This window comes from Salmonella sp. SJTUF15581 (assembly GCF_043356775.1).
Taxonomy (GTDB): domain Bacteria; phylum Pseudomonadota; class Gammaproteobacteria; order Enterobacterales; family Enterobacteriaceae; genus Salmonella; species Salmonella enterica.
This window is the reverse complement of record NZ_JBEUJY010000007.1, coordinates 1-56,458: the sequence shown is the minus strand read 5'-3', so window position 1 is coordinate 56,458 and position 56,458 is coordinate 1. Positions and strand designations below refer to the sequence as shown.

The window sequence follows — 56,458 nt, the reverse complement described above, 5'->3', positions numbered from 1 at the left end:
AACGTTAATTAATAAAAGAAAGGAAGTGAGATGAAATCGCTGCGTTTGACTTTACTCGCACTGCCGCTGGCGCTGACCGGCTGCTCGACGCTCTCCTCGGTCAACTGGTCTGCCGCAAATCCATGGAACTGGTTTGGTTCCTCGACAGAAGTCACTGAGCAAGGCGTGGGAGCGCTGACCGCCGCCACGCCGCTGGAAGAGCCGGCTATTGCAGAGGCATTAGATGGCGATTATCGCCTGCGTAGCGGTATGAAAACCGATAACGGCAACGTGGTGCGCTTTTTCGAAGCGATGAAGGGCGACAGCGTCGCGATGGTGATCAACGGTGAGCAGGGAACCGTGAGCCGTATTGATGTACTGGACAGCGATATCCCAACTGCCGCGGGGGGCAAAATCGGTACGCCGTTTAGCGACCTTTACAGCAAAGCGTTTGGTCACTGCGAGCCGGTTTCCAGCGATAGCCATACCAGCGTCGAATGTAAAGCCGAGGGAAGTCAGCATATTAGCTATGTTTTCTCCGGCGAGTGGAGCGGACCGGAAGGCTTAATGCCTCCTGATGACGTCTTAAAAAACTGGGACGTGCGCAAAATTATCTGGCGTCGTTAATTTGCGCCTGAACAAACCGCTTCGCTTAAAAACAAGGTAAAATAGCCTCCATTAATGCCACGACTGCGTGGCATTCTCATTTTCAGGAGGAATCATGTCTCAGGTTCAAAGTGGCATTTTGCCGGAACATTGCCGTGCGGCAATTTGGATTGAAGCCAATGTGAAAGGCGACCTGGACGCCCTGCGCGCGGCCAGCAGAACATTTGCCGATAAACTGGCGACCTTCGAAGTCAAATTTCCGGACGCCCATCTTGGGGCCGTTGTGGCGTTTGGCAACAACACCTGGCGCGCCCTGAGCGGCGGCGTCGGGGCGGAAGAACTGAAAGATTTTATTCCTTATGGTAAAGGGCTGGCGTCGGCCACGCAGTATGACGTGCTGATCCATATCCTTTCCCTGCGCCACGATGTGAATTTTTCTGTTGCCCAGGCGGCGATGGAAGCCTTCGGCGACTGTATCGATGTGAAAGAAGAAGTTCACGGCTTCCGTTGGGTGGAAGAACGCGATCTGAGCGGCTTTGTCGACGGGACAGAGAACCCGGCAGGCGAAGAGACGCGCCGTGAAGTGGCGGTGATCAAAGATGGCGTGGATGCTGGCGGCAGTTATGTGTTCGTGCAGCGTTGGGAGCACAATCTCAAGCAACTTAACCGGATGAATATTCACGATCAGGAGATGATGATCGGGCGTACCAAAGAAGCCAATGAAGAGATTGACGGCGATGCGCGTCCGGCAACGTCTCACCTGAGCCGCGTCGATCTCAAAGAAGATGGCAAAGGGCTGAAGATTGTGCGCCAGAGCCTGCCATACGGCACCGCCAGTGGTACTCATGGTCTCTATTTCTGCGCTTACTGCGCACGCCTGCACAATATCGAACAGCAGCTTCTGAGTATGTTCGGCGATACCGACGGTAAACGCGACGCAATGCTGCGCTTCACCAAACCGGTGACTGGCGGCTACTATTTTGCGCCGTCGCTGGATCGCCTGTTAGCGCTATAAGGTAAAACCCTGTCGGATGGCAGCGCAAATGCTTTATTCGACCTACGATTGGTAGGACTGATAAGCGCAGCGCCATCAGGCAGAACAGCATGAAACAGCATGAAAATGCCCATCCCCGCCTCCGCGGGGATTTTTTTACCTAATATTTACCTGAATTAGTGAGCTATTCCTCAGCGCTTATTTGTTATTACTGTATTTTCAGTGTTAATGGAGTGTAAGACTCCATATTCAAAAGGAGACATTGAAAATGGGTAAACTCACGGGCAAGACAGCATTGATTACGGGCGCATCGCAGGGCATTGGCGAAGGGATCGCTCGCGTATTCGCACGCCACGGCGCGAACTTAATCTTGCTGGATATCTCCGATGAGATTGAAAAGCTGGCGGATGAGCTGGGCGGGCGCGGACATCGCTGTACTGCCGTTAAGGCTGACGTCAGAGATTTTGCTTCGGTGCAGGCGGCGGTTGCGCGCGCCAAAGAGACTGAAGGTAGAATTGATATTTTGGTGAATAACGCTGGCGTGTGCCGTCTGGGCAACTTCCTCGATATGAGTGAAGAAGATCGCGATTTCCACATTGATATTAATATTAAAGGTGTCTGGAACGTCACCAAAGCCGTCCTGCCGGAGATGATCAAACGTAAAGATGGCCGCATTGTGATGATGTCTTCCGTCACGGGAGATATGGTGGCGGACCCGGGTGAAACGGCCTATGCGCTGTCAAAAGCCGCCATTGTCGGTTTAACCAAATCGCTGGCGGTAGAGTACGCGCAGTCCGGTATTCGCGTGAATGCCATTTGCCCCGGTTATGTAAGAACGCCGATGGCGGAAAGCATTGCCCGTCAGTCTAACCCTGACGATCCGGAATCGGTATTAACGGAAATGGCAAAAGCCATTCCGCTACGCCGTCTTGCCGATCCGCTGGAAGTAGGGGAACTGGCGGCATTTCTGGCTTCCGATGAGTCCAGCTATCTTACCGGAACGCAAAACGTCATTGATGGCGGCAGTACCCTGCCTGAAAGCGTAAGCGTAGGCGTCTGATTGATGCCGGTCTCCTCCCCGCGCCGCGTGGGGAGGGATTCTCTTATTCCCTTTTCAACTTTCAAATCATCAAACGGTATATAAAACCGTTACTCCTTTAGCGCTGGTTATAAATATGATGACCATAAGAAAGTCATTAAATTTATAAGGGTGCGCAATGGCCGTTAACTTACTGAAAAAGAGACCCCTGACGCTGGCAGCAATGCTGTTACTGGCAGGGCAGGCGCAGGCAACGGAGCTGCTGAACAGCTCATACGATGTCTCCCGCGAGCTGTTTGCCGCCCTTAACCCGCCGTTTGAGCAACAATGGGCGAAGGATAACGGCGGCGATAAGCTGACGATTAAGCAGTCTCATGCCGGGTCATCAAAACAGGCGCTGGCGATTTTGCAGGGACTGAAGGCAGACGTCGTGACCTACAATCAGGTGACCGACGTACAGATTCTCCATGATAAAGGCAAACTGATCCCTGCCGACTGGCAAAGCCGTCTGCCGAACAACAGTTCGCCATTCTATTCCACGATGGGCTTCCTGGTGCGCAAGGGGAACCCGAAAAATATTCACGACTGGAGCGATCTTGTACGTTCCGACGTGAAGCTGATTTTCCCTAACCCAAAAACCTCCGGCAACGCCCGTTACACGTATCTGGCGGCATGGGGCGCAGCGGATAACGCGGACGGCGGCGATAAAGCCAAAACCGAACAGTTTATGACCCAGTTCCTGAAAAACGTCGAAGTGTTTGATACCGGCGGTCGCGGCGCTACGACTACCTTTGCCGAGCGTGGTCTGGGCGATGTGCTGATTAGTTTTGAATCGGAAGTGAACAACATCCGCAAACAATATGAAGCCCAGGGATTTGAAGTGGTGATCCCGAAAACGAACATTCTTGCTGAATTCCCGGTTGCCTGGGTGGATAAAAACGTGCAGGCCAACGGCACAGAAAAAGCCGCCAAAGCTTACCTGAACTGGCTGTATAGCCCGCAGGCGCAGACCATCATTACCCATTACTACTACCGCGTGAATAACCCGGAAATCATGGGCAAGCAAGCAGATAAATTCCCGCAGACCGAACTGTTCCGCGTGGAAGACAAGTTTGGTTCCTGGCCTGAGGTGATGAAAACGCACTTTGCCAGCGGCGGCGAGCTGGACAAACTGTTGGCGGCGGGGCGTAAGTAATGCTTGCCGTTTCTTCCCGACGCGTGCTGCCCGGCTTTACGTTAAGCCTCGGCACCAGTTTGCTGTTTGTCTGCCTGATCCTGCTGTTGCCGTTGAGCGCGCTGGTGATGCAGCTCTCACAGATGAGCTGGTCGCAATACTGGGATGTCGTGACCAACCCACAGGTGGTGGCTGCTTATAAAGTGACGCTGCTGGCGGCATTTGTGGCGTCGATTTTTAATGGCGTGTTTGGCCTGCTGATGGCGTGGATTTTAACCCGCTACCGTTTTCCAGGGCGCACGTTACTGGATGCGCTGATGGATCTGCCGTTTGCGCTGCCGACAGCGGTAGCGGGTCTGACGCTGGCCTCGCTGTTCTCTGTGAACGGTTTCTACGGTCAGTTTCTTGCGCAGTTTGATATCAAAGTGACCTATACCTGGCTCGGCATTGCGGTGGCGATGGCCTTTACCAGCATTCCATTTGTGGTACGCACCGTCCAGCCGGTACTGGAAGAGCTGGGGCCGGAATATGAAGAAGCGGCACAAACGCTGGGGGCCACCCGCCTGCAAAGTTTTCGCAAAGTCGTGCTGCCTGAGCTGTCGCCTGCGCTGATTGCCGGCGTGGCGCTCTCTTTTACCCGTAGCCTGGGCGAGTTTGGCGCGGTGATTTTTATCGCCGGCAATATCGCCTGGAAAACAGAAGTGACCTCGCTGATGATTTTTGTGCGTTTGCAGGAGTTTGATTACCCAGCTGCCAGCGCTATTGCCTCGGTGATCCTTGCGGCATCACTGCTGCTGCTGTTCTCAATTAACACTCTGCAAAGTCGCTTTGGTCGACGTGTGGTAGGTCATTAATGGCGGAAGTGACTCAATTGAAGCGATACGACGTCCCCCGCATTAACTGGGGAAAATGGTTTCTGATTGGCGTCGGGATGCTGGTTTCGGCGTTTATCCTGCTGGTGCCGATGATTTACATCTTCGTGCAAGCGTTCAGCAAAGGGTTAATGCCGGTACTGCAAAATCTGGCCGATCCGGACATGCTGCACGCCATCTGGCTGACGGTGTTGATTGCCTTGATCGCAGTGCCGGTGAATCTGGTGTTCGGTATTCTGCTGGCGTGGCTGGTGACGCGCTTTAACTTCCCCGGACGTCAGCTATTGCTGACCCTGCTGGATATTCCCTTTGCCGTCTCACCGGTGGTGGCCGGTCTGGTCTATCTGCTGTTTTACGGCTCCAACGGCCCGTTGGGCGGCTGGCTGGATGAGCATAATTTGCAAATGATGTTCTCCTGGCCGGGGATGGTACTGGTCACTATTTTTGTCACCTGCCCGTTTGTGGTGCGCGAACTGGTGCCAGTGATGCTCAGTCAGGGCAGTCAGGAAGATGAGGCGGCGATTTTACTGGGCGCATCCGGTTGGCAAATGTTTCGCCGCGTGACGTTGCCGAATATTCGCTGGGCGCTACTTTACGGCGTGGTGTTAACCAACGCCCGCGCGATTGGCGAGTTTGGCGCGGTGTCGGTGGTGTCCGGCTCGATTCGCGGCGAAACGTTATCGCTACCGTTACAGATTGAATTACTGGAGCAGGACTACAACACCGTCGGCTCCTTTACCGCCGCCGCATTGTTGACGCTAATGGCGATTATTACCCTGTTTTTGAAGAGCATGTTGCAATGGCGTCTGGAGAATCAGGAAAAACGCGCGCAACAGGAGGAAAATCATGAGCATTGAGATCGCCAGAATTAAGAAATCGTTTGGTCGTACTCAGGTACTGAATGATATCTCGCTGGATATTCCTTCCGGCCAGATGGTTGCCTTGTTGGGGCCGTCAGGTTCCGGCAAAACGACGCTGCTGCGCATTATTGCCGGGCTGGAACATCAGTCCAGCGGCCATATTCGTTTCCACGGTACGGACGTTAGCCGCCTGCACGCGCGTGAGCGTAAAGTCGGTTTTGTGTTTCAGCACTATGCGCTGTTTCGCCATATGACGGTGTTTGACAACATCGCTTTTGGCCTGACGGTGTTGCCGCGACGCGACCGCCCAACTGCGGCGGCGATTAAAACGAAAGTGACGCAATTGCTGGAGATGGTGCAACTGGCGCACCTCGCGGATCGCTTCCCCGCCCAGCTTTCCGGCGGACAAAAACAGCGCGTGGCGCTGGCGCGCGCGCTTGCCGTAGAACCGCAAATTCTACTGCTGGATGAACCCTTTGGCGCGCTGGATGCCCAGGTACGTAAAGAGTTACGTCGCTGGTTGCGCCAGCTACATGAAGAACTGAAATTCACCAGCGTCTTTGTCACCCACGATCAGGAAGAAGCGACGGAAGTGGCGGATCGGGTGGTGGTGATGAGTCAGGGCAATATCGAACAGGCTGATGCGCCGGATCGAGTGTGGCGTGAACCGGCAACTCGCTTCGTACTGGAGTTTATGGGCGAGGTGAACCGCCTGACAGGCACCGTCCGCGGCGGGCAGTTTCACGTTGGCGCGCATCGCTGGCCGCTGGGTTATACGCCCGCGTACCAGGGGCCGGTCGATCTGTTCCTGCGTCCGTGGGAGGTGGATATTAGCCGCCGCACCAGCCTGGATTCTCCGCTACCAGTACAGGTCATTGAGGCCAGCCCGAAAGGTCACTATACACAGTTAGTGGTACAGCCGCTGGGGTGGTATCACGATCCGCTGACGGTGGTGATGGCGGGTGAGGATGTTCCGGTTCGCGGCGAGCGTTTATTTGTTGGACTGCAAAAAGCGCGTCTGTATAACGGCGACCAGCGTATTGAAACGCGTGAAGAGGAACTTGCTCTGGCGCAATCGGCCTGATAGGTTAATTTGTATAGTTATCGCCCGGTGGCGCTACGCATACCGGGCTTTTTTACGAGCTGAAAACGTGAATACATTAGAACAAACCATCGGCAATACGCCGCTGGTCAAATTACAACGTCTGGGGCCGGATAACGGCAGTGAAATCTGGGTCAAGCTGGAAGGCAATAATCCGGCAGGATCGGTGAAAGATCGCGCGGCGCTATCGATGATTGTCGAGGCGGAAAAGCGCGGGGAAATTAAACCGGGCGATGTCCTGATTGAAGCGACCAGCGGCAACACGGGCATTGCGCTGGCGATGATCGCCGCGCTGAAAGGTTATCGCATGAAGCTGTTGATGCCGGACAACATGAGCCAGGAGCGTCGGGCGGCAATGCGGGCCTATGGCGCGGAACTGATTCTGGTCACTAAAGAGCAGGGAATGGAAGGGGCGCGCGATTTAGCGCTCGCTATGTCTGAACGTGGAGAAGGTAAACTGCTCGATCAGTTTAATAACCCCGATAACCCATATGCGCACTACACCACCACCGGCCCGGAAATCTGGCGGCAAACGTCAGGTCGCATCACCCATTTTGTCTCCAGCATGGGCACCACCGGCACCATTACCGGCGTGTCGCGTTTTCTGCGCGAGCAGGAAAAACCGGTCACCATCGTTGGCCTACAGCCGGAAGAGGGCAGCAGTATTCCGGGCATTCGCCGCTGGCCTGCGGAATATATGCCGGGCATTTTTAACGCCTCGCTGGTAGATGAGGTGCTGGATATTCATCAGAATGATGCCGAAAACACCATGCGTGAACTGGCCGTTCGTGAAGGCATTTTCTGCGGCGTGAGTTCCGGCGGCGCGGTAGCGGGCGCGTTACGCGTCGCACGAGCCACGCCCGGCGCGATAGTGGTGGCGATCATCTGCGATCGCGGCGACCGTTACCTTTCGACCGGCGTGTTTGGTGAAGAGCATTTCAGCCAGGGGGCAGGGATTTAAACTAATGGGTTCAGCTGATTGGGATAAACACAGGCAACGGCGCCTTTGACAGGCGGGAATATCCTGCCGATTTTCTATGTGCGCCAGCGCATTACCGCCGCCTTTTATAATAAAAGCTCGTCTGTTGTTCTTATTGTTGTATTTGTTCCTGGCAAAGCGTCATGTAATGCTTGCTGCTTTCTACCAGCCTGGCTGAACCAGGCCGGTAAAGTGACGGCGCTTTAAACATATAAATCAGTTGTACTTGTTGCTGGCAGGTCATCTCTGTCACTGGTACGTGAAATAACGTTAACGCCGCATTTTTCGTACCGTAAACCGCGTTACCCTGCGAATCCCGGCCATAATACGCTTGCGCCAGCATCATGGCATACAGCTCGTCGTCGCGGTACAGGCTGTCCAACCAGAACACCCAGATCGCGGTCCTGAAATGCCCATCCACGCCGGCTTGGGTATAGAGCAATCTGGCAGTATAAGATTTGGGGTGTATTTTGGCCGTAGCGCGGCGCAAAAAACGCGTCTGCGGCGATTCGGACAACCAGAAAGAGGCGCTCTGTAATGCGGTCTGGGCTATGGGACGAATTTCCAGATAATAGTAAACGATTAACCCTACAGCAAACGCTAACAGAAGCGCGATAACGCCTTTAAAAAACCACAGTAACACGCCTGGCATTATGATTTTTTCTTACTCAACATTCTTATCCGTTTCCGCAATAAGCGCATGTAAATAAGGCTGTGCATTTTCATCCGCTTTACCGGGAATTTTAACGATATAGGGTTTTCCGGTGATGGACGACGACGACGCGACTTTATCGATAAACTGTTCGGCGGTGTCGATACGATTGCGCGTGTTGCCCAGTTTTAAGCGCAGGTGCGATACGGCTTCCTCGCAGTTATGCGCATCACCGTTACGAACGAATGTCAGATCCTTTTTCTGCGCCAGCGCATTCAGCATGGCGTTAATGCGCGCTTCTTCATGGGCGTTGAGTTTGGCCCAGGCGGGTAGGGTCAGCAGGAGCGCAACGACGGCGCAGACAATTTTCTTCATGGTAAAATCCTTTTTCATGCGATAATCACTGCACCTCAGACCGTTAGCCGGGTAATAAGTTGCACTCCTGGTGTGGTTATTTCTGTGAGTGCGCCAGCGTGAGTTCATCCAGAAAACGCCACAGCTTTTCATTCATCTGCTGGTAATCCCATGCGCGCATCTCGGCAACCGAGCGGATAAAACGCTTCCCTTGCGCGTCGGCCAGCTCCTGCTGCGAATGTTGGATTAATCCTTCAACCGCCTCAGCGGTAAATTCCATATGACACTGGAAGCCGTAGACAAAATTGCCGTACTGCACTATCTGACGTGGACAGCCTTCGCTTTCGGCCAGCACGGTCGCCTGATCGGTGAGTCCTGGCATATCGTTGTGCCAGTGGCCGACGGTTAACGGGGAGCCAAAGTGGGTGATAAGCGGATGCCGCAGACCGGCTTCAGTGAGCGTAATAGGGTAGTGACCAATCTCTTTTTCCGGACTTTGGCACACAGCGGCGCCCAGCGCCTCGCCAATGAGCTGCGAACCAAGACAAATGCCGATAACCATTCGCCGGGCCGTAATCGCCTGATTAATTAAGTGCTGTTCGGCGCGAGAGTCAAAGTACGGGCACTCTTCGCGGGTGGTGCGCGGCGACTGCGGACCGCCAAATACCACGAGCATATCGAACTCATCGGCATTGGGCGGTAGCGCTTCTCCGGCATAGACGCGCGACCATGAAATGGTATAACCGCGATCTTCAGCCCATTTCAGATAAGCGCCAGCGGATTCAAACGACTCATGGACAACAAAATGAACTCGCACGTTATTTTCTCCTGTTAGCGATTTAGCGCCTGATGGATATCAGCCGCCAGCGTGTTGATCTCGCTGTCATTTAATGTCGACAGCGTGATACGTAGACCGTGAGACGGCGCGCTTACGCCAAAGGCTTCTCCCTCACGTACCAGCCAGCCGGATTTTGCCAGCGTAAACGCGGTAGCCTGGCTATGGGTGTCCAGCGGGAGCCAGGCATTCACGCCGTCGCCGGGAGAAATGGCGATGCCATATTGCTGTAGGGCGCGGGCCAGTTTTTGTTGCCGGGTGGCGTAAAACAGCCGCGTTTGCGCCAGCCTGTGCTGATACTCAGGGTCGGTCAGGCAGGCGTAGACCAGATCCTGTAACAGATGGCTGACCCACTGACTACCGGCATTTAGCCGCAGCCGAAGTTTTGCCGAGGTCGCGCTGTCGCTGGCGACAATAGCAAGACGTAAATCGGGGCCGAGGGCTTTGGAAACGGAGCGTATCACCGCCCAGTGTTGCGTTGTCTGCGCAATAACCGGCTGCCAGGGCGACGAAGAAAGCAGGGCGAAGTGATCGTCAATAATGACCACTACCTGAGGGTAACGCGCCAGTATATTTTGCAGCGCAGCGGCACGGCGAGCGCTCAGGCTACAGCCGGTAGGGTTGTGCGCGCGCGGCGTTAAGATCACTGCCCGCGCGCCCTGGTTTAGCGCCTGTTCCAGCTTTTCAGGCTGCATTCCTTCGCTATCCACACTGACCGGGCTGGCGCTAAAACCGGCATAGCGCAGCATATTGATACTGCTTAAAAAACAGGGATCTTCCACCGCGACGCTGTCGCCCGGCAGCAGATGCGCGCAAAGCAGTCTTTCGATAGCGTCGATAGCTCCGCTGGTGATATCAATTTCACCTGCGACGGGGGTGGCATCCCGTAGCCAGCGCGCCGCCCAGGCGTGTAGTTCAGGGGAAACGGGCGCATCGCCGTAGAGATGCGGCGTGCGGCTGAGACGGGCAAAATAACGGCTAAGGTCAGGCAGACGCTGCGGATCGGGATTGCCGCCGGAAAGGTCGTGCAGAGGCGTATGTGGATCGCCGCCTTCCAGCGCTACGGGAGACGGACTGCCTTTAATCACCGTCCCATTGCGGCCTAAACTTTGCGCCAGTCCCGCCGTTATCAGCCGTTTATACGCCGCTGCGACGGTATTGCGGTTCACCTTTAATTCGCTTGCCAGCTCCCGTACCGGCGGGAGCGAATCCTCCGCCCGTAACGTGCCGGCGATAATGTGTTGACGGATACTGTCAAAAATTTCGTTAGCGGTTTTTCCGTCGATCATTATTGACCTATGACAAAATGAATTTTAGCATATGACAATGATAATGAGGCGGTAGCCTGCTGTCCAGCGAGAGGAAAATTTTATGGGACAAGAGAGTGATATTCAGTCAGTGCTCTTCGACGACAACCATCGGGCATTACAGACCGATATCGTCGCCGTCCAGTCACAGGTCGTGTACGGCAGCGTAGGCAACAGTATCGCTGTTCCGGCCATTAAAGCGCAGGGACTACGCGTGACGGCGGTCCCGACGGTGCTATTCAGCAATACGCCGCACTATAAAACCTTTTATGGCGACATTATTCCCGCCGAGTGGTTTGCAGGCTACCTTACGGCGTTGAATGAGCGCGATGCGCTACGTGAATTAAAAGCGATTACCACCGGTTACATGGGCAGCGCAGACCAAATTGTCTTGCTTTCGAAGTGGCTAATGGCGATCCGGGCTTCGCATCCGGAGGTGTGTATTCTTGTCGATCCGGTCATTGGCGATACCGACAGTGGAATGTATGTGCAGGCGGAAATTCCGCAGGCTTATCGCACACATTTGTTGCCGCAGGCGCAGGGGCTAACGCCGAACGTATTTGAGCTGGAGATGCTGAGTGGTAAACCGTGCCGCACGCTGGAAGAGGCGGTGGCGGCGGCGCAATCGCTGCTTTCCGATACGCTGAAATGGGTGGTTATCACCAGCGCGCCGGGCGAATCTTTGGAGACCATAACGGTTGCGGTCGTTACTGCGCAGGTCGTGGAGGTCTTTGCCCATCCGCGGGTGGCGACGGAATTAAAAGGGACGGGAGATCTCTTCTGCGCCGAGCTGGTCAGCGGTGTTGTGCAGGGGAAAAAACTGACGACCGCGGCAAAAGATGCGGCGCAGCGCGTGCTGGAGGTGATGACCTGGACACAGCAGTGTGGCTGTGATGAGTTAATTCTGCCGCCGGCAGGGGAGGCGCGATGAAGAGTTATCGGCTGGTGGTTCGCCAGCAGGGACGTATCGTGGGGCATTTTGAAACGAGCGGGCTGGACGCGCTGGAAGATATCTGCGTGGCGCGGGCGATGTTTGGCATCACTGGCGGCTATCAGTGCGAGTTGCAAGTGTCCGATTCCGAACGCAGGATGCTGGAGAGTGGCCCGGATGGGATGAAGATCCTGATGCGCGAGAAGTGCTTTCGCCCGGTGACCTCGCAGTTGTAACCCGTGGATTGGCGCTGAAATGTTCGCAACCTTGTAGGCCTGATAAGCGTAGCGCCATCAGGCAGTGCGCCGCACCATCGCCGGATGGCGGCGCAAGTGCCTTATCCGGCCTACAGGCAAAAAAAATGGCGCCCAAAGGCGCCATTCTTCACTGCGGCAAGAATTACTTCTTAATGCGGATAACCGGAGTTTCACCCACGGTCACGCTACCGGACAGTTTGATCAGTTCTTTGATTTCATCCATGTTGGAGATAACAACCGGAGTCAGGGTAGACTTGGCTTTTTCTTCCAGCAACGGCAGATCGAACTCGATGACCGGATCGCCAACTTTCACGCGCTGACCTTCTTCAGCAATACGCTTGAAGCCTTCGCCTTTCAGCTCAACGGTGTCGATACCGAAGTGAACGAACAGCTCAATGCCGCTATCGGATTCGATAGAGAACGCATGGTTGGTTTCAAAGATTTTGCCGATGGTACCGTCAACAGGGGCGACCATTTTGTTACCGGTTGGTTTGATAGCGATGCCATCACCAACGATTTTTTCAGCAAAAACTACATCCGGCACGTCTTCGATGTTGACGATCTCGCCAGAGAGCGGGGCAACAATCTCAATAGTTCCGGTGTCTTTCTTATCATCAGAAACCAGAGATTTTAGTTTATCGAACAAACCCATGATCTTCTCCTAAGCAGTAAATTGGGCCGCATCTCGTGGATTAGCAGATTGTTTTTTCTTCAATGAACTTGTTAACCAGCGTCATTAACTCGTCCGTTGTCGGTTGAGCAAGAGCCTGCTCTGCTAACACCTTCGCATCTTCGAAGTTCGTGTTACGGATAATCTTCTTAATGCGCGGGATAGAAATGGCGCTCATAGAGAATTCGTCCAGACCCATCCCCAGCAACAGAAGTGTAGCACGTTCGTCGCCTGCAAGCTCACCACACATGCCAGTCCATTTACCTTCTGCATGAGAAGCATCAATAACTTGCTTGATCAAGTTCAGTACGGACGGTGACATTGGCTGGTAAAGGTGTGAAATCATATCATTACCACGGTCAACTGCCAGGGTGTACTGCGTTAAATCATTGGTGCCGATACTAAAGAAATCAACTTCTTTGGCTAAATGACGCGCAATTGTCGCCGCAGCCGGTGTTTCCACCATCACGCCAATCTCAATGCTTTCGTCAAATGCTTTACCTTCGTCACGCAGTTCCTGTTTGTAGATTTCAATCTCTTTGCGCAGCGCGCGAACTTCTTCAACAGAGATGATCATCGGGAACATAATGCGCAATTTACCGAAAGCGGAGGCACGCAGAATCGCGCGAACCTGGTCACGCAGGATCTCTTTGCGATCCATGGCGATACGCACGGCGCGCCAGCCCAGGAACGGGTTCTCTTCTTTCGGGAAGTTCATGTACGGCAGCTCTTTGTCGCCGCCAATGTCCATGGTACGGACGATAACCGCCTGCGAGCCGCACGCTTCAGCGACCGCTTTATAGGCGGCAAACTGCTCTTCTTCCGTCGGCAGCGCGTCGCGATCCATGAACAGGAATTCAGTACGATACAGACCAACGCCTTCCGCGCCGTTACGCTCAGCGCCTTCAACGTCGCGAACGGTACCGATGTTGGCGCAAACTTCAACCTGATGTCCATCCAGCGTGATTGCCGGCAGATCTTTCAGTTTTGCGAGTTCCGCTTTCTCGGTCGCAACCTGCTCCTGGACGGCGCGCAGTTGCTCAATAACATCGTTGGTCGGGTTGACGTAAACCTGGTTGTTTACGGCATCCAGAATCAGATAGTCGCCGTTTTTCACCTGAGCGGTGACGCTACCGGTACCTACGATCGCTGGCAGTTCCAGAGAACGCGCCATGATGGAGGTATGAGACGTGCGTCCGCCCGCGTCGGTGATGAAGCCCAGCACTTTCTGCAGGTTCAGCTGTGCAGTTTCTGACGGCGTCAGGTCAGCGGCAACCAGGATAACTTCTTCCTGAATCGCGCTCAGATCGATAATGGCCAGACCCAGGATGTTGCGCAGCAGGCGCTTACCGATATCACGTACGTCAGCCGCACGCTCTTTCAGGTATTCGTCATCCAGTTCTTCCAGGGCAGTGGCCTGACCTTCGATAACTTCATGTGCGGCTGCGTCAGCCGTCATGTGCTTATCTTTAATCAGGGCTATGATTTCCTGCTCCAGCTCCTCATCTTCGAGCAGCATAATATGCCCTTCAAAGATGGCTTCTTTTTCTTCACCGAACGTTTCACCAGCTTTTGTCTTGATCGCTTCCAGTTGCGCAGATGCCTTGGCACGACCGCTCAGAAAACGTTCAACTTCCTGATCAACCTTGTCGGCAGAAATTTTTTTCCGGTCAATGACGATTTCGTCTTCTTTCAGCAGCAGTGCTTTGCCGAAAGCGATACCCGGGGATGCTAAAATGCCTGAAATCATAACCCTACCTTACTTGTGACTGATTTTTAAAAGAACCCGGAAAAAAACTTACTCGAGTTCCGCCATCAGTTTGACCAGATGTTCAACCGCTTTCTGCTCATCTTCACCTTCTGCGGAGATGGTGACGACGGTGCCTTGAGTCAGGCCCAGAGTCTGCAGTTTAAACAGGCTTTTCGCGCTGGCGCTTTTGCCGTTGGAAGTCACAGTAATCTCAGAAGTGAAGCCTTTTGCTTCTTTAACAAACTGAGCAGCAGGGCGGGTGTGCAGACCGTTCGGAGCGGTAATGGTAACTTCTTGCTGGAACATTGTATTTCCCCAACTTATAGGTTTAGTGTTGTGGAACTAAAGTCTAGCCTGGCGGCTCAACTTTAGCCTGTATTGTTAGCGCCGGCGTAAACGGGACGCGACACAAAAGGTGTTCTACGCAATCCGTTGCTGGCAACTTATGGCCGCTGACGTTTCGCTCGTCATTAAACATTATGCCGCGAAAGGAAGATTTGAACCAAATCATAAAATCGATTCAGCTAACGCTTTTCCTGTAACGATTAATTTCGCGCATCAAAATAATTAGTCTGGTTAAATACCAGTTCCGGCAGGGTGAATCAATGCCAGGTGAGGTGAAAGTTTGAAGCAGGCCACAAAAAAGCACCCAAAAAGGTGCTTTTTTACGCGTTTTTAACATGCTGGCATCACTGTTGCAGTTCTTTCTCAGTAAAGAGATCGGCGAACAACGCGGTGCTCAGATAACGCTCACCTGATGAAGGTAGGATAACCACAATATTCTTATTGGTAAAGCTTTCATCTTCCTGCAGCTTAAGCGCTGCAGCAACCGCGGCACCGGAAGAAATTCCTGCCAGAATACCTTCCTCTTCCATCAGACGGCGCGCGGTAGAAATGGCTTCTTCATTGGTGATGCCAACTACTTTATCAATCAGTTTCAGATCCAGGTTGCCCGGGATGAAGCCTGCGCCGATGCCCTGAATTTTATGCGGGCCTGGTTTGATCTCTTCACCAGCCAGCGCCTGGGCAATAACCGGGGAGTCAGTGGGTTCTACCGCAACGGTGATAAGATCGGTTTTACCCTTCGTCCCTTTGATATAACGCGTGACGCCGGTTAACGTACCGCCAGTGCCGACGCCGGAGATAAACACATCCACCTGACCATCGGTGTCTTCCCAGATTTCCGGGCCGGTGGTTTTTTCATGGATTTCCGGGTTGGCAGGGTTGCTGAACTGCTGGAGCAGGAGATATTTTTGCGGATCGCTGGCGACAATTTCTTCGGCTTTCTGAATAGCGCCTTTCATCCCTTTCGCCCCTTCGGTCAGCACCAGATTCGCGCCTAATGCTTTGAGTAGCTTGCGGCGTTCAATGCTCATGGTTTCCGGCATGGTCAGGGTGAGTTTGTAACCGCGCGCGGCGGCGACATACGCCAGCGCAATACCGGTGTTGCCGCTGGTCGGCTCCACCAGTTCCACGCCAGGTTTCAGTACGCCACGCTTTTCGGCATCCCAAATCATATTGGCGCCGATACGGCACTTGACGCTGAAGCTCGGGTTGCGCGACTCCACCTTCGCCAGAATGCGTCCATTACCGATACGGTTCAGTCGAACCAGCGGCGTATGACCGATAGTCAGCGAGTTATCTTCATAAATCTTACTCATGGCCTGTCCTTAACTGTATGAAATTGGGATACCTTCCCAGCATACCTTCCAGCCAGATATGGGGAAGTAAGGATTTCGCATATCTATATGCTGATGGGAAATAATGGTTATCAGTATGGAATAAGAGACAGCATAAGCCATCTCTTATTTATACATTTTTACGTTATTTCCATAACGCGTGCTTAGCACGCCAGCAATCAACCCACATTGCCGTCGCGCCACAGACGGCGACAGGCATAATGAACAGGTTAAGCACCGGAATCATCGTAAAGAGGCTGGTGAGCGCGCCAAATTGCATATTCGCCACCTTCTGCGTGCGCAACGCGGCGCGCATCGTTTTAAACGGCACTTTGTGGTTATCAAACGGGTAGTCGCAATACTGGATCGCCAGCATCCAGGCGCTGAACAAAAACCACAGCACCGGCGCGATGGTTTGGCCAATGCCAGGAATAAAATAGAAAACCAGCAGCACGATAGCGCGCGGCAGATACCACGCCAGCTTTTGCCATTCACGTTTCATAATGCGCGGTACATCTTTCATGATGCCGAGTATGCCGGTATCTGGCGGCGTTGCGCCGGTTAACCGCGCCTCAAGCTGTTCGGCTAAAAGGCCGTTAAACGGCGCGGCGATCCAGTTGGCGAGGGTAGAGAAAAAATAGCCAAAGACCAGCAGAACAGAGATAACCGCAATCGGCCACAGCAGATAGCTCAGCCATTGCAGCCAGTCCGGCACATGACTCATCAACGAAGGTATCCAGGCGTCAAGCTGGGTAAACAGCCACCAAAATGCGCCGCCCATCAGCACAATGTTGATCAGCAAAGGTAAAATAACAAAGCGGCGGATTCCCGGTAGGGTGACTAACTTCCATCCTTGCGAGAAATAATAGACGCCGCTACGTGGTACGGTTGTGGATGATGAAACCATATTCAGGACATACTCCTTTTTCTTAAAGCCCTGGGTAAACGTGGGATATCTTACCCGGTTATCAGACGGTGGATAGTTCGGAAATGTTCGAAAAAACAGCAAAAAGCACATTTTCCTTCATCTTTATGCTGCGAAAGCCAACAGTACACTTGCACTTGACGTAATCGGCAAATACTCTTAGTGAGTAAATGTTTGCCGTGGTGGCAAGGTGTTAGAACAACAGAGAATATAATGATGCAGGATTTGCGTCTGATATTAATCATTGTTGGCGCGATCGCCATAATCGCTTTACTGGTACATGGTTTCTGGACCAGCCGTAAAGAACGATCTTCTATGTTCCGCGATCGTCCACTAAAACGCATGAAATCGAAACGCGACGACGACTCGTATGACGACGATGTCGAAGAAGACGAAGGCGTGGGTGAAGTTCGTGTTCACCGCGTAAATCATGCCCCCGGCCAGTCGCAGGAGCATGATGCCCCTCGTCAGTCGCCGCAACACCAGTACCAGCCGCCTTATGCGTCTGCGCAACCGCGTCCAGCGGCGCCGCCGCAGCCGCAAGCGCCGATGCAACAGCCGGTTCAGCAACCGGTCCAACCTGCGCCGCAGCCTCAGCAGGTTCAGCCATCTGCGCCGCCGGTACAGCCGCCGCAACAGCAGTCTGCACCGCCGTCGCAAGCGCCGCAGCCTGTTGCGCAGCCCGCGCCGCCGCCATCAGCGCAAACCTTCCAGCCTGCGGAACCTGTGGTTGAGGCGGAACCGGTAGTGGAAGAAGCGCCGGTTGTGGAAAAACCGCAGCGTAAAGAGGCGGTCATCATTATGAACGTCGCGGCCCATCATGGCAGCGAGCTTAATGGTGAAGTGTTACTGAACAGTATTCAGCAGTCAGGCTTTAAATTTGGCGATATGAATATTTTCCATCGTCATTTGAGCCCGGACGGCAGCGGCCCGGCCTTGTTCAGTCTCGCGAATATGGTCAATCCGGGAACGTTCGATCCTGAAATGACGGACTTCACTACGCCTGGCGTCACTATCTTTATGCAGGTACCGTCTTACGGCGATGCGCTGCAGAATTTCAAGCTGATGCTGCAATCCGCGCAGCATATCGCTGATGAGGTCGGTGGCGTCGTGCTGGATGACCAGCGTCGGATGATGACGCCGCAGAAACTGCGCGAATATCAGGACCGCATCCGCGAGGTGATGGACGCTAACGCCTGAGGTTAACGCAGGTGTGACATTTTTAACGTAACCCCCGCCTGTCGGGGGTTTTTTATCATTGATGGTGTGATATGGAACCAATCGAACAACAACTGACAGAACTGCGAACCACGCTTCGCCATCATGAATATCTGTATCATGTGATGGATGCGCCCGAGATTCCCGACGCCGAATATGACCGCCTGATGCGGGAACTGCGAGAGCTGGAGGCGCAACGTCCGGACCTTATCACGCCGGATTCGCCCACGCAGCGCGTTGGCGCGGCGCCGCTGACGGCATTCAACCAGATTCGCCATGAAGTACCGATGCTGTCGCTCGATAACGTATTTGATGAAGAAAGCTTCCTGGCGTTTAACAAGCGAGTGCAGGATCGTCTAAAAAGCACGGAAAATGTTATCTGGTGCTGCGAGCTAAAACTGGATGGCCTGGCGGTCAGCATTCTGTATGAAAACGGCGTGCTGGTGAGCGCTGCGACGCGTGGCGACGGCACCACCGGTGAAGATATCACTTCAAACGTGCGCACGATTCGCGCCATTCCGTTAAAGCTGCACGGCGATAACATTCCGGCGCGTCTTGAAGTTCGCGGAGAGGTATTTTTACCGCAGGCCGGGTTCGAAAAGATCAATGAAGACGCGCGCCGCACTGGCGGCAAAGTGTTTGCTAACCCGCGTAACGCGGCGGCGGGTTCGCTGCGTCAGCTCGATCCGCGTATTACGGCGAAGCGACCGCTAACATTTTTCTGCTACGGCGTCGGTATTCTGGAAGGCGGCGAGTTGCCGGATACGCATCTGGGACGTTTGCTGCAATTTAAAGCGTGGGGGTTACCGGTCAGCGATCGCGTGACGCTGTGCGATTCTCCCCAGGCGGTACTGGATTTTTATCACAACGTCGAAAAAGATCGCCCCACGCTCGGTTTTGATATCGACGGCGTGGTGATTAAGGTCAACTCGCTGGCTTTGCAGGAACAGCTGGGCTTTGTGGCCCGCGCGCCGCGCTGGGCGGTGGCGTTTAAATTTCCTGCTCAGGAGCAGATGACTTTTGTGCGCGACGTTGAGTTTCAGGTAGGGCGTACCGGGGCGATTACGCCGGTGGCGCGTCTGGAACCGGTTCAGGTGGCTGGTGTGCTGGTCAGCAATGCCACGTTGCATAATGCCGATGAAATTGAACGGCTTGGCTTGCGCATTGGCGATAAGGTGGTTATCCGTCGGGCAGGAGATGTGATCCCTCAGGTGGTCAACGTGGTTCTGTCCGAACGCCCTGAAGAGACGCGTCCAATTGTGTTTCCAACGTACTGTCCGGTGTGCGGATCGGACGTAGAGCGCGTCGAAGGCGAAGCCGTTACCCGTTGTACCGGCGGGTTGATTTGCGGCGCGCAGCGTAAAGAGTCGCTAAAACATTTTGTGTCGCGTCGGGCGATGGATGTAGACGGGATGGGCGATAAGATCATCGACCAACTGGTGGAAAGGGAGTATGTCCATACGCCAGCGGATCTGTTCCGTCTGACGGCGGGTAAACTGACCGGCCTGGACCGAATGGGGCCAAAGTCCGCGCAAAATGTTGTAAACGCGCTGGAAAAAGCCAAAGCGACGACCTTTGCGCGTTTTCTCTATGCGCTGGGCATCCGTGAAGTGGGTGAAGCGACGGCGGCGGGGCTGGCGGCTTATTTCGGCACGCTGGAGGCGCTGCAGGCCGCCACGATTGACGAGTTGCAGAAAGTACCTGACGTGGGGATTGTGGTTGCTACGCACGTCTTTAACTTTTTTGCCGAAGAGAGTAATCGTGACGTGATTGGGCAGCTACTGGCGGAAGGGGTGCACTGGCCCGCGCCGGTAGTCATTAATGTGCAAGAGATCGATAGCCCGTTTGCCGGTAAAACCGTGGTACTAACCGGTAGCCTGAGCCAGATGTCCCGCGATGACGCTAAAGCGCGTTTAGTGGCGCTGGGCGCGAAAGTGGCAGGCAGCGTATCGAAGAAAACCGATCTGGTGATTGCCGGTGAAGCGGCGGGTTCCAAACTTGCCAAAGCGCAGGAACTGGGTATTACCGTGATTGATGAAGCGGAAATGATCCGCTTACTGGGTGCCTGAGATGGAAAAAGAGCAGCTGGTTGAAATCGCCAACACCGTGATGCCGTTCGGCAAATATCAGGGACGTCGATTGATCGACCTTCCGGAAGAGTATTTGCTGTGGTTTGCCCGTAAAGATCAGTTTCCGGCGGGTAAACTGGGGGAGTTGATGCAAATCACGCTGCTGATTAAAACCGAGGGGCTGACGCAACTGGTGCAGCCCCTGAAACGCCCGCTTTAAGCTTTCGCGGCGCGGCTTTCCTGCTGCGCCTGTAACTTCTCGGTCTGGCGTTTGTAGCGCCGCGCCAGCCCTGCGCAGACCATCAGTTGGATCTGGTGGAAGATCATCAGCGGTAATACCATCATACCCAGCACTGACGTCGGAAACAGAATATTGGCCATCGGGATCCCGTTGGCCAGGCTTTTTTTCGAACCGCAGAAAACAATAGTGATTTCGTCGGCTTTATTGAAGCCGCATTTACGGGCGACAAAGACGTTAATGGCGATGACGATCGCCAACAGTATGAGGCTGACCACGACGATAAACAGCAGCGATCCCCAGCCGACTTTGTGCCAGATGCCGTTGACCACCGCTTCGCTGAACGCCGAGTAGACCACCAGCAGAATAGAGGTCTGATCCGTTTTCGCGATCCACTTTTTGTTGCGCGCGACCCAGTTGCCGATCCACGGGCGAGACAGGTGTCCCAGCACAAAAGGCAGCAGCAGTTGCAGCATAATTTTGCCCACCTCTTCCAGACTGCCCTGCGCGCCATGAATATTCATTACCAGACCGACCAGCAGCGGCGACAGGAAAATGCCCAGCAGACTGGACGCAGACGCTGAGCACACCGCGGCCGCGACGTTACCGCCCGCGAGTGAAGTAAACGCAATCGCAGACTGCACGGTGGCGGGCAAAATGCACAGATACAGAAAGCCACTGTAGAGCATAGGGTCGACATTGACAGGCGCCCACCAGGCAAACAGTACGCCGAGGACAGGAAAGAGCACAAAAGTGCTGCACATGACCCACAGATGCAACCGCCAGTGGCTGCCGCCAGCGATGATCGCTTCACGCGAAAGCTTCGCGCCATGCATAAAAAACAGCAGAGCGATGGCCGCTGTCGTAATGCCTTCAACGACAGGCACAAAGCCGCCTTCCGCCGGGAAAAAAGAGGCCAGTAGTACCACGGTGATAAGTGTCAGCGTGAAAGGGTCAAGGATACGAAAAAGTTTCATAAAAACTCCTGAAAGTCGGTGCAGCTATTTTGCGTTTTTCGCTTTGAGAAATAAAATTGATTTATTGCATCTATATATGAATCTAGTCGATGAACTATTCACTGCGTCAACTGCGTATTTTTATTACCGTCGCCCAGGCCAAAAGTTTCAGTCGGGCAGGGGACTGGATTGGACTGAGCCAGTCTGCGGTCAGTCATAGCGTAAAAGAGCTGGAGCGGCAAACCGGCGTCAGACTGCTGGATCGCACTACGCGTGAGGTGGTGCTGACCGAGGCGGGGCAACAACTGGCGACGCGTCTGGAGCGGGTGCTTGATGAACTGAACAGCATACTGCGCGATGCAGGCAGAGTAGGGACACAATTAACCGGCACCGTGCGCGTTGCCGCGAGCCAAACCATTTCTGCGCATCTTATTCCGCAATGCATTGCCCAAAGTAATTCACTTTATCCCGCTATTGATTTTGTATTGCACGATCGTCCGCAGCAGTGGGTGCTGGAGAGCATCCGCCAGGGAGAAGTGGATTTTGGCATCGTTATCGATCCCGGCGCAGCGGTGGATTTACAGTGTGAAGCCATCTTATCAGAGCCTTTTTTACTGTTGTGTCGCCAGGATCATCCGCTGGCGCATCAGGAATGGGTAAGCTGGCAGGATCTTAAACAGGCGTCGCTGGTCTTACAGGATTACGCTTCCGGTAGCCGACCGCTGATTGATGCGGCGCTGGCCCATTTTGCTATTGAGGCGGATATCGTGCAGGAGATTGGTCACCCGGCCACGCTGTTTCCAATGGTGGAAGCGGGAATCGGCATCAGCGTGCTGCCCGCGCTGGCGTTACCGCTCCCGCAGGGCAGCCACTTACAGGTTAAACGGCTGACGCCCGTAGTTGAAAGGCAGCTCATGCTGGCGCGGCGAAAAAACCGATCGCTCTCCACGGCGGCGCAGGCGTTGTGGGACGTGGTGCGTACTCAGGCCAGCGAATTAACCGCCGCGAGGGCGAAAGATCCGCTGTATCAGCTATAAATATCTATCTGTCCGTGTGTGAGGTGCGGTCTTGCCCTGCCATTTTTGACAGGGCAGTGTGTTAAAACAGGTATTTGATGGAATAAATAATGCCATCCTGCAGGAAGGATTCTCCTAACTTATTATCAGCGTAACGATATTGTACTCCTGCGGTCAGGTGAGGAGTCGCATTCCACCACAGCGCTACTGCGCCATTAATGCCATCTTTCCCGCCATTGCCCGCAGCGTAGGACGCATCGCGGTCAAACTCATACTCATTCCAGTTCGTTACGCTGAATTTCTCACTACCCAACGAGAAGCTATAGCCGGCCACCCAACCTAATACATAACCATTATCGCCTGTGTAGTAGGTCTGATCGGTATAACGTTTGGCAAAGAAGGGTTTAAACCAGTAACCGTTACCTGTGAAGTTATAGCCTAAACCATAGAGAAACATGTCATCATGGAAATTAGCGCGATGAGGTGAACCGTACGTCCCGTAGGCATGGAGATAGAGGTTTAATCCTGTATCGCCCAGATAAATACGGTTGGTATTTTTAAAGGTGTAACGCTGTTCGCTGCCTGGTTTAGCGTGGCGGCCATTGTAAAAATTTTCCCAGTCGAAGAACCCGTACATTTCTCCCCAGCTAAAATTCGCTCCGCCTTCCAGTTCCAGGTACCCAAAATCATCTTTATGGGATTTTTTACTGGTTTTTTCCGTGGTGTCTGATGTCCAGTCGAGGTAATGGAGGCCGATATCGGCGAACCCGCCTTTAAATTCCGCATGGGTGAGTGCGGGAATAATGAGTAAAGAAGAAAGCGTCAGAGTAAGAATTTTTTTCATAGCATATTTCCCTATGCCGATAATTATTAATGGGTTAATTAAAAAGAGGCAATTTATAAATATGAAAGCGGCATATTGTTAATATGAAGTGCAAGCAAAAACCAATACTGTTTTCCCTCTGTATTAATACAGAAGCGATCTAAATCTATCGATATTAAATGGCTATTGATGACACGTGAAAAGTGTATTGGTCAGCAAGGGGCGATGGTCGTTATAAAAAGGAGTCAAATTAAATCCGATAGAACAAGGAAACTTATGCCTCACGCTCTTTTTTCTCATAATCCTGAGTATTGTATTGATATTATTCATGCACATAAACCGGCATTTACCCCGCGAGTCGCGTTTATTTTAGGCTCCGGGTTGGGTGCTCTGGCGGATCAAATCGAAGATGCGGTAGCCATTTCTTACGAGAAATTGCCGGGATTTCCCGTCAGCACCGTACACGGCCATGCTGGTGAACTGGTGCTCGGCCATCTGGCGGGTGTTCCGGTGGCCTGTATGAAAGGCCGCGGACATTTTTATGAAGGGCGTGGAATGGCGGTGATGACCGATGCCATTCGCACGTTGAAATTACTGGGCTGTGAAGTGTTGTTCTGCACCAATGCGGCAGGATCTCTGCGTCCGGAAGTGGGGCCGGGTAGCCTGGTTGCGCTTAGCGATCACATTAATACGATGCCCGGTACGCCGATGGTGGGGCCAAACGATGATCGTTATGGCGATCGCTTCTTCTCGCTGGCTAATGCTTATGACGCAGATTATCGCGCCATGCTTCAGTCCGTTGCGGCAGAGGAGGGATTCCCCCTCACTGAAGGTGTATTTGTTTCTTATCCGGGTCCGAACTTCGAAACGGCGGCAGAAATCCGCATGATGCAGATTATTGGCGGCGATGTGGTCGGAATGTCCGTTGTCCCTGAGGTGATTAGCGCACGTCATTGTGGCCTCAAAGTTGTTGCCGTCTCAGCGATCACCAATCTGGCGGAAGGGCTGGGCGATGTAAAACTCTCCCATGCGCAAACGCTGGCGGCGGCTGAACTTTCCCGGCAGAACTTTATCAATCTGATTTGCGGCTTTTTACGTAAGCTGGCCTAAACACAATGACTACGGCCCCGTATTGGGGCTTTATCTCACGGCAAGGAATAAAAAATGGGTATTACGTCCCGCTTAAAAGTCATGTCGTTCTTGCAATATTTTATCTGGGGGAGCTGGCTGGTTACCCTGGGCTCTTACATGATCAACACTCTGGATTTTACCGGCGCGAATGTCGGTATGGTCTACAGCTCAAAAGGGTTGGCAGCGATTATCATGCCGGGCATTATGGGGATCATTGCTGATAAATGGCTGCGCGCTGAGCGAGCCTATATGCTTTGCCATCTGGTTTGCGCGGGGGCGTTATTGTACGCCACCACTGTTACCGATCCCCAGACGATGTTCTGGGTGATGTTGGTGAATGCGATGGCGTATATGCCAACGATTGCATTATCCAATAGCGTTTCGTACTCCTGTCTGGCGAAAGCAGGTCAGGATCCGGTAACGTCATTTCCGCCTGTGCGCGTTTTCGGCACAATAGGTTTTATTGTTGCGATGTGGACGGTGAGCCTGATGGGGCTGGAACTGAGCAGTGCGCAATTATACATCGCTTCTGGCGCATCGTTATTGCTGGCCCTGTATGCGCTGACGTTACCGAAAATTCCGGTAGCCGAGAAGAAGGCGAACACCACGCTTGCCAGTAAGCTCGGACTGGATGCTTTTGTTCTGTTTAAAAATCCACGCATGGCAATCTTCTTTTTGTTTGCGATGATGTTGGGGGCGGTGCTGCAAATTACCAATGTCTTCGGTAATCCGTTCCTGCATGATTTTGCCCGTAATCCTGAGTTTGCCGATAGTTTTGTGGTGAAGTATCCCTCTATCTTGCTTTCAGTTTCGCAGATGGCGGAAGTGGGCTTTATCCTCACCATTCCGTTCTTCCTTAAACGCTTTGGTATTAAAACGGTAATGCTGATGAGCATGCTGGCGTGGACGCTGCGTTTCGGCTTCTTTGCCTTTGGCGATCCATCCCCGTTTGGCTTTGTGCTATTGCTGCTGTCGATGATTGTTTATGGCTGCGCATTTGATTTCTTCAACATCTCAGGGTCGGTATTTGTAGAGCAGGAGGTGGACTCAAGTATTCGCGCCAGCGCGCAGGGGCTGTTTATGACCATGGTTAACGGCGTGGGGGCGTGGATTGGGTCTCTTTTAAGTGGTATGGCCGTGGATTATTTTTCTATTGATGGTGTAAAAGATTGGCAAACCATCTGGCTGGTCTTTGCCGCCTACGCTCTGGCATTGGCCGTTATTTTTGCATTGTTCTTTAAATATCAGCACCATCCAGAAAAACTGTCGACCAAATCATTAGCACATTAATTTTATTTGACTGGCGAGAGGATGTTCGCCAGTCCATTTTTATGAACAAGGACACAGCATGAAAGAAATTATTCTCTCCTCCGGTATTGGATTTGGTATTGGCGCATTTTTTACTTTATGCCGAATACCTATTCCTGCACCAAATGTTTTACCCGGGGTGTTATCTATTGTATTTATGTATATTGGGTATCTTGTCGTTAAATCTATTTTTTACTAGGTAATATGGTAAATTCCAGACGTTATCCCTTATTGCTGGAGTGCGATAGTGATGGAACGAGCCCATCGTATTGATCTAAAGCTATTACGTTATTTCCTCGCTGTTGCAGAAGAATTGCATTTTGGCCGGGCTGCTGCCCGGTTAAATATGTCACAACCTCCCTTGAGTATCCATATCAAAGAACTTGAACAGCAACTGGGTACATTGTTGTTTATTCGTCATTCCCGCAGCGTTGCATTAACCCATGCCGGGAAAGTTTTAATGGAGGAGTCACGTCGCTTGTTAGCCAATGCAAATCAGGCGCTGGCGCGAGTGGAGCAGATTGGTCGCGGTGAAGCGGGGCGCATTGAACTGGGTGTGGTTGGTACGGCGCTGTGGGGAAGAATGCGTCCTGCGATGCGTCACTTTTTGAAAGCAAATCCCAATGTTGAAGTACTTTTTCGCGAAAAGTCTCCAGGTATGCAAATGGCGTTGTTAGAGCGTCGGGAACTTGATGCAGGGATCTGGCGTATGGCTATCGAACCAGCAGTCGGTTTTACCAGCATACGTTTGCATGAATCTGCATTCATGGTTGCAGTTCCGGAAGATCACGATCTGGCATCCAGAGATTCTGTGCCGCTGTCGGCGTTGCGCAATGAATATTTTGTTACGTTGCCTTCCGTACATTCTGATTGGGAATTTTTACAACGTGTATGCCAACAGGCGGGTTTCTCGCCAATGATTATTCGGGAAGTGGTTGAGCCGCAAACGGTGTTGGCGATGATCAGTATGGGGATCGGGATTACGTTGATGGCTGATGGCTATGCGCAAATGAGCTGGCCGGGTGTGGTGTTCCGTCCGTTAGAGGAACGTATTCCGGCGGATTTGTATATTGTGTATGACCAGCAGCAGGCAACGCCAGCACTGGAGAAACTGGTGGCGGCGTTGACGGTATGATGTCTGTGCCGGATGGCGATTAACGTCTTATCCGGCCTACGCGTGCGGTGTCGTCTGTGCCGGATGGCGATTAACGTCTTATCCGGCCTACGTGTGCGGTGTCGTCTGTAGGCCTGATAAGCGCAGCGCATCAGGCAAGACCCGAACCTGCGACAGGTTCGAATCTTCCATATCGCAGATAGCAAAAAAGCGCCTTTAGGGCGCTTTTTTACATTGGTGGGTCGTGCAGGATTCGAACCTGCGACCAATTGATTAAAAGTCAACTGCTCTACCAACTGAGCTAACGACCCGAAGTGGTGGGTGATGACGGGATCGAACCGCCGACCCCCTCCTTGTAAGGGAGGTGCTCTCCCAGCTGAGCTAATCACCCACTTCGGTACTTCACACAATAAGAAATTTAGCTGGCGAGAAAGTGGTGGGTGATGACGGGATCGAACCGCCGACCCCCTCCTTGTAAGGGAGGTGCTCTCCCAGCTGAGCTAATCACCCACTTCTCAATTTCTTATCTACACGGCGGAGACTACATAAAGTAGTTGGTGGGTGATGACGGGATCGAACCGCCGACCCCCTCCTTGTAAGGGAGGTGCTCTCCCAGCTGAGCTAATCACCCCCGCTGTGTGGAGTCGCATTATAGGGAGAGTTGAAAATGAGTCAACGCATTTTCTAAAGTTTTTGTTTGTTCGTCGTAAAATTAAACAAAACGATCGTGAATTACCCCGCACTGCATGATTTCTATACGGAAATAGCAAAGCGCAGTGTTCTGACCGGATCAACATTGAGGAATCAAGCCACAGTGATAGAATACAAGGCTATTCATCTTTCTAGGATTTGCCGGTTGTCGGCATCTTTATAAACGTAAGGCCATTTCATGAAAATCAAAACTCGCTTCGCGCCTAGCCCGACAGGTTATCTGCACGTCGGCGGCGCGCGTACTGCTCTTTATTCCTGGCTTTTCGCACGTCACCACGGCGGTGAGTTCGTGCTGCGTATTGAAGACACCGATCTTGAGCGTTCCACGCCGGAAGCCATTGAAGCCATCATGGATGGTATGAACTGGCTGAACCTGGAATGGGACGAAGGCCCATATTTCCAGACCAAACGTTTTGATCGCTATAACGCGGTGATTGACGAGATGCTGGAGGCGGGAACAGCCTATAAATGCTACTGCTCTAAAGAGCGTCTGGAGCAACTGCGTGAAGATCAGATGGCGAAAGGCGAGAAGCCGCGTTATGACGGGCGTTGCCGTCACAGTCACGAACATCATGCCGACGATGAGCCATGCGTGGTGCGCTTTGCTAACCCGCAGGACGGTTCCGTTATTTTTGATGATCAGATCCGTGGCCCGATCGAATTCAGCAATCAGGAGCTGGACGATCTGATCATTCGTCGTACCGATGGTTCGCCGACCTACAACTTCTGTGTGGTGGTGGACGACTGGGATATGGAAATTACCCATGTGATTCGTGGCGAAGACCATATCAACAATACTCCGCGCCAGATTAACATTCTGAAAGCGTTAAACGCGCCGGTGCCGATGTACGCGCATGTGTCGATGATTAACGGCGACGACGGTAAAAAGCTGTCTAAACGTCACGGTGCGGTGAGCGTGATGCAGTATCGCGATGACGGTTATCTGCCGGAAGCGTTGCTGAACTATCTGGTGCGTCTGGGCTGGTCCAGCGGCGATCAGGAGATCTTCACCCGCGAAGAGATGATCAAGCTGTTCTCCCTCGGTGCGGTGAGCAAGTCTGCGAGCGCGTTCAACACCGATAAACTGCTGTGGCTGAACCATCACTATATCAATACGCTGGCGCCGGAATATGTGGCGACGCATTTGCAGTGGCATATTGAGCAGGAAAATATCGACACCCGTAACGGCCCGCAGCTTGCTGAACTGGTGAAGTTGCTGGGCGAGCGCTGCAAAACTCTGAAAGAGATGGCGCAGAGCTGCCGCTACTTCTATGAAGACTTCAGCGAGTTTGACGCCGATGCGGCGAAAAAACACCTCCGCCCGGTGGCGCGTCAGCCGCTGGAAGTGGTGCGCGACAAGCTGTCGGCGATTACGGACTGGTCAGCAGAAAACGTCCACCACGCGATTCAGGCCACGGCGGATGAGCTGGAAGTGGGGATGGGTAAAGTAGGGATGCCGCTGCGTGTGGCTGTGACCGGTGCCGGGCAGTCGCCTGCGCTGGATGTCACCGTACATGCGATTGGTAAAACCCGCAGCATTGAGCGTATCAACAAAGCGCTGGGCTTTATCGCCGAGCGTGAAAGTCAGCAGTAACGCCAGCTGAAACAGAATAAACGGCAGGGCAGACGCCTGCCGTTTATTCTTTGTTAGTCCGCCTCATTGATACCTAAACGCGTCAGAAATCCGCGAATACCTTCCCGCGATAAAAACAGCGCCAGTTTTTCCTGTTCCTGAGCAGACATATTTTCAACGGCATCAATAATTTGGCGATAAGCGTGACTGTGCGCCGCGTTCGCATATTCTGCGAAAGCCTCTTCCGCCTGATAAAACGCAGGCAGTTTGCGAAAAGCCGGAATATTGAGAATAAACTCCCGCACGCTGGCATCAATATGGATGAGTCTTGCGCGTCCGCCTTTGACGCCGGGAAATTTTTCGGTTTTCCAGTGTTGTTCTCTGATCCAGCGATTGACGGTTTGTCTGGCCACGCCGAGGCATTCAGCCAGCTCTTCAGTGGTCATTTTACTGCGTAATCTTTTCATATTATTTGCTATCGCGTATCCCTAAGCGTTGTAACAAACCGGTAATCCCTTCACGAACGAGGAGAGAGGTAAACTGTTTCTGCTCGGATGAGGTCATCTCTTTGGCGAGCGTCATAAGCAGCGCTTCAAGCGATGCGTTGCTGGCAGGCGTGAATGTGTCTGCGTGATGGTCAACTGAACGTTCAGCGCTGCGGATATATTCACGAACCTGTTCGTTTACATGAACCAGACGGGCTTTACCGCCCTGGACGCCAGGTTTGGGCGATGTTGCCCAGCCTTCTTTCCGTACCCATTTATTGATGGTTTGTCGGCTGTAACCGGTGAGATTAGCGAGTTCTTCTGGCGTCATCCGTTCCTTGAACATAACGATTCCCTGAATAGTCGTGGGGTTAATTAGTGGTTCATTTTATAGCACCATTTTAGTCGAAACCGTGACGTGTTTAACTACTGAATGCGAGTTGTGCCGCAATGTCCTTTATTTGAATGCTTTTTCAGCGATTGAATTCGGCAAGTTCATTTTGCCGTTGACACATGCCGAGGGAATTCATATGATGCCGCCCGTCAACTCGACAAGCTTTACGTAGTGGGGCTATAGCTCAGCTGGGAGAGCGCTTGCATGGCATGCAAGAGGTCAGCGGTTCGATCCCGCTTAGCTCCACCAAATTTACTCCCGATAAATTTGGCGTATACGTAAAAGCACTATGGGGCTATAGCTCAGCTGGGAGAGCGCTTGCATGGCATGCAAGAGGTCAGCGGTTCGATCCCGCTTAGCTCCACCAACATTCGAACCCTCGCTGAAAAGCGGGGGTTTTTGCTTTTTGTCACAAAATTTATGGCCTCTGATCTGCTCTTCAGGTGCGTTTGTTTGCCGCTGCTTTTGCGGTCAATATGAGCTTTTGTTAGATTGCTTCATAATGCGAATATACTTATTATTCATGCGCCTTATATAATGATGTGAGCATTAAAGCAATGCCGGATAAGTGTAACGTATTAAAAAATATAAAAATATTCTTACTGGCCTTCTGCCTGACCGTTCCGGCTATTCTGCTATCTCGTCTCATTTCTCCCCGCGCCACAATTGATTCCAGCTATATCTTTCTGGCCTGGCTACCGCTCTGCGTCATGTTTTCCGTGCTGTTTTTATTTGGCCGCCGTGGCGTCGCGCCGATGGTAGGCGGAATGATGTTGACTAATGAATGGAATTTTCATTTACCTCTGCCACAGGCGATGGTGCTGCTATTTTGCCAGACGTTTCCTGTGTTGCTGGTTTGCGCTATCGTACGCTGGCAGCTGGGCGCGCGCTGGCGCTACGGAATACCCAACCAAGGCATCTGGCTACGCGTTTTCTGGTTAGGGTTAATGACGCCGTTTGGCATAAAAATCAGTATGCATCTGGCGGGGCACTACCTGGCTTTCCCGGTGACCATCTCTACCTTCTTTGGCACCGGCACCGCTATTTTCTCGATTGTTGATTTATTGAGTCTGATTTCTGCCGCGCTTATTTTTACCCTCTTTTTCTATTATCCGCTGCGGATGATAGTCAGCCCGCACTATATTCGTATTTTCTGGCGGAGGGATGTCGCTCCTTATCTCGCCAAAGAAAAACGCCTGTTTACGCTTCTTTGGTTTGCCACTCTGGCGACGCTACTTGCGGTGCTGTGTACGCCTTTCGAGACAAAGTATATTGCTGGCTATCTGGTGCCAGTCCTGTTCATTGGATTTACCATCGGCGTGGGGAAAATCAGCTATCCGCTGTTGAATTTTAGTTGGGCTCTCACTGCGCTATTCCTGCTTAGCTATAACCGCAATTTTCTGCAGGGCGTGGGCTCAGAATATTCGCTGGCATTTATCCTTTCAGTTCTCATTTCTTTTAGTATTTGTTTGTTGTACATGGCGCGGATTAATCAACGCAGCGAATGGTTGAATCGACAATGGCACTCGCAGGCATTGACCGATCCGTTGACGCAACTGCCTAACCTGCGTGCGCTGGAACAATTTCTTTTACAGGATGCCGGGCAAAGCGTGTGTTATCTACGCATGGAAAACCTGGAATTTCTGAGCCGTCATTACGGTATGCAGATGCGCGTGCATTGCGAACGCGAGGTGTTTCGCGTGTTGCAGCCGCTGCTGCTGGAAAAGGAGAAAATTTTCCATCTGCCGGGCAGTGAATTATTGCTGGTATTGACGGGACCGGAGACGGAAGCCCGCCTGCAATATATGCTCAATGTGCTTAATAACCGCAAAATTTACTGGAACAATACCGGTCTGGACATGGAATACGGCGCATCGTGGGGAACATTCGATGGTCGCCAGGAAACCTTGCAACCGCTGTTGGGGCAATTAAGCTGGCTGGCGGAGCAATCCTGTTCGCATCGTCGGGTGCTTGCACTGACCCAGAGTATTGAAGCCGCTTCCGGGCAGACGACGGAACGGGTGCTACGGTTGCAGAAAATCCGTCAGGCGCTGGAGCGTGGTGCGCTGGTTTTGTATGCGCAACCCATTCGCGACGCGCAGGGAAAAGGGTATGACGAGATTCTGACGCGGCTTCGGTGCGACGACGGTATCATGATGCCCAATCAGTTCATTCCGCTTATCGCCCAGTTTAACCTGAGCGTACGGTTTGATATGCAGGTGATGGAAGCGCTCCTGCAATGGTTGTCCGCGCATCCTTCGGCGGAGCAGGGGGCGCGTTTTTCGGTTAATTTGATGCCGCTGACGCTGCTGCAAAAAGAGACGGCGTCGCGCATTATGCAGCTTTTTAAACGCTATGGCGTCCCGCCTGCTTCGGTCATCATCGAAATTACTGAAGAACAGGCCTTCTCTCATTCCGAAATCAGTATGCACAATATCAACCAGCTGCGTAAGTTTGGCCTAAAAATCGCCATTGATGATTTCGGAACCGGCTATGCAAACTATGAACGGCTAAAACGCCTCAAGGCGGACATCATTAAAATCGACGGCTGTTTCGTAAAAGATATCCTGACGGACTCCCTGGATGCAATGATCGTGAAATCCATCACTGATTTAGCGAAAGCAAAATCGTTGAGCGTCGTGGCTGAGTTTGTTGAAACGCCTGCGCAGCGCGATCTGCTATTGCAGCTTGGCGTACATAGTTTGCAGGGATATCTGATTGGCCGCCCGCGCCCGTTAGGCAAATAAGCGGCATAAAAAAACCGGGGATAGCTCCCCGGTTTCTACATTAAACGCAGACTTACAGTACCAGCGCCGCGATAGAGGCGGACAGTACGCTCACCAGCGTAGAACCGTAAACCAGTTTCAGACCAAAACGGGAAACCACGTTGCCTTGCTCTTCGTTCAGGCCTTTAATCGCGCCCGCAATAATACCGATGGAAGAGAAGTTCGCGAAGGACACCAGGAAGACGGAGATAATGCCTTCAGCGCGTGGAGAGAGGGTAGAGGCGATTTTCTGCAGATCCATCATCGCCACGAATTCGTTGGAAACCAGTTTGGTCGCCATGATACTTCCTACCTGCAGCGCTTCACTGGACGGTACGCCCATTACCCATGCGACCGGGTAGAAGATGTAACCCAGAATGCCCTGGAAGGAGATGCTGTAGCCGAACCAACCGGTAACCGTTGCGAACAGCGCGTTCAGCGCCGCGATCAGCGCGATGAAGCCGATCAGCATCGCCGCGACGATAATCGCCACTTTAAAACCTGCCAGAATGTACTCGCCCAGCATTTCGAAGAAACTTTGGCCTTCATGCAGGTTCGACATCTGAATATTTTCTTCGCTGGCATCAACGACATAGGGGTTGATCAGCGACAGAACGATAAAGGTGCTGAACATGTTCAGAACCAGCGCTGCGACCACATATTTAGGGTCCAGCATAGTCATATACGCGCCCACGATAGACATGGAAACGGTAGACATCGCGGTCGCCGCCATGGTGTACATGCGGTTACGGGACATTTTGCCGAGGATATCTTTATAAGCGATAAAGTTCTCAGACTGGCCGAGGATCAGCGAGCTGACGGCGTTAAAAGACTCCAGTTTGCCCATACCGTTTACTTTGGACAACAGGAAACCAATAGCGCGGATGACCACTGGCAGAACGCGGATATGCTGAAGAATACCGATCAACGCGGAAATAAAGACGATCGGGCACAATACTTTCAGGAAGAAGAACGCCAAACCTTGATCGTTCATACTGCCAAAGACGAAGTTTGTCCCTTCGTTGGCAAATCCGAGCAGTTTTTCAAACATCTCGGAGAAACCTTTTACGAAGCCAAGGCCAACATCCGAGTTCAGGAAGAACCAGGCCAGTAATACTTCGATAACAAGTAACTGAATGACGTAACGAATGCGAATTTTTTTACGGTCGCTGCTAACCAGCAGTGCGAGTACCGCAACAACGGCAAGCGCCAGGACAAAATGAAGGACGCGGTCCATATTTGCTCCAAATATGAGGCAGGTTTAATTTTCGTGCACATTCTATGCAACAGCCGTAAAGAAAACGAGATCCAACACACACTATAATAAGGACCTGTGACGAGATTCAAAATTAGTGATCTGTAATACACTTTTACTGTACTGAATATGAAAATGAAAAGTTATATCAGTGTGCTAATCTTGTAATGTTAAGCCAAACTGTTCTGATACAGGTCGTCATCGTATCGGTCTATCGTTTCACACTATCAAAGTAATCACCCGTACCCATTGAAATGCACTTGATAATCATTATCAATAAACATAGCATGAAACATAGCAAAGGCTATGTTTTTGAGGCAAAAGATGACTGACAATCGCGTAGAGAATAGCAGCGGACGGGCGGCGCGCAAGCTAAGGCTCGCATTAATGGGACCTGCGTTCATTGCCGCGATTGGTTATATCGATCCCGGTAACTTCGCGACCAATATTCAGGCCGGCGCCAGCTTTGGCTACCAGCTACTCTGGGTGGTGGTCTGGGCGAACCTGATGGCGATGCTGATTCAAATCCTCTCGGCAAAACTCGGAATCGCCACGGGCAAGAACCTGGCGGAGCAAATTCGCGACCATTATCCGCGCCCGGTAGTCTGGTTTTACTGGGTACAGGCGGAAATCATCGCGATGGCCACCGATTTAGCTGAATTTATCGGCGCGGCAATAGGTTTTAAGCTGATCCTGGGCGTCTCTTTATTACAGGGCGCGGTATTGACCGGTATCGCGACGTTTCTGATTTTAATGTTACAACGCCGCGGTCAAAAACCGCTTGAAAAAGTCATCGGCGGTTTACTGCTTTTTGTCGCCGCCGCTTACATTGTGGAACTGTTTTTCTCTCAGCCTGATATGGCGCAGCTCGGCAAAGGAATGGTTATCCCGGCGCTGCCGAACCCGGAAGCCGTATTCTTAGCCGCCGGCGTGCTTGGCGCGACGATTATGCCGCACGTGATTTATCTGCACTCGTCATTAACACAGCATCTGCACGGCGGAACGCGGCAACAACGGTACTCAGCAACGAAATGGGATGTCGCTATTGCTATGACGATTGCCGGTTTTGTCAATCTGGCAATGATGGCGACCGCCGCGGCGGCGTTTCATTTTAGCGGCCACACCGGCATCGCCGACCTCGATCAGGCATACCTGACGCTGGAACCGTTACTAAGCCATGCGGCGGCAACGGTGTTTGGTCTTAGTCTGGTAGCGGCAGGGCTTTCCTCCACTGTGGTAGGGACTCTGGCGGGGCAGGTGGTGATGCAAGGGTTTGTCCGTTTTCACATTCCGCTGTGGGTACGGCGCACCATTACCATGCTGCCCTCATTTATTGTGATTTTGATGGGGCTGGACCCTACCCGAATTTTGGTGATGAGCCAGGTGCTGCTGAGTTTTGGTATTGCGCTGGCGCTGGTGCCGCTCCTGATTTTCACCAGTAACGCTACGCTAATGGGCGAGCTGGTGAACACGCGGCGGGTAAAACAGATTGGCTGGATAATTGTCGTGCTGGTCGTCGCCCTGAATATCTGGTTACTGGTTGGAACGGTGATGGGGTTGTCATAAAGACAGAAAGATAGCAGGCCCGATGCGTGAACGTCATCGGGCTGTTATTCAGCAGGAGGCTTAGTGATGATGTTTGTGACCCCGGCCTCGCCCGCGATGATCGTCGCGATCGCGCCAGCCTTCCCGATAACCGCGTTCATACGCTTTACGCTTATCCCAGCCGCGATGATAGCCGTTGTCATGGCGCCACCAGCGATTTTTACGCCATTCATAATGGTTGTGCCAGTAATCCCGGTCGCGCCAGCGACCACCGTCCCAGTAGTTACCGTAATCATCGCGATCGCCAATCTGTAATTTTATTGAGGGCAACAGGGTGATTTCGCCCGCATTCGCGGCAAGCGGTGTAAAAGCCAGCAAGGCTGCCGCCAGAATCAGTGACCTGAACATACTTTCTCTCCTTCACGATCGAGCCGTCGCCGGCCTGTTAATGCAATATTACAAAGCAGTAAAGATTTGTTTCATCGCCTTAACTCTTAAATCATGAAGGAGAGCATTTTTTGCTAAAACCGGCCCTCCAGAATAGCGTCAATTTCTGCACATTCCGCCGCCGAAAAACGGCGATTGGCCAGCATTCCTACGGCGTCTTCGATTTGCGACGGTTTGCTGGCGCCAATCAGTACCGAGGTAACGTTATCGTTACGCAGCACCCAGGCGAGCGCCATCTGAGACAATTTTTGGCCCCGTCGTGCAGCCAGTTCATTCAACCGGCGAACTTTTTCCAGTTTGTCGGCGGTAATCTGTTCTGGTTTAAGGAAACGGCTTCCGCTCGCCGCGCGGGAATCTTCCGGAATGCCATTCAGATAACGGTCAGTGAGCTGCCCGCCCGCCAACGGCGAGAAGGCAATACTGCCGACGCCTTTTTCCTGCAACAGCGCCAGCAGCCCGTCCTCTACCCAACGCTCAAAAAGCGAATATTTAGGCTGATGAATCAGGCAAGGCGTGCCGAGATCCTCCAGAATATCGATAGCTTGTCTGGCCAGATCGGCAGGATAGTTAGAGATCCCCACGTACAACGCTTTGCCCTGGCGCACAAGGTGATCTAACGCTTTCATCGTCTCTTTAAGCGGCGTTTCGGGATCGGGACGATGGTGATAAAAGATATCGACATACTCCAGCCCCATACGTTTCAGGCTTTGATCGAGGCTGGCGATAAGGTATTTCCGTGAACCCCAGTCGCCATAAGGGCCATCCCACATGGTGTAGCCCGCTTTGGTGGAGATGACTAACTCATCGCGCCACGGTAAAAAATCTTCCTGCAGAATGCGGCCAAAATTGCATTCTGCGGAGCCCGGCGGCGGCCCATAATTATTGGCGAGATCAAAGTGGGTAATGCCCAGATCGAACGCGCGTTGCAGCAGCGCCCGGCTATTTTCTACCCGTGTCGCATCGCCGAAGTTGTGCCATAACCCCAGCGAAATGGCGGGAAGTTTGACGCCGCTGCGCCCGCAGCGACGATACTCCATTGTGTGATAACGATTCTCATCGGGCTGATAAATCATGACCTTTCCCCCTGTGGCGTGAATAAATAGTGTATACGGTTACACTCGCCAGGCGGTATCCGGCTTTTACTGTTTGCCGCTGTAAACATTGTTTTCCAGGCTTTCATCCCCGTCGTGCTGGACAGCCATCGGCATTCCTTAATACTCAACATAATGTCAACGTCAGAAGGAAAGCTGTCATGCAAAACCCCTATACCGTGGCCGACTATTTGCTGGACAGACTGGCAGGATGCGGCATTGGCCATCTTTTTGGCGTACCGGGCGATTATAACTTGCAGTTTCTTGACCATGTGATTGACCACCCGACCCTGCGTTGGGTGGGATGCGCCAATGAGCTGAACGCCGCTTATGCCGCGGACGGCTATGCGCGCATGTCGGGCGCTGGAGCGCTACTCACTACCTTTGGCGTGGGAGAACTTAGCGCTATTAACGGTATCGCGGGCAGTTACGCGGAATATGTCCCGGTCTTGCATATCGTCGGCGCGCCTTGTAGCGCTGCGCAGCAGCGTGGCGAATTGATGCACCATACCCTCGGTGACGGCGATTTTCGTCATTTTTATCGCATGAGTCAGGCGATATCTGTTGCCAGCGCAATATTGGATGAACAGAACGCCTGTTTCGAGATTGACCGCGTATTGGGTGAAATGCTTGCCGCACGCAGGCCAGGATACATCATGCTGCCCGCCGACGTGGCGAAAAAAACGGCCATCCCGCCTACGCAGGCGCTGGCGTTGCCCGTGCATGAAGCGCAAAGCGGCGTGGAGACGGCTTTTCGTTACCACGCCCGTCAGTGCCTGATGAACAGTCGGCGCATTGCGCTATTGGCCGACTTTCTTGCCGGGCGTTTTGGTTTACGACCACTGCTGCAGCGCTGGATGGCGGAAACGCCCATCGCTCATGCGACACTACTGATGGGGAAGGGGCTTTTTGATGAACAGCACCCGAACTTCGTTGGCACCTATAGCGCTGGCGCCAGCAGCAAAGAAGTGCGTCAGGCCATAGAGGACGCCGATAGGGTTATCTGCGTCGGCACCCGTTTTGTCGATACCCTTACGGCCGGATTTACCCAACAATTGCCGGCGGAACGCACGCTGGAGATTCAGCCTTACGCGTCGCGCATCGGCGAAACCTGGTTCAACCTCCCGATGGCGCAGGCGGTGTCTACGCTGCGCGAACTGTGCCTGGAATGCGCTTTTGCGCCGCCGCCGACGCGTTCCGCCGGACTGCCAGTGCGGATTGATAAGGGAGAACTGACCCAGGAAAGCTTCTGGCAAACCTTACAGCAGTATCTCAAACCCGGAGATATTATCCTTGTCGACCAGGGGACCGCCGCCTTTGGCGCTGCCGCGCTGTCGCTTCCTGACGGCGCGGAAGTTGTGGTACAGCCGCTGTGGGGGTCTATCGGCTATTCCTTGCCCGCCGCGTTTGGCGCGCAAACCGCCTGTCCCGATCGGCGGGTGATTCTGATTATTGGCGATGGCGCGGCGCAGCTCACGATTCAGGAAATGGGCTCGATGTTACGCGACGGGCAGGCGCCGGTCATCCTGCTGCTCAACAATGACGGCTATACCGTAGAGCGCGCCATTCACGGCGCGGCCCAGCGGTATAACGACATCGCGAGCTGGAACTGGACGCAGATACCACCGGCGCTAAACGCGGCGCAACAGGCGGAGTGCTGGCGGGTGACGCAGGCTATCCAACTGGCGGAGGTCCTCGAACGGTTGGCGCGCCCACAACGTCTGTCATTTATTGAAGTGATGTTGCCAAAAGCCGATCTGCCGGAATTACTGCGTACCGTGACCCGGGCGCTGGAAGCCCGCAACGGGGGATAATGGCCCCCGCTGCGCCGGATTAGGGTTCGTGACGGTTGGCGGCCAGCAACGGTTTTCCCGCCAGCAATAGCCAGGCGGGGAGCATCACAATGCAGAGCAGCGGCAGCAGATTGGTATCCGGTACGACGACTGCCGCCATAAACAGACTGAGCCAGCCGTCACGCGTCACTACCAGCACTAAGCCAAGAATCGCGCAGGAGACGGTAATCGCCGCGGGTACGGCCTCAACATGGGCATGGAGCATGAGCCCCAGCGCCGCGCCGATAAACACAGCCGGAAAAATGCGCCCGCCGCGAAAGCCGCTCGCCGCCGCGATGACCAGCGCGGCGAGTTTGACGACGGCTAAGGTAAAATAATCTCCCGCGCCCAACGTCTGGCTAAACGCCATTTGTTGCATTTCGTCCAGGCCTTTAAACAGGGTAAGCGGCCCGCCAATGACGCCCAGAATACCCAGTATAAAACCGCCAATGCCGAGAATCAGGACTGGATTTTTTAGTCGGTGCAGCAACTCGTGCAGACGCGGAAGGCACCAGACGGCGACCATCCCGGCGGCAATGGCGATCGCCGCGACGATCGCTCCGCTGGCAATGTCCACCAGCCGCATCTGCGTGTAATGGGCGATGGGTAACGAAAAATGCGGATGAAAGAACAGACTGGTGGTGAGTGACCCCGCCGCTGCCGCCATTAACGGCGCAAACAGGCGATCCCACATGGGAATATCGTTAGAGCCGCTAAGGGTTTGCGAAAAAATCAGCGCCGCAGCGACGGGCGTGCCGAACAGCGCGCCGATGGTGCCCGCTGAGGCCAGAATCGTCCAGTCTAACGCCGTGATACGCGGAAACAGGCGGGAGCCGAAAGCCGCCGCCAGCGCGATATTTATTGTCATTATCGGATGCTCTGGCCCCAAACTTACCCCACCAGCAAGGCCGATGATTAAGGCGAGAAGCAGCCCGGGCAGCGCAGATGGCGAGACCGGCATACTGATTAACGGTTCGATGGCCGGATCGGGGCCAGCGTGTCCGGGACTGTAACGGATAATCAAACCCACCACGATCCCGGTTAGCGTGAGCATACCCACTATCCAGAACGGCGAATCATAAGCGATGCCGATGCTGGTGGGCAGTCGTTGCCAAAGAAATTGCTGAAAAACCGACGCGACTTTCATCGCAGCGATTAAAACCAGGCTTGACGCTACGCCAATAATCAGCGCGGGGAGCGACAGCAGCAGCATCGTTCGGGCACGCGGGTGGAACATAATCTCTTCCTTACACGGGGTCGTATACCTATTTTGCACAGCCTGCCCGACGGCATTGCTGCAATTGGTGCTGAAACAAGAAAGTAATTCTGTGATGAAGATCTATATTTATAGGCAGTCAGCCTGATGGCCGTTGTTGTTATGCCCCCATGAATTTACAGTGTGACAAAGACTTATTTTGACTTTAGCGGAGCAGTAGAAGAATGACAAAGTATGCTTTAGTAGGAGATGTAGGCGGCACGAATGCGCGTCTTGCCCTGTGTGATATCGCCAGTGGAGAAATCTCGCAGGCCAAAACGTATTCCGGCCTGGATTATCCCAGTCTTGAGGCCGTGGTGCGCGTTTATCTCGATGAGCATAGCGTCAGCGTGGAAGATGGTTGTATCGCCATAGCCTGCCCGATTACCGGTGACTGGGTAGCGATGACTAACCATACCTGGGCTTTTTCTATTGCGGAAATGAAAAAAAATCTCGGCTTTAGCCATCTGGAAATCATCAACGATTTCACCGCCGTGTCGATGGCGATCCCGATGCTGAAAAAAGAGCATTTAATTCAGTTCGGCGGCGGCGAACCGGTAGACGGCAAACCTATTGCGGTGTATGGCGCGGGAACCGGCTTGGGCGTGGCGCATCTGGTGCATGTGGATAAGCGTTGGATTAGCCTTCCGGGCGAAGGCGGGCATGTCGATTTTGCGCCTAATAGCGAAGAAGAAGCTATGATTCTGGAAATATTGCGCGCCGAAATTGGCCACGTTTCCGCCGAGCGCGTGCTGTCTGGCCCGGGGCTGGTGAATCTTTACCGGGCGATTGTTAAGTCCGACAACCGTCTGCCGGAAAATCTGCGCCCGAAAGATATTACCGAACGCGCCCTGGCGGATAGCTGTATCGATTGTCGCCGCGCGTTGTCGCTCTTTTGCGTCATCATGGGGCGATTTGGCGGCGACTTGGCGTTAACCATGGGGACATTTGGCGGCGTTTATATCGCTGGCGGTATTGTCCCGCGCTTCCTGGAATTTTTTAAAGCGTCCGGCTTCCGTGGGGGCTTTGAAGATAAAGGCCGCTTTAAAGATTATGTACACGGTATTCCGGTCTATCTGATTGTCCATGATAATCCTGGCTTGTTAGGTTCCGGCGCGCATCTGCGCCAGACATTAGGCCATATTCTATAAGTCAGATGGCGGCATAAACGCCTTATCCGGCCTACAAAAGTGTGTCATCTGTAGGCCTGATAAGCGCAGCGTCATCAGGCAATTAATCATTCTCTTGCCAGTCTCAAACCGCGTGCCTCACGCGGTTTTTTTCATTGCCTTTCCTGTGCATGAATGATTCAACTGTCTGAATTATTTCACTTTACTCTTGCTGAGCGAAAGGTCAAACACCGGCGCGTTGAGTCATCACGTCATGGCGGTTAGTCAGGCGAAAACAGGGATTTATTTTACTATACGTATCCGGTTCGCTGCCTTATTTACGGTTTCATCGCGGCATCTTGCTGGAAAGGATCCTCATTTTCGGGTAAATGTCCCTGAAAAACACCGCAATATGACATGATCGAATACCATTATCATTAGTAAGGATTTTGGTTAAAGAGGAAAAACCACAAAATCAAAAGGGGATTATTTGAGATAAGGTTTATTGACAGGAAATTATCGTCGGCTGCGCCACATTAGGTAAATTCAATGATATCAAGTTGTTAATAATATGATTTGTTTGATGCTATAACTGACATGCTTAAAAGGTAAATTTTTACGCTTGTTCCTCTTTTTTCGTCGCTAAAAAATATTTTCATTAGCCTCTCGACAGGAAGAAAATTTTCAGGCTATTTTCTAAAGGAGCCACCATCGTGGCAGCGTCGCTCGGACGGTCCGGGCGCTAACGTTAATCTGAGGATATTATGGCTGACTTCCGCCCTGAACGTCGCTTTACGCGTATCGATCGCCTTCCGCCCTATGTTTTTAACATCACCGCTGAACTCAAAATGGCTGCGCGTCGGCGCGGCGAAGATATTATTGATTTCAGTATGGGTAATCCTGATGGCGCAACCCCTCCCCACATTGTCGAAAAACTTTGCACCGTCGCGCAGCGTCCGGATACGCACGGTTATTCCACGTCTCGTGGCATACCGCGTTTACGCCGCGCGATTTCTCACTGGTATCAGGAACGTTATGATGTCGATATCGATCCGGAAACCGAAGCGATTGTGACCATCGGTTCCAAAGAGGGACTGGCGCATTTAATGCTGGCGACGCTGGATCATGGTGATACGGTACTGGTGCCGAACCCCAGTTACCCAATTCATATCTATGGCGCCGTTATCGCCGGGGCGCAGGTGCGTTCGGTTCCATTGGTAGAGGGGGTGGATTTCTTCAACGAGCTGGAGCGCGCTATTCGCGAAAGTTATCCGAAACCGAAAATGATGATTTTGGGTTTTCCATCTAACCCTACGGCCCAGTGCGTCGAACTGGAATTTTTTGAAAAAGTGGTCGCTCTGGCTAAACGTTATGATGTGCTGGTGGTGCACGATCTGGCGTATGCCGATATCGTGTACGACGGCTGGAAAGCGCCATCCATTATGCAGGTGCCCGGCGCGCGCGACGTGGCGGTTGAATTTTTCACGCTGTCAAAAAGCTATAATATGGCGGGCTGGCGTATTGGGTTTATGGTGGGCAATAAAACCCTGGTCAGCGCGCTGGCGCGCATTAAAAGTTATCACGATTATGGCACCTTTACCCCGCTTCAGGTGGCGGCTATCGCCGCTCTGGAAGGCGATCAGCAGTGCGTGCGCGATATCGCCGAGCAGTATAAACGTCGTCGCGATGTGCTGGTGAAGGGGCTGCATGAGGCGGGCTGGATGGTTGAAATGCCGAAAGCCTCAATGTACGTCTGGGCGAAAATCCCGGAGCAATATGCGGCGATGGGGTCGCTTGAGTTTGCCAAGAAGCTGCTGAATGAGGCGAAGGTTTGCGTTTCTCCAGGGATAGGCTTTGGTGACTATGGCGACACCCATGTACGCTTTGCATTAATAGAGAATCGCGACCGCATTCGCCAGGCCGTCAGAGGGATTAAAGCGATGTTCCGCGCCGATGGCGTGCTGCCGTCACATCCAAAACCCGTTGAGGCGAGCACGGAGTAGAAAAGCAAACAGGAGCCCCATGGCTCCTGTTTTTCTTTGCATTGTACTTTTAAATCATCAGGGCGAAAGTACCGGCCCAAACGATGACCATAAATGAAATGCCCATAAAGAAATATTTCACGTTTCATCTCTCCGCGTACCTGTCGTACGCCTAAATGAACTTACACTTACCTGATTATAGAGAGTTGATGCCGGACAATACGAAATTGAGAATTATTCGTGTTTCGACCGCCTGCATCACCTCAGAATTCTGCGCGTCATCGCTCCAGACGGCGCTAATGTACGCCTAAAAATGAGGTGAAACAAGAGGCATTTTCTTATTTACTTTTAGTAACTTACAAGTGTCGGGAATCGGCGACAGTTTAATTTCTGACAGTGATGAATCGCTATTGAGCGACGCCGCTGACACAGTAAAAAATCGCCTGTAAACAGGAGACTTATCGCTGAAAGCAGGAATGAGTAATTTACGATATGAATATTATGGCAATGCGAAATGACAAAATAAAAGGCCTTGCGGCCTTTTTCAGATGTAGAGTGACGCTTCCCCCAACGGGCGAGTCTTGAAACGGCGATGAATCCAGAGATATTGCTCCGGGGCGCGCATGATCTCTTTCTCAATAATTTTATTCATATAGGCAGCGGCTTGATTTTCATCTGCCGGGTAACCTTCCATTTCAGGGGTAATATACAGACGATAACCCGAGTTATCGGATTTCCTTACCATTGTAACGGTCAACATGGCGGCGCCAGACAGCCTGGACAGTACATAGGTGCCGTTGGTGGTGGCGACGTTTTCAACCGCGAAAAATGGCGCAAAGGAGCTGCCTTTAGGACCGTAGTCCTGGTCGGGAGCAAACCAAACGGCTTCCCCTTTTTTTAGCGCGCCCACAATGCCGCGCAGATTGTTTCTGCCGATCATCGCTTTATTTGAGCGCATACGACCGCGCGTCTGCACCCACTCCATGAGCGGATTGTTATGCGGACGATAGGTCGCCATCATCGGCTGGCAGAGACCCATTACCCGGCCTCCCAATTCCAGCGACATAAAATGCACGCCAACGACCATTACGCCGCGATTTTGCGCCTGCGCACGGGTAAGGTTGTCCAGCCCGTCCACATCAAACCATTTGCGAACCCGGTTATCAGGCCAGAACCAGGCCATGCCCGTTTCAAGCAGCGCCATGCCAAGAGAGTGGAAATTCTCGGCGATCAGTTTTTCCCTTTCTTCCCGGGAGAGGGTCGGAAAACAGAGTTCAATATTTTTCTGGGCGATTGACTCACGTCGCTTCAGGAAGGGGCGCGCCAGTTTACCGGTGCGGGTGCCCAGAAAACGCAAAACCGGGTAGGGAAGCTGCACCAGTAACCAGAGGACGCCAACGCCAAACCACGTCAGCCAGTAGCGCGGGTGCAAAAACGCGCGTGAAAATTTGCTTTGAGGAAACATAAAATACCTTCTGTAGATACGAAAATAATGTATCGCAGAAGAGTCATTATCCGCAGCGGTACACTCTGAAATACGCATCATCCTTCAAGTTGCGTTCGCTTATCCGAAGCACTTACTTGAGTAAGCTCATCAGGGTAACTTGAATGATTTACGTATAGTTAGGCCATCATGTACGACAATGGTTCCCGTAAGGAGTGTAAAACTAAGTCAGTACTAAACCACGAGGGCATGAACGCCAGGCAGGCTAATGTACCACCAGTTATTTACTCGCGCCCAGAAATTCTTTATCAAGAAGCGTAAATATTTCTCCCGTAGCAAAAATAAGCTAATCATTATTTTTAATGCATTGTTTTTACAGTGATAATTTTATTTCAGACGAAGGTTATTGAAAAATGATTAGAAAAATAAAATGTGAGATAAATGTTATGGAAATGACGTGCTGATAAGGTTTATCTTAAAGGAGAAGTGAGAGGGACCGTAAGGCTATATGGAAGCCTTGCCATAGACAGGAGGTATTATAGATGATCTATTTATGGACATTTCTTGCAATAAGTATACTTGCCGTGAGTGGCTATATCGGTCAGGTGATGGGGGCTTTTTCTGCGGTTTCTTCTTTTACGGGAATGGTTATCCTTGCCGCGCTGATTTATTTACTCAATGTATGGCTGCAGGATGGCGATGACATCGTTAGCGGATTATTGCTTTTTCTTGCACCGGCATGTGGGTTAATTATTCGCTTTATGGTGGGATACGGTAAGCGTTAGTCAGTACATACCCTTCATACTTCAAGTTGCTGATGTGTTGGCTACGGATTACTCGGCCCATCGATGGGCCTCGCCCTGACGGCCGTCGCACGCGACGTTCAAACCTGTTCCCGGCAGATTTGTCGTTCACCCCAGTCACATCGTTATCTATGCTCCTGGGGACTCACTCCCTTGCCGCCTTTAAGCAACTCGAATTATTTTGGGTATACACGATGTCAGCGAATAGATAGCGCCGACAATGTCGGCGCTTCTGTTCCCCGGGAAGGCTAATCGTTTATTGCGCGTCCGCAAGCTGCAGTGAGTCCTGATTATGTAACGCATTCTGGCGCTGGCGTTCCAGTTCCAGCGCGCCGCGATGGGAGAGGTAACAGAATAGAATGCAGCACACGATGCCGCCCATCAGAAGATAAAATCCGCCGTACCAGCCAAGTTTATCCACCATTACACCAAACAGGCTGGTGCCCAACGAGGCGCCGAAAATATAGCTCATGAACCCACGTAAACCGACGGCGGAACCTACGGCAAAGCTGGGGACTATCTCCATTGTCTGTACGGACGCGAGGAATTGCGGGACGTAAATCAGACAACCTACAATGGCGGCGAAAATCGTTACCATCAGCAAAGATTCACTTTTCCAGTATCCGATCAGACAGACAAAAATCAGCGCCATGCAAATCATGGCTAACGGCATTCTGCGGCCCTTAAACAGTTTATCTGACAGCCAGCCTGCCAGTAGCGTGGAGGGAATCGCCGCCCACTCGAAAAAGAGAAACGCGACGCTCATCTGTTCTTTTGAAAAGTGTTTTACTGTCAACAGATAGATAGGCAACCAGCTAATCATGCCAAACCGCACCATATAGACGAAGACATCGACCAGCGAAATATACCAGGCATTTTTATTGCGCAGCACATAAGTACAGAAGATTTGCCATGCGCTCATATTTTCCGGCGCTTTTGCCGTATTCTTCGTTTTCAGTACGACTTTTTCTTCCGGCATCATCTGTTCCAGGGAGGGAAGACCTTCTTCGCGCGGCGAACCTTTTCCCAAGACCAGAACAATTAAGGCAAAAATGACGGCGACGCAGGCCGGAACGATATAACTGGCGCTTTGCCAGTGTTCGCTGCCCAATATCGCAAAAGCCGCACCGACGATAGGCGCGACGATCCCGCCGCCAACGTTATGCGAGATATTCCAGAAGGCGCCTACGCGTCCGCGCTCCCGACGAGGGAACCAGTTTGCAATGGTAATAAACGAGGGGCCGACGCCCATGCCCTGAAAAAGGCCATTGAAGACCACCAGAGCGGCAAATATCCAGAATGCGCTACTGAATCCCAGCCCAACGTTAACAATCGCGCAGAGTACCAGACCGCACGCCATGAAGACTTTTGGGCTGGCTTTATCCGCCAGACTGCTCATTACGCCTTTACTGATTCCGTAAGCAATAAGCATACAGCTACTCAGCAGGCCGATTTGCGTAGCGCTGAGATCCAATTGCTCTTTTAAATAAGGCGTCGATAATGTGAAGTTGTTTCTGACTATATAGTAAGCGAGATATCCCAGAAATACGCTTAACAATGCCTGTATACGATATCGACCATACGTAGCCTGGACTTTTTCCGGTGGGACTTTATGCGCCGATTGCCCTGTTTTTAATATTGTTAACATGGAGTCACCTGTATTTTATAGTGAGATGAACATCAGGAGGTTTTGTCGGTAGAGTGAAAGGAGTGACAATAAAATTCAAGTCGAAGAAATGTGTCAAAATTGACTCAATTGGGTGAATTTAAAGGTTATTTTTGACCCATCCTGAAGGGTGTGGTGAAACTTTAATTATTGGCATGGCCGTTTTATCGTTAGCATGTGCGGATATTAACAAATTTGCTGCCAGTGATCTGATACGCTTTATTGATGTTTTCGAGCGACGGACCCGTTATTATTCAAATAACGCTGTTCTGGATGCCAACAGAAATAAAAGGGTAAGTTTTGTCTCAATATTTTCTTTATGTGATATCGATATTTATGAACGGGATCACAAATCGACTTTTCTCATACTGTGGTTGTTTCGCCAGAGTGGGCGCTTTTACGCTATGGCTGGCGGCGATGTTCGGTTCTTGCCAGGCGTACAGCCGCGAGCTGGTGATGGCAACGACCTTTTCACCCAGCGCGACCGCCTGGATTATCCAGCGCTGGCAGACGGAGCCGGGTTCCGTCATGATTCGTACGCTCAACCGTACCAGCGGTTCTTTAGAGCAATTACTTGATACGGCGAATGCGGAAAATGTCGATCTGATCCTGACGTCATCCCCCATGCTGTTGCAACACCTTCAGGAGCACCAAAAGCTGGCGCTATTGGATAGCGCGCCTGCCGCCAGCCAGAAGCTGGTGCCGCGTTCTATCCGCTCAACTTCAGTGGCGGTAGCGGTATCCGGATTTGGGCTATTGATCAATCGTTCAGCGCTCGCTGCGCGCCATCTTCCGCCGCCTGCCGACTGGCAGGATATGGGCCTGCCCAGTTACCAGGGCGCTCTATTAATGAGCAGTCCGTCACGCTCAGACACCAATCATTTGATGGTGGAGTCGTTGTTGCAGCAAAAAGGCTGGACGGCAGGGTGGGCGACGCTGCTGGCAATCTCGGGTAATCTGGTCACGATTTCCTCTCGCAGTTTCGGCGTAGCGGATAAAATCAAAAGCGGGCTTGGCGTTGCCGGGCCGGTCATTGATAACTATGCTAATTTGCTACTTAACGATCCTAATCTTGCTTTTACCTATTTCCCGTATTCTGCGGTGTCGCCCACTTACGTCGCGGTGTTGAAAAACAGCCGTCATGCAGACGAAGCGCGTGCTTTTATTCATTACTTATTAAGTCCGAAAGGGCAAAGGATACTGGCTGACGCGAATACCGGTAAGTATCCCGTCGCACCGCTTAGCGCCGATAATCCTCGCGCCGCGCAACAACAGCGTTTGATGGCCCAGCCGCCGTTGAACTATCGTCTGATCCTGAAGCGTCAGCAACTGGTACAACGCATGTTTGATACCGCGATCAGTTTTCGTCTCGCGCAGCTTAAAGATGCATGGCGAGCGTTGCACAGCGCAGAAACGCGGCTTAAACGCCCCTTACCTGAAATCAGAGCCTTATTGACCAGCGTCCCGGTGGATGCGGCAAGCAGCGAAGATGAAACCTGGCTGGCGCAGTTTGATAATAAAAGCTTTGCCGAACAAAAAATGATGGAGTGGCAGATCTGGTTTCTGAACAATCAGCGGCTGGCGATTCACAAACTGGAAGAGCTGAAATGAAGGGGAGATTATTGCAACGGCTTCGTCAGCTCAGTATCAGCAACAGTTTACGGGGTGCATTTTTAACGGGCGCATTACTGACGCTGATTGTCAGTATGGTCAGCCTTTATTCCTGGCATGAGCAAAGTTCGCAGGTTCGCTATTCGCTTGATGAATATTTTCCTCGCATCCACTCCGCTTTTTTAATTGAGGGGAACCTGAATCTGGCCGTGGATCAACTCAATGAATTTTTGCTGGCGCCGAACACGACGGTACGTTTGCAGTTACGTACGCAGATTATTCAGCATCTGGATAAGATTGAGCGTCTCAGTCAGGGGCTTCAGCTTGCTGAGCGCCGGCAACTGGCCGTCATTTTACAGGATAGCCGGACCTTGCTGGCGGAGCTGGACAACGCCCTCTACAACATGTTTTTGGTGCGGGAGAAAGTCAGCGAGCTTTCCGCTCGCATTGACTGGCTCCATGATGATTTCACCACGGAGCTAAATTCGCTGGTACAGGATTTTACCTGGCAGCAGGGGACGCTACTCGATCAAATTGAGGCGAATCAGGGCGACGCGGCGCAGTACTTGCAACGTTCGCGCGAAGTGCAGAACGAGCAGCAGCAGGTATATACCCTGGCGCGAATTGAAAATCAGATTGTTGACGACCTGCGAGACAGATTGAATGAGCTCAAGTCTGGCAATAATGACGGGATGCTGGTGGAGACCCATATTCGCTATCTGGAAAACCTAAAAAAAACGGCGGATGAGAATATTCGTGCGCTGGATGACTGGCCCAGTACAATCACGCTGCGGCAAACCATCGACGAACTATTGGAAATCGGGATGGTAAAAAATAAGATGCCCGATACCATGCGCGATTATGTTGCGGCGCAAAAAGCCTTACTGGACGCCAGCCGCGCCAGAGAGGCTACGCTAGGGCGCTTTCGCACGCTGCTTGAGGCGCAGTTAGGTAGTAGTCACCAGCAAATGCAGACGTTCAATCAACGCCTGGAACAGATTGTTCGCGTTAGCGGCGGGCTTATTTTAGTGGCGACGCTCCTGGCGTTGCTGCTGGCCTGGGGACTCAACCATTATTTTATCCGTTCCCGGCTGGTAAAGCGTTTTACCGCGCTTAATCAGGCTGTGGTACAGATAGGGCTGGGGAGAACCGACTCGACTATCCCGGTTTACGGGCGCGATGAGCTAGGACGGATAGCCCGTTTGCTACGTCATACGCTGGGCCAGCTCAATATGCAACGCAGGCAGCTTGAACAAGAGGTCGCCGAGCGCAAAGAGATAGAAGCCGATCTGCGCGCCATGCAGGATGAGTTGATTCAGACGGCGAAACTGGCGGTAGTCGGCCAGACCATGACCACGCTGGCGCATGAAATTAACCAGCCGCTGAATGCGCTTTCAATGTATTTATTTACGGCGGGACGCGCGATTGAACAAGGTCAGAGCGGACAGGCGAGAAATACGCTCACCAAAGCGGAAGGGCTCATTAACCGGATTGACGCCATTATCCGTTCGCTGCGGCAGTTTACCCGCCGGGCGGAGCTGGAAACGCCATTGTATCCCGTTGATCTGCGCCAAACCTTTGTGGCGGCATGGGAGCTATTGGCCATGCGCCACCAATCCCGGCAGGGAGCGCTTTCACTGCCAACCGACACCGTATGGGTTAGCGGCGATGAAGTGCGTATTCAGCAGGTTCTGGTGAATGTGCTGGCGAATGCGCTTGACGCCTGTTCGCATGATGCGGCGATCGCGGTGACGTGGCAGACTCAGGGAGAGGCGCTGGAGGTTTATATTGCAGATAATGACCCTGGCTGGCCTGTGGCGCTGTTGCCCTCTTTACTCAAGCCGTTTACCACTAGTAAAGCTGTCGGGTTGGGTATTGGGCTGTCGATTAGCGTGTCGCTGATGGCGCAAATGAAGGGCGACCTGCGTCTGGCGTCGACGCTGACGCGTAACGCTTGCGTGGTGCTGCAATTCTCGGTAACGGATGTCGATGATGTTGAATGATGAATGTTCTATTTTGCTGATTGATGATGACGTTGATGTACTTGACGCCTATACCCAAATGCTTGAGCAGGCAGGCTACCGCGTGCGTGGCTTTACCCATCCTTTCGAGGCCAAAGAGTGGGTAAAAGCGGATTGGGAGGGGATCGTTTTGAGCGATGTGTGTATGCCGGGGTGTTCCGGTATCGATCTTATGACGCTGTTTCATCAGGATGACGATCAACTGCCAATCTTATTGATTACCGGACATGGCGATGTACCGATGGCGGTTGATGCGGTGAAAAAGGGCGCCTGGGATTTTCTGCAAAAACCCGTCGATCCGGGCAAGCTGTTGATATTAATTGAAGACGCGCTACGCCAGCGCCGGTCGGTCATTGCACGGCGGCAATATTGCCAGCAGACGTTACAGGTTGAACTGATTGGGCGCAGCGAGTGGATGAATCAGTTTCGACAACGGTTACAACAACTGGCGGAAACGGACATTGCCGTATGGTTTTACGGTGAGCATGGCACTGGACGTATGACTGGCGCCCGTTATCTCCATCAACTGGGGCGTAACGCGAAAGGGCCGTTTGTACGCTATGAACTGACGCCGGAGAATGCCGGGCAGTTGGAGACATTCATCGACCAGGCGCAAGGAGGTACGCTGGTGTTGAGTCATCCCGAATATCTGACACGCGAACAGCAGCACCATCTGGCGCGTTTACAAAGCCTGGAGCATCGGCCTTTTCGTTTGGTGGGCGTTGGCAGCGCTTCGCTGGTGGAGCAGGCGGCAGCTAACCAGATTGCGGCCGAGCTTTACTACTGTTTCGCCATGACCCAAATCGCCTGCCAGTCTCTTTCTCAGCGATCGGATGATATCGAACCGTTATTTCGCCATTATCTTCGAAAAGCCTGCCTGCGGCTCAATCATCCAGTGCCGGAAATAGCGGGGGAATTACTGAAAGGAATAATGCGACGCGCCTGGCCAAGCAATGTGCGCGAATTGGCTAATGCGGCAGAGCTTTTTGCTGTTGGCGTGCTGCCGCTGGCGGAAACGGTCAACCCGCAGTTGCTTCTGCAGGAGCCGACCCCGCTTGACCGGCGCGTTGAAGAGTATGAGCGACAAATTATTACCGAAGCATTAAATATTCATCAGGGACGAATTAATGAAGTGGCGGAGTACCTGCAAATTCCCCGTAAAAAACTTTATCTGCGCATGAAAAAATATGGTTTAAGTAAAGAGCATTATAAATTCTGATATTACAGTTACTTTCAATCTGGCTGACAACATCAGCAGCGATGTCGTTAGCCAGATAACGTCGCATCACCGTAATGGTAAATCATTCCATCATGATTATAGATTGCTTATTATTCACCTGAGCATCAAATTCTATTTCTTAACTTCAATATAAGGTAAAAATGCGTCAAGTTCTCTGGCGTAATAAATGTACTCTTGTCCGACGATTTGACAAGATGAAAACTTCATCACCTCTCCAGATTACATCTGAATATGAGGACAAGAGAAATGAAAAAACATGCTATTGCAGTAATGATGATCGCCGTATTTTCTGAGTCGGTTTATGCGGAATCTACCTTATTTATTCCGAACGTCTCTCCTGATAGCGTCACGACATCCCTTTCTGTGGGGGTGTTAAATGGTAAATCCAGGGAGCTGGTTTATGATACCGACACCGGGCGGAAGCTGAGTCAACTGGACTGGAAAATAAAAAATGTCGCCACGTTGCAGGGGGATTTATCATGGGAACCCTATTCGCTCATGACGCTGGACGCCCGCGGCTGGACGTCTTTGGCGTCGGGATCGGGTCATATGGTTGACCATGACTGGATGAGCAGTGAGCAGCCTGGCTGGACCGATCGTTCAATTCATCCGGACACCAGCGCCAACTATGCTAATGAATACGATTTGAACGTGAAAGGTTGGTTATTGCAGGGCGATAACTACAAGGCGGGCGTAACAGCGGGCTATCAGGAAACCCGTTTTAGCTGGACGGCAAGAGGCGGGTCTTATATTTATGATAATGGTCGATATATTGGTAATTTTCCTCATGGCGTGCGCGGCATAGGTTATAGCCAGCGTTTCGAAATGCCCTATATCGGGCTGGCGGGTGATTATCGTATTAATGACTTTGAGTGTAATGTACTGTTTAAATACAGCGACTGGGTAAATGCGCATGATAATGACGAACACTACATGCGCAAACTTACCTTCCGTGAAAAAACGGAAAATTCACGATATTATGGCGCTTCTATTGACGCCGGATATTATATTACCAGTAATGCAAAAATCTTTGCTGAGTTTGCTTACAGTAAATATGAAGAAGGTAAGGGCGGTACGCAAATCATAGATAAAACCAGCGGTGATACGGCGTATTTTGGTGGCGATGCCGCAGGTATAGCTAATAATAACTATACGGTTACCGCGGGGTTGCAGTACCGCTTCTAGACCACATCAGGATGTCATCGGTCATAACCGGCCGATGACGACTTTTTGCTGAACGTGTGGCATATCCGGTGATGTTGCATAGGGGCAATAAAAGCAACATGAAAGGGGAACCGCTCGAAAGGTTATGCAGCAAGAAGAGAATGTCCTGGGTATCAATGGTGTCCCCTGCAGACACCTAATGAATGTCGTAAGTGCAGGGGATTTATGATGAATTACAGAAGTGAAGAATTTTATGCCCGCATTTATGCCCACAAAGGCAATTCATGAGACATTTTGAAGGGGTGAGAAGTGGCTGCGTTTCCAGTTTTGATAGTCGGCATAAACCCACCTGGATGCGCTGCCGATTTTGTGCGGGGAAGGCAATTTACCTTTCTTGATTTCTGAGTAAATGAACGTTTTACCCATGCCAGAATCCTCCATCATGAACTTCAAGTCAACAAGTGAGTCGTCGCGTAATTCGCGCATAGGTTTTATCTCCGGTTTGGGAATCGAACTTGGAGGGAAGGGATATCTTGAGAAATGCACAGGCCTCACACTCGATGAGGCTGTGTGATTACATTGTTACTCCGCGTCGGTGGCGAGAATTTGCTGGTCTATCTCGTATAGTGCTTCTGCAAACTTCATTTCCATGCAATGCCTTAATGCTTTAAGTGCCTTTTCTTTGGTGCTGTATTGCGCAATCCCTTTCTGTGATGCGGAGCGGGGTCTTTCTTCATTTTCAACCCATCCGTCACCATGAGATACAGTGGATGACCATGATTTATATACACGGCAGGAATATGTGTTGATAGACCAACCGTTAACATACTGGGTGATGCTATCTGGTACGCCTACATCGCGATCTGCTCCATAGTCAGACCATCTAAGCGATCGGTTTATATCCATAAGGCGAACAGCGTTTTCAAGTTGTTCTTTTTCTCGTTTATTCATTGCCATCATCTATCTCCAATAAAAAACCCGCCGTAGCGAGTTCAGATAAAAAAATCCCCGCGAGTGCGAGGATTGTTATTTTTGCGGTGCTGAGAGCCGAGCTGCTGCGCTTCAGCATCTGTGGACTCTCCCGATAAGCAAACAAGCACCCCGAAGAGCGCTTGTTTTATCTTTCAGCATAAGATAGTTACGTGCTGAATGACATGCGAACGTATAATCTTCACATGAGGTATGTTAAAAGCTATCGCATCATTGGAGCTTGAAGTCGTCGATATCATCTACAAATTCCAAATACCCATCTTCAACGTATTTTAAAACAAGTAAATGCTTAATTCCCTCACTTAATGAGGTTGGCCTTTCAAGCACAAACTCGAACCCATCCTCGTAAATTTTGCCTAACCAATAACCACCGCCATATTCCTTAAGCCTTTGAAAGAAAACATATCCTCCAGGCTTGAAATAATTGAGTGTCTCGTCTCTATAAACGATTTGGTAGTTAGGTACTTTGCCACCCATTTTAGCCACCATATATACTGTGTTTTTGTACAGTATAAATTAAAGCAAATGTTGGTCAATTTTGAAGGGTTAGATAATAACTTAACTCTGAAAACAAATTGTTTACGGCTTCTGCTATAGTTCAGTTTGATCAATAATCGCGAATGCTTTCGAACTGTCTTAACTCCTTATCAATCAGTCGCTTACTCTGCTGACGAGCTCGATGTTTACAGGTTCTCAATTCAGCATCATATCCGTTTCCTTTTCTGTAGCCTCGTGAGCGACACAACGAACAGGTACAACCATCAACCGAATAGAATTTCCCAAATGGTTGCATTACTTTTCCTCCTGCGGCGGCTCTGGTAGCGGCATCCAGTGTGATGGTTTCCACGACGCCCCAGGAATTAGCCACCCATCATTAGTGTCAGGATGCCACGGGATGTAAGTCGCCCATTTCATTCGCCAGTCACCTTTCCTGCCAAACTCTCTGGCAACAAGAACGCCAGTTTTGCTATCCGGCATTCGCTCACTACAGCTTATCCAACCATCCTGAGTTACCGGAGAGTTGCCATTCACATCGAAATTTGGCTTTGCGTCCTGAACCAGAAGGATGTAACCGTTCTTGGCTGTGTCCAGTTCTGATACCTCGGTGACAGTACCGAAATAGCGATTACCTAAATCAGCATCACAAGTGCTTACATCAATGGAAACTTCCATGCCTTCGATTAATTCTGGCAAGTTGTAAGTTTGGCTTACAGGTTGGCTACCCTGAAGCATGGCGGCGCGGCAGGCGTTCCAGGTGTTCCAGTATTTATTCCACATCGAGTCGCTACGGTATTTGTCGTCTACTCGGAACTGGCGCACAAAGCCTTTGGTATGGCCGGTATAGTCCGCCACCCAGGCTTCAAAGACGTCCCGATTGGTTTCATCGTCCAGGATGTTCACCGGCAGCGGCATCATCTGCGGAACGGTATAGAGCGCAATGTCTTTGCCGAAACCGTAGGAGTTTGGCCACAGGTGCGCGTAAGAGTGCCCATCAACTCCTTCCAGGCTCTCCAACTCCTCCGCGTCGGTATAGGCCACTGGATCGCTGTTTAGGGCCACAGAAAGCAGCATGCGCGCCATCACTGAGCATTCAAACTTAACGTCGCTACCATTGTCCTCTTCAGCGATTTCACGCAGGCGCTCAACGTCCATCGTCTCGTTCGCCAGTGTTAGCGGCTGCGGTTTCAGGCTGATATGCTGCTGTTTCGCTTCCATCTCTTTTACGCGCTGTTCGGCGGCGCGTACCTTGTTGTCCAGCTGCTCTATGACGGAAGCTACTGCCTCATTGAACGTAGCCACAACACGTAGAGATCCGTCTTTCTGCGGTTCGATGATGCTCCCAACGGTGCGCTCTGAATCGTCTAGTGCCTTCTCAATACCAATGATATAAGCCTCGGATTGGATGATTAGTGTCATTTGCTCTCCGAAGTAATGGAGTTTGCACACTTGTCGCACCAATAATGAGTCAGACCATTAACATTCAAACGGTAAGAATCGTTATAGCATCGAGGGCATTGGACCAAAACGCCACCAGCAATAATGGCTTCGCGGGATGGGATATGGTTTTCGGTAGGTTGATGTGGCTCATTTTTCATCATTGCCTCGACGATCTCATTGGCAATAGAGTGCATGCTCTTCCAGTAAACCTTGTCTGCAAAATTATCAGACTTCAGCCACTGATTACGTACGGCGGCACGAAGCGCGGCGATAGCGCGAATATTTAAACCTTCAGGGAT

General features: G+C 51.9%; 54 protein-coding genes, 6 tRNA genes and 1 pseudogene. 31 read left to right on the top strand and 30 right to left on the bottom strand.

Annotated features, from left to right (window positions below):
- The first annotated feature begins 30 nt into the window (after positions 1–30).
- From ABVN36_RS13890 to cysM, 8 genes are all read left to right on the top strand, one after another.
- Positions 31–606 carry an RpoE-regulated lipoprotein gene (locus ABVN36_RS13890; protein ID WP_000838971.1) on the top strand — a complete coding sequence of 192 codons (576 nt, stop codon included), beginning with the start codon at positions 31–33 and terminating at the stop codon, positions 604–606.
- Between the two features lie 94 nt (positions 607–700).
- Positions 701–1,600 carry a Dyp-type peroxidase gene (locus ABVN36_RS13885; protein ID WP_023138810.1) on the top strand — a complete coding sequence of 300 codons (900 nt, stop codon included), beginning with the start codon at positions 701–703 and terminating at the stop codon, positions 1,598–1,600.
- Between the two features lie 247 nt (positions 1,601–1,847).
- Positions 1,848–2,639 (top strand): SDR family oxidoreductase UcpA, encoded by a 792-nt coding sequence (gene ucpA / locus ABVN36_RS13880; RefSeq protein ID WP_000517460.1) that lies wholly within the window; start codon positions 1,848–1,850, stop codon positions 2,637–2,639.
- 157 nt (positions 2,640–2,796) lie between these two features.
- Positions 2,797–3,813, top strand: a complete 1,017-nt coding sequence (gene cysP, locus ABVN36_RS13875) for a thiosulfate/sulfate ABC transporter substrate-binding protein CysP (protein ID WP_000290273.1) — start codon at positions 2,797–2,799, stop codon at positions 3,811–3,813.
- On the top strand, positions 3,813–4,646 hold the full coding sequence (gene cysT / locus ABVN36_RS13870; protein ID WP_000881746.1) for a sulfate/thiosulfate ABC transporter permease CysT: 834 nt from the start codon (positions 3,813–3,815) through the stop codon (positions 4,644–4,646). The genes cysP and cysT overlap by 1 nt, the downstream gene beginning before the upstream one ends.
- Complete coding sequence (cysW, locus tag ABVN36_RS13865; RefSeq protein ID WP_000852705.1) at positions 4,646–5,521, top strand: sulfate/thiosulfate ABC transporter permease CysW; 876 nt, start codon at positions 4,646–4,648, stop codon at positions 5,519–5,521. The genes cysT and cysW overlap by 1 nt, the downstream gene beginning before the upstream one ends.
- Positions 5,511–6,608 carry a sulfate/thiosulfate ABC transporter ATP-binding protein CysA gene (gene cysA, locus ABVN36_RS13860; RefSeq protein WP_000021076.1) on the top strand — a complete coding sequence of 366 codons (1,098 nt, stop codon included), beginning with the start codon at positions 5,511–5,513 and terminating at the stop codon, positions 6,606–6,608. The genes cysW and cysA overlap by 11 nt, the downstream gene beginning before the upstream one ends.
- Before the next feature lie 67 nt (positions 6,609–6,675).
- Positions 6,676–7,587 carry a cysteine synthase CysM gene (gene cysM / locus ABVN36_RS13855; protein WP_001093886.1) on the top strand — a complete coding sequence of 304 codons (912 nt, stop codon included), beginning with the start codon at positions 6,676–6,678 and terminating at the stop codon, positions 7,585–7,587.
- A gap of 130 nt (positions 7,588–7,717) precedes the next feature.
- On the opposite strand, the gene ABVN36_RS13850 is transcribed toward cysM, so the two are convergent.
- Genes ABVN36_RS13850 through ptsJ form a run of 4 tightly spaced genes read right to left on the bottom strand, consistent with a single transcriptional unit; the run spans position 7,718 to position 10,735 of the window.
- On the bottom strand, positions 7,718–8,257 hold the full coding sequence (locus tag ABVN36_RS13850) for a transglycosylase domain-containing protein (protein ID WP_001119686.1): 540 nt from the start codon (positions 8,255–8,257) through the stop codon (positions 7,718–7,720).
- Positions 8,258–8,269: 12 nt separating this feature from the next.
- On the bottom strand, positions 8,270–8,650 hold the full coding sequence (locus tag ABVN36_RS13845) for a YfeK family protein (protein ID WP_000710729.1): 381 nt from the start codon (positions 8,648–8,650) through the stop codon (positions 8,270–8,272).
- 58 nt (positions 8,651–8,708) lie between these two features.
- Complete coding sequence (locus ABVN36_RS13840) at positions 8,709–9,428, bottom strand: type 1 glutamine amidotransferase (RefSeq protein WP_023138811.1); 720 nt, start codon at positions 9,426–9,428, stop codon at positions 8,709–8,711.
- A gap of 14 nt (positions 9,429–9,442) precedes the next feature.
- Entirely contained in the window at positions 9,443–10,735 is a 1,293-nt protein-coding gene (gene ptsJ, locus ABVN36_RS13835) for a transcriptional regulator PtsJ (protein ID WP_000565113.1), read from the bottom strand.
- A gap of 82 nt (positions 10,736–10,817) precedes the next feature.
- On the opposite strand from ptsJ, the gene pdxK reads away from it, so the two are divergent.
- Complete coding sequence (pdxK, locus tag ABVN36_RS13830; protein ID WP_023138812.1) at positions 10,818–11,684, top strand: pyridoxine/pyridoxal/pyridoxamine kinase; 867 nt, start codon at positions 10,818–10,820, stop codon at positions 11,682–11,684.
- Positions 11,681–11,920 carry a hypothetical protein gene (locus ABVN36_RS13825; RefSeq protein WP_000844541.1) on the top strand — a complete coding sequence of 80 codons (240 nt, stop codon included), beginning with the start codon at positions 11,681–11,683 and terminating at the stop codon, positions 11,918–11,920. The genes pdxK and ABVN36_RS13825 overlap by 4 nt, the downstream gene beginning before the upstream one ends.
- 163 nt (positions 11,921–12,083) lie before the next feature.
- Here ABVN36_RS13825 and crr read toward each other — a convergent pair whose 3' ends face one another.
- The 5 genes from crr to cysZ all read right to left on the bottom strand — a co-directional run bounded on the left by crr (position 12,084) and on the right by cysZ (position 16,947).
- On the bottom strand, positions 12,084–12,593 hold the full coding sequence (crr, locus tag ABVN36_RS13820) for a PTS glucose transporter subunit IIA (RefSeq protein WP_000522253.1): 510 nt from the start codon (positions 12,591–12,593) through the stop codon (positions 12,084–12,086).
- Between the two features lie 40 nt (positions 12,594–12,633).
- Positions 12,634–14,361 (bottom strand): phosphoenolpyruvate-protein phosphotransferase PtsI, encoded by a 1,728-nt coding sequence (gene ptsI / locus ABVN36_RS13815; protein WP_000623114.1) that lies wholly within the window; start codon positions 14,359–14,361, stop codon positions 12,634–12,636.
- 48 nt (positions 14,362–14,409) lie between these two features.
- The gene (ptsH, locus tag ABVN36_RS13810; protein ID WP_000487600.1) at positions 14,410–14,667 is read right to left on the bottom strand and encodes a phosphocarrier protein Hpr; all 258 of its coding nucleotides are present in this window, start codon (positions 14,665–14,667) and stop codon (positions 14,410–14,412) included.
- Positions 14,668–15,050: 383 nt separating this feature from the next.
- On the bottom strand, positions 15,051–16,022 hold the full coding sequence (cysK, locus tag ABVN36_RS13805; RefSeq protein ID WP_000036904.1) for a cysteine synthase A: 972 nt from the start codon (positions 16,020–16,022) through the stop codon (positions 15,051–15,053).
- Between the two features lie 163 nt (positions 16,023–16,185).
- A complete protein-coding gene (gene cysZ, locus ABVN36_RS13800) occupies positions 16,186–16,947 on the bottom strand; it encodes a sulfate transporter CysZ (RefSeq protein WP_023138813.1) in 762 nt (253 codons plus the stop codon).
- Positions 16,948–17,178: 231 nt separating this feature from the next.
- Between cysZ and zipA the strand changes: the two genes are divergently transcribed.
- From zipA to ABVN36_RS13785, 3 genes are all read left to right on the top strand, one after another.
- Positions 17,179–18,165 carry a cell division protein ZipA gene (zipA, locus tag ABVN36_RS13795; protein ID WP_000983131.1) on the top strand — a complete coding sequence of 329 codons (987 nt, stop codon included), beginning with the start codon at positions 17,179–17,181 and terminating at the stop codon, positions 18,163–18,165.
- A 71-nt stretch (positions 18,166–18,236) separates the two neighbouring features.
- Entirely contained in the window at positions 18,237–20,252 is a 2,016-nt protein-coding gene (ligA, locus tag ABVN36_RS13790; RefSeq protein WP_023138814.1) for an NAD-dependent DNA ligase LigA, read from the top strand.
- 1 nt (position 20,253) lies between these two features.
- Positions 20,254–20,472, top strand: coding sequence for a DUF3820 family protein (locus ABVN36_RS13785; protein ID WP_001519708.1), 219 nt, complete (start codon positions 20,254–20,256; stop codon positions 20,470–20,472).
- On the opposite strand, the gene ABVN36_RS13780 is transcribed toward ABVN36_RS13785, so the two are convergent.
- Entirely contained in the window at positions 20,469–21,467 is a 999-nt protein-coding gene (locus ABVN36_RS13780) for a bile acid:sodium symporter family protein (RefSeq protein WP_000765569.1), read from the bottom strand. The two genes, ABVN36_RS13785 and ABVN36_RS13780, sit on opposite strands and share 4 nt — an antisense overlap.
- An 89-nt stretch (positions 21,468–21,556) precedes the next feature.
- On the opposite strand from ABVN36_RS13780, the gene ABVN36_RS13775 reads away from it, so the two are divergent.
- Positions 21,557–22,483 carry a LysR family transcriptional regulator gene (locus ABVN36_RS13775; protein ID WP_001109837.1) on the top strand — a complete coding sequence of 309 codons (927 nt, stop codon included), beginning with the start codon at positions 21,557–21,559 and terminating at the stop codon, positions 22,481–22,483.
- A gap of 61 nt (positions 22,484–22,544) precedes the next feature.
- On the opposite strand, the gene ABVN36_RS13770 is transcribed toward ABVN36_RS13775, so the two are convergent.
- The gene (locus tag ABVN36_RS13770) at positions 22,545–23,306 is read right to left on the bottom strand and encodes an outer membrane protein (protein ID WP_000722926.1); all 762 of its coding nucleotides are present in this window, start codon (positions 23,304–23,306) and stop codon (positions 22,545–22,547) included.
- A gap of 255 nt (positions 23,307–23,561) precedes the next feature.
- Here ABVN36_RS13770 and xapA point away from each other — a divergent pair, with 255 nt between their 5' ends.
- From xapA to ABVN36_RS13750, 4 genes are read left to right on the top strand one after another with little or no spacing between them, the layout of a single operon-like run.
- The gene (gene xapA / locus ABVN36_RS13765; RefSeq protein WP_001119748.1) at positions 23,562–24,395 is read left to right on the top strand and encodes a xanthosine phosphorylase; all 834 of its coding nucleotides are present in this window, start codon (positions 23,562–23,564) and stop codon (positions 24,393–24,395) included.
- Positions 24,396–24,449: 54 nt separating this feature from the next.
- On the top strand, positions 24,450–25,706 hold the full coding sequence (locus ABVN36_RS13760; protein WP_000513241.1) for a nucleoside permease: 1,257 nt from the start codon (positions 24,450–24,452) through the stop codon (positions 25,704–25,706).
- A 58-nt stretch (positions 25,707–25,764) separates the two neighbouring features.
- Positions 25,765–25,923, top strand: coding sequence for a XapX domain-containing protein (locus tag ABVN36_RS13755; RefSeq protein ID WP_000658727.1), 159 nt, complete (start codon positions 25,765–25,767; stop codon positions 25,921–25,923).
- 51 nt (positions 25,924–25,974) lie between these two features.
- Entirely contained in the window at positions 25,975–26,859 is an 885-nt protein-coding gene (locus ABVN36_RS13750) for a LysR family transcriptional regulator (RefSeq protein ID WP_023138815.1), read from the top strand.
- Positions 26,860–27,073: 214 nt separating this feature from the next.
- Here ABVN36_RS13750 and ABVN36_RS13745 read toward each other — a convergent pair.
- The 4 genes from ABVN36_RS13745 to ABVN36_RS13730 all read right to left on the bottom strand — a co-directional run bounded on the left by ABVN36_RS13745 (position 27,074) and on the right by ABVN36_RS13730 (position 27,469).
- A tRNA-Lys gene (locus ABVN36_RS13745) sits at positions 27,074–27,149 on the bottom strand.
- Between the two features lie 4 nt (positions 27,150–27,153).
- A tRNA-Val gene (locus tag ABVN36_RS13740) sits at positions 27,154–27,229 on the bottom strand.
- A gap of 43 nt (positions 27,230–27,272) precedes the next feature.
- Positions 27,273–27,348, bottom strand: a tRNA-Val gene (locus ABVN36_RS13735).
- Positions 27,349–27,393: 45 nt separating this feature from the next.
- A tRNA-Val gene (locus ABVN36_RS13730) sits at positions 27,394–27,469 on the bottom strand.
- A 258-nt stretch (positions 27,470–27,727) separates the two neighbouring features.
- Here ABVN36_RS13730 and gltX point away from each other — a divergent pair.
- Positions 27,728–29,143: a glutamate--tRNA ligase gene (gene gltX, locus ABVN36_RS13725; RefSeq protein ID WP_000695623.1), complete on the top strand. Its 1,416-nt coding sequence runs from the start codon at positions 27,728–27,730 to the stop codon at positions 29,141–29,143.
- 53 nt (positions 29,144–29,196) lie between these two features.
- On the opposite strand, the gene ABVN36_RS13720 is transcribed toward gltX, so the two are convergent.
- Positions 29,197–29,589: a YfeC-like transcriptional regulator gene (locus ABVN36_RS13720; protein ID WP_000826514.1), complete on the bottom strand. Its 393-nt coding sequence runs from the start codon at positions 29,587–29,589 to the stop codon at positions 29,197–29,199.
- A 1-nt stretch (position 29,590) separates the two neighbouring features.
- Positions 29,591–29,953, bottom strand: coding sequence for a YfeC-like transcriptional regulator (locus tag ABVN36_RS13715; protein ID WP_000472034.1), 363 nt, complete (start codon positions 29,951–29,953; stop codon positions 29,591–29,593).
- 221 nt (positions 29,954–30,174) lie between these two features.
- Here ABVN36_RS13715 and ABVN36_RS13710 point away from each other — a divergent pair.
- The 3 genes from ABVN36_RS13710 to ABVN36_RS13700 all read left to right on the top strand — a co-directional run bounded on the left by ABVN36_RS13710 (position 30,175) and on the right by ABVN36_RS13700 (position 32,748).
- Positions 30,175–30,250: transfer RNA gene (locus ABVN36_RS13710), tRNA-Ala, on the top strand.
- Positions 30,251–30,292: 42 nt separating this feature from the next.
- Positions 30,293–30,368 (top strand) — tRNA-Ala (locus tag ABVN36_RS13705).
- Between the two features lie 190 nt (positions 30,369–30,558).
- Positions 30,559–32,748: a sensor domain-containing phosphodiesterase gene (locus ABVN36_RS13700; RefSeq protein WP_001112941.1), complete on the top strand. Its 2,190-nt coding sequence runs from the start codon at positions 30,559–30,561 to the stop codon at positions 32,746–32,748.
- A gap of 52 nt (positions 32,749–32,800) precedes the next feature.
- Here ABVN36_RS13700 and nupC read toward each other — a convergent pair whose 3' ends face one another.
- Entirely contained in the window at positions 32,801–34,003 is a 1,203-nt protein-coding gene (nupC, locus tag ABVN36_RS13695) for a nucleoside permease NupC (protein ID WP_000376347.1), read from the bottom strand.
- 342 nt (positions 34,004–34,345) lie between these two features.
- On the opposite strand from nupC, the gene ABVN36_RS13690 reads away from it, so the two are divergent.
- The gene (locus ABVN36_RS13690) at positions 34,346–35,587 is read left to right on the top strand and encodes an Nramp family divalent metal transporter (RefSeq protein ID WP_000131734.1); all 1,242 of its coding nucleotides are present in this window, start codon (positions 34,346–34,348) and stop codon (positions 35,585–35,587) included.
- Positions 35,588–35,647: 60 nt separating this feature from the next.
- Here the strand turns inward: ABVN36_RS13690 and ypeC are convergent, their stop codons facing one another.
- Both ypeC and mgrA read right to left on the bottom strand, forming a co-directional pair.
- Positions 35,648–35,974, bottom strand: a complete 327-nt coding sequence (gene ypeC, locus ABVN36_RS13685; RefSeq protein WP_000490091.1) for a DUF2502 domain-containing protein YpeC — start codon at positions 35,972–35,974, stop codon at positions 35,648–35,650.
- Positions 35,975–36,087: 113 nt separating this feature from the next.
- Entirely contained in the window at positions 36,088–37,086 is a 999-nt protein-coding gene (gene mgrA / locus ABVN36_RS13680; RefSeq protein WP_023138687.1) for an L-glyceraldehyde 3-phosphate reductase, read from the bottom strand.
- A gap of 179 nt (positions 37,087–37,265) precedes the next feature.
- Between mgrA and ABVN36_RS13675 the strand changes: the two genes are divergently transcribed.
- The gene (locus ABVN36_RS13675; RefSeq protein ID WP_023138686.1) at positions 37,266–38,918 is read left to right on the top strand and encodes an alpha-keto acid decarboxylase family protein; all 1,653 of its coding nucleotides are present in this window, start codon (positions 37,266–37,268) and stop codon (positions 38,916–38,918) included.
- Positions 38,919–38,937: 19 nt separating this feature from the next.
- On the opposite strand, the gene ABVN36_RS13670 is transcribed toward ABVN36_RS13675, so the two are convergent.
- Positions 38,938–40,173, bottom strand: a complete 1,236-nt coding sequence (locus tag ABVN36_RS13670; protein ID WP_000468920.1) for an ion channel protein — start codon at positions 40,171–40,173, stop codon at positions 38,938–38,940.
- Between the two features lie 203 nt (positions 40,174–40,376).
- On the opposite strand from ABVN36_RS13670, the gene glk reads away from it, so the two are divergent.
- Positions 40,377–41,342, top strand: coding sequence for a glucokinase (gene glk / locus ABVN36_RS13665; RefSeq protein WP_000170380.1), 966 nt, complete (start codon positions 40,377–40,379; stop codon positions 41,340–41,342).
- Between the two features lie 722 nt (positions 41,343–42,064).
- Complete coding sequence (alaC, locus tag ABVN36_RS13660) at positions 42,065–43,303, top strand: alanine transaminase (RefSeq protein WP_000763118.1); 1,239 nt, start codon at positions 42,065–42,067, stop codon at positions 43,301–43,303.
- A gap of 49 nt (positions 43,304–43,352) precedes the next feature.
- Here the strand turns inward: alaC and ypdK are convergent, their stop codons facing one another.
- Both ypdK and lpxP read right to left on the bottom strand, forming a co-directional pair.
- The gene (gene ypdK / locus ABVN36_RS13655; protein ID WP_010723117.1) at positions 43,353–43,424 is read right to left on the bottom strand and encodes a membrane protein YpdK; all 72 of its coding nucleotides are present in this window, start codon (positions 43,422–43,424) and stop codon (positions 43,353–43,355) included.
- A gap of 402 nt (positions 43,425–43,826) precedes the next feature.
- Complete coding sequence (gene lpxP, locus ABVN36_RS13650) at positions 43,827–44,747, bottom strand: kdo(2)-lipid IV(A) palmitoleoyltransferase (RefSeq protein WP_000484428.1); 921 nt, start codon at positions 44,745–44,747, stop codon at positions 43,827–43,829.
- Between the two features lie 521 nt (positions 44,748–45,268).
- Between lpxP and ABVN36_RS13645 the strand changes: the two genes are divergently transcribed.
- Positions 45,269–45,511, top strand: coding sequence for a YfdY family protein (locus tag ABVN36_RS13645; protein ID WP_000639889.1), 243 nt, complete (start codon positions 45,269–45,271; stop codon positions 45,509–45,511).
- A gap of 274 nt (positions 45,512–45,785) precedes the next feature.
- Here ABVN36_RS13645 and pgtP read toward each other — a convergent pair whose 3' ends face one another.
- Entirely contained in the window at positions 45,786–47,177 is a 1,392-nt protein-coding gene (pgtP, locus tag ABVN36_RS13640; RefSeq protein WP_000955747.1) for a phosphoglycerate transporter PgtP, read from the bottom strand.
- A 435-nt stretch (positions 47,178–47,612) separates the two neighbouring features.
- On the opposite strand from pgtP, the gene pgtC reads away from it, so the two are divergent.
- From pgtC to pgtE, 4 genes are all read left to right on the top strand, one after another.
- Complete coding sequence (gene pgtC / locus ABVN36_RS13635; RefSeq protein WP_000467983.1) at positions 47,613–48,806, top strand: phosphoglycerate transport regulator PgtC; 1,194 nt, start codon at positions 47,613–47,615, stop codon at positions 48,804–48,806.
- Entirely contained in the window at positions 48,803–50,809 is a 2,007-nt protein-coding gene (gene pgtB / locus ABVN36_RS13630) for a two-component system sensor histidine kinase PgtB (protein WP_050901174.1), read from the top strand. Before pgtC ends, pgtB begins: the two co-directional genes overlap by 4 nt.
- Entirely contained in the window at positions 50,799–52,046 is a 1,248-nt protein-coding gene (gene pgtA / locus ABVN36_RS13625) for a two-component system response regulator PgtA (protein ID WP_023138685.1), read from the top strand. Before pgtB ends, pgtA begins: the two co-directional genes overlap by 11 nt.
- 267 nt (positions 52,047–52,313) lie before the next feature.
- Positions 52,314–53,252, top strand: coding sequence for an omptin family outer membrane protease PgtE (gene pgtE / locus ABVN36_RS13620; RefSeq protein WP_023138684.1), 939 nt, complete (start codon positions 52,314–52,316; stop codon positions 53,250–53,252).
- Between the two features lie 261 nt (positions 53,253–53,513).
- On the opposite strand, the gene ABVN36_RS13615 is transcribed toward pgtE, so the two are convergent.
- The 6 genes and pseudogenes from ABVN36_RS13615 to ABVN36_RS13590 all read right to left on the bottom strand — a co-directional run.
- Positions 53,514–53,717: an AlpA family transcriptional regulator gene (locus ABVN36_RS13615; protein WP_001208732.1), complete on the bottom strand. Its 204-nt coding sequence runs from the start codon at positions 53,715–53,717 to the stop codon at positions 53,514–53,516.
- A gap of 96 nt (positions 53,718–53,813) precedes the next feature.
- Positions 53,814–54,191: a hypothetical protein gene (locus ABVN36_RS13610; protein ID WP_223163363.1), complete on the bottom strand. Its 378-nt coding sequence runs from the start codon at positions 54,189–54,191 to the stop codon at positions 53,814–53,816.
- A complete protein-coding gene (locus ABVN36_RS13605; RefSeq protein ID WP_023138682.1) occupies positions 54,175–54,300 on the bottom strand; it encodes a hypothetical protein in 126 nt (41 codons plus the stop codon). The genes ABVN36_RS13610 and ABVN36_RS13605 overlap by 17 nt, the downstream gene beginning before the upstream one ends.
- Positions 54,301–54,431: 131 nt before the next feature.
- A complete protein-coding gene (locus tag ABVN36_RS13600) occupies positions 54,432–54,698 on the bottom strand; it encodes a hypothetical protein (protein WP_023138681.1) in 267 nt (88 codons plus the stop codon).
- Between the two features lie 315 nt (positions 54,699–55,013).
- Positions 55,014–55,469 (bottom strand): annotated as a pseudogene (locus tag ABVN36_RS13595) (DUF551 domain-containing protein); the annotation flags it as partial.
- A gap of 665 nt (positions 55,470–56,134) precedes the next feature.
- The coding region (locus ABVN36_RS13590; RefSeq protein ID WP_187791546.1) for a hypothetical protein at positions 56,135–56,458 on the bottom strand (324 nt) is incomplete at its 5' end.

Excerpts from the sequence above, each read along its gene's own strand:
- ABVN36_RS13890 (WP_000838971.1), top strand. The coding sequence starts at position 31 with ATGAAATCGCTGCGTTTGACTTTACTCGCACTGCCGCTGGCGCTGACC.
- ABVN36_RS13885 (WP_023138810.1), top strand. The coding sequence starts at position 701 with ATGTCTCAGGTTCAAAGTGGCATTTTGCCGGAACATTGCCGTGCGGCA.
- ucpA (WP_000517460.1), top strand. The coding sequence starts at position 1,848 with ATGGGTAAACTCACGGGCAAGACAGCATTGATTACGGGCGCATCGCAG.
- cysP (WP_000290273.1), top strand. The coding sequence starts at position 2,797 with ATGGCCGTTAACTTACTGAAAAAGAGACCCCTGACGCTGGCAGCAATG.
- cysT (WP_000881746.1), top strand. The coding sequence starts at position 3,813 with ATGCTTGCCGTTTCTTCCCGACGCGTGCTGCCCGGCTTTACGTTAAGC.
- cysW (WP_000852705.1), top strand. The coding sequence starts at position 4,646 with ATGGCGGAAGTGACTCAATTGAAGCGATACGACGTCCCCCGCATTAAC.
- cysA (WP_000021076.1), top strand. The coding sequence starts at position 5,511 with ATGAGCATTGAGATCGCCAGAATTAAGAAATCGTTTGGTCGTACTCAG.
- ABVN36_RS13850 (WP_001119686.1), bottom strand. The coding sequence starts at position 8,257 with ATGCCAGGCGTGTTACTGTGGTTTTTTAAAGGCGTTATCGCGCTTCTG.
- ABVN36_RS13845 (WP_000710729.1), bottom strand. The coding sequence starts at position 8,650 with ATGAAAAAGGATTTTACCATGAAGAAAATTGTCTGCGCCGTCGTTGCG.
- ptsJ (WP_000565113.1), bottom strand. The coding sequence starts at position 10,735 with ATGATCGACGGAAAAACCGCTAACGAAATTTTTGACAGTATCCGTCAA.
- pdxK (WP_023138812.1), top strand. The coding sequence starts at position 10,818 with ATGGGACAAGAGAGTGATATTCAGTCAGTGCTCTTCGACGACAACCAT.
- ABVN36_RS13825 (WP_000844541.1), top strand. The coding sequence starts at position 11,681 with ATGAAGAGTTATCGGCTGGTGGTTCGCCAGCAGGGACGTATCGTGGGG.
- crr (WP_000522253.1), bottom strand. The coding sequence starts at position 12,593 with ATGGGTTTGTTCGATAAACTAAAATCTCTGGTTTCTGATGATAAGAAA.
- ptsI (WP_000623114.1), bottom strand. The coding sequence starts at position 14,361 with ATGATTTCAGGCATTTTAGCATCCCCGGGTATCGCTTTCGGCAAAGCA.
- ptsH (WP_000487600.1), bottom strand. The coding sequence starts at position 14,667 with ATGTTCCAGCAAGAAGTTACCATTACCGCTCCGAACGGTCTGCACACC.
- cysK (WP_000036904.1), bottom strand. The coding sequence starts at position 16,022 with ATGAGTAAGATTTATGAAGATAACTCGCTGACTATCGGTCATACGCCG.
- cysZ (WP_023138813.1), bottom strand. The coding sequence starts at position 16,947 with ATGGTTTCATCATCCACAACCGTACCACGTAGCGGCGTCTATTATTTC.
- zipA (WP_000983131.1), top strand. The coding sequence starts at position 17,179 with ATGATGCAGGATTTGCGTCTGATATTAATCATTGTTGGCGCGATCGCC.
- ligA (WP_023138814.1), top strand. The coding sequence starts at position 18,237 with ATGGAACCAATCGAACAACAACTGACAGAACTGCGAACCACGCTTCGC.
- ABVN36_RS13785 (WP_001519708.1), top strand. The coding sequence starts at position 20,254 with ATGGAAAAAGAGCAGCTGGTTGAAATCGCCAACACCGTGATGCCGTTC.
- ABVN36_RS13780 (WP_000765569.1), bottom strand. The coding sequence starts at position 21,467 with ATGAAACTTTTTCGTATCCTTGACCCTTTCACGCTGACACTTATCACC.
- ABVN36_RS13775 (WP_001109837.1), top strand. The coding sequence starts at position 21,557 with ATGAACTATTCACTGCGTCAACTGCGTATTTTTATTACCGTCGCCCAG.
- ABVN36_RS13770 (WP_000722926.1), bottom strand. The coding sequence starts at position 23,306 with ATGAAAAAAATTCTTACTCTGACGCTTTCTTCTTTACTCATTATTCCC.
- xapA (WP_001119748.1), top strand. The coding sequence starts at position 23,562 with ATGCCTCACGCTCTTTTTTCTCATAATCCTGAGTATTGTATTGATATT.
- ABVN36_RS13760 (WP_000513241.1), top strand. The coding sequence starts at position 24,450 with ATGGGTATTACGTCCCGCTTAAAAGTCATGTCGTTCTTGCAATATTTT.
- ABVN36_RS13755 (WP_000658727.1), top strand. The coding sequence starts at position 25,765 with ATGAAAGAAATTATTCTCTCCTCCGGTATTGGATTTGGTATTGGCGCA.
- ABVN36_RS13750 (WP_023138815.1), top strand. The coding sequence starts at position 25,975 with ATGGAACGAGCCCATCGTATTGATCTAAAGCTATTACGTTATTTCCTC.
- gltX (WP_000695623.1), top strand. The coding sequence starts at position 27,728 with ATGAAAATCAAAACTCGCTTCGCGCCTAGCCCGACAGGTTATCTGCAC.
- ABVN36_RS13720 (WP_000826514.1), bottom strand. The coding sequence starts at position 29,589 with ATGAAAAGATTACGCAGTAAAATGACCACTGAAGAGCTGGCTGAATGC.
- ABVN36_RS13715 (WP_000472034.1), bottom strand. The coding sequence starts at position 29,953 with ATGTTCAAGGAACGGATGACGCCAGAAGAACTCGCTAATCTCACCGGT.
- ABVN36_RS13700 (WP_001112941.1), top strand. The coding sequence starts at position 30,559 with ATGCCGGATAAGTGTAACGTATTAAAAAATATAAAAATATTCTTACTG.
- nupC (WP_000376347.1), bottom strand. The coding sequence starts at position 34,003 with ATGGACCGCGTCCTTCATTTTGTCCTGGCGCTTGCCGTTGTTGCGGTA.
- ABVN36_RS13690 (WP_000131734.1), top strand. The coding sequence starts at position 34,346 with ATGACTGACAATCGCGTAGAGAATAGCAGCGGACGGGCGGCGCGCAAG.
- ypeC (WP_000490091.1), bottom strand. The coding sequence starts at position 35,974 with ATGTTCAGGTCACTGATTCTGGCGGCAGCCTTGCTGGCTTTTACACCG.
- mgrA (WP_023138687.1), bottom strand. The coding sequence starts at position 37,086 with ATGATTTATCAGCCCGATGAGAATCGTTATCACACAATGGAGTATCGT.
- ABVN36_RS13675 (WP_023138686.1), top strand. The coding sequence starts at position 37,266 with ATGCAAAACCCCTATACCGTGGCCGACTATTTGCTGGACAGACTGGCA.
- ABVN36_RS13670 (WP_000468920.1), bottom strand. The coding sequence starts at position 40,173 with ATGTTCCACCCGCGTGCCCGAACGATGCTGCTGCTGTCGCTCCCCGCG.
- glk (WP_000170380.1), top strand. The coding sequence starts at position 40,377 with ATGACAAAGTATGCTTTAGTAGGAGATGTAGGCGGCACGAATGCGCGT.
- alaC (WP_000763118.1), top strand. The coding sequence starts at position 42,065 with ATGGCTGACTTCCGCCCTGAACGTCGCTTTACGCGTATCGATCGCCTT.
- lpxP (WP_000484428.1), bottom strand. The coding sequence starts at position 44,747 with ATGTTTCCTCAAAGCAAATTTTCACGCGCGTTTTTGCACCCGCGCTAC.
- ABVN36_RS13645 (WP_000639889.1), top strand. The coding sequence starts at position 45,269 with ATGATCTATTTATGGACATTTCTTGCAATAAGTATACTTGCCGTGAGT.
- pgtP (WP_000955747.1), bottom strand. The coding sequence starts at position 47,177 with ATGTTAACAATATTAAAAACAGGGCAATCGGCGCATAAAGTCCCACCG.
- pgtC (WP_000467983.1), top strand. The coding sequence starts at position 47,613 with ATGTTCGGTTCTTGCCAGGCGTACAGCCGCGAGCTGGTGATGGCAACG.
- pgtB (WP_050901174.1), top strand. The coding sequence starts at position 48,803 with ATGAAGGGGAGATTATTGCAACGGCTTCGTCAGCTCAGTATCAGCAAC.
- pgtA (WP_023138685.1), top strand. The coding sequence starts at position 50,799 with ATGTTGAATGATGAATGTTCTATTTTGCTGATTGATGATGACGTTGAT.
- pgtE (WP_023138684.1), top strand. The coding sequence starts at position 52,314 with ATGAAAAAACATGCTATTGCAGTAATGATGATCGCCGTATTTTCTGAG.
- ABVN36_RS13615 (WP_001208732.1), bottom strand. The coding sequence starts at position 53,717 with ATGCGCGAATTACGCGACGACTCACTTGTTGACTTGAAGTTCATGATG.
- ABVN36_RS13610 (WP_223163363.1), bottom strand. The coding sequence starts at position 54,191 with ATGATGGCAATGAATAAACGAGAAAAAGAACAACTTGAAAACGCTGTT.
- ABVN36_RS13605 (WP_023138682.1), bottom strand. The coding sequence starts at position 54,300 with ATGCTGAAGCGCAGCAGCTCGGCTCTCAGCACCGCAAAAATAACAATC.
- ABVN36_RS13600 (WP_023138681.1), bottom strand. The coding sequence starts at position 54,698 with ATGGGTGGCAAAGTACCTAACTACCAAATCGTTTATAGAGACGAGACA.